We start from the raw sequence: 49,235 nt of genomic DNA on the forward strand, positions 1-49,235 counted from the left end.
CTCGCCATCGCCAACGTGCGCCGCCAGGGACTCGAACCCCGGACCCGCTGATTAAGAGTCAGCTGCTCTAACCAACTGAGCTAGCGGCGCCTGCTGACGTCGTAGACCTTAGCACCCTGATCGGCGGGAGGAAAAATCGATATCCGTACGGCCGCACGGGCCGCTCGCACGGCCGCCCAGAGCACGACCTCCGGGCCGGGCAGCCAGGGGTGCCGGGTGTCGGGAGCGACGAGCCAGCGAGCGGTGCCGGGGGTCTCGGACCCGGTCGGCGCCGGGACGGTCACCGCGTCCCCCGTGCCGTGGCACAGCAGGGGCGGTACGGTCTCGGCCCGGTGCGAGCCCCACTCCTCCCAGGCCAGCAGCGAGGGCAGCCGCTGGGCCGTGCCGGGGGCGGCGAACAGCAGCATGCGGCCGCGGAACACGGCCACCGGGCCCGAGCCCGGCCCCTCGTCCCACAGCCGGTCCAGCATCCGGCGTCCGAAGATCGCCGGGGCGCTCACCACGTCGAAGACGGCGCCGCAGGGCAGCACGACCGGGGCGTCCGGGCGCTCCTGCCACAGGGCCAGCGTGCTTCGCGGATACGTTCCTGCCGAGGCGAGCCAGGTGACGCCGTCGGAGGTGGCGCGGGTGACGTTCGGTGTGCTGCTCATACCGACTACGTCTACCGGCCGTGAGCGTGTGATTCTCCTCGGTTGCCGAAAACCGGGACAGGGTGGTGGGAGGAGGAGTATCTTGCCCGCCTGGCATATGCCAGCCGAGGGATCACACCGGGTCAGCGGTCGTGCGTCCCTCGCTGTTCCCCCGCATCAGGTCCCGGCCGTACTCGACCATCTTCTTCGCGTAGTCCTCGGTCCACTCCGCCTGCTCGGCGATGTCGGCGGGGGTCAGCCGGTCGAACCGGCGAGGGTCGGAGAGCTGGGCCGCCGCGATGGCCTGGAACTCCACGGCCCGGTCGGCGGCCGCGCGGAACGCCTGGGTCAGCTCCGTCGCCCGGGCCAGCAGTGCCCGCGGATCCTCGATCGACTCCAGTTGGAAGAAGTGCTCGGGATCGCCGGCCGCCTCCGCGGGCTCGAAGAGCAGGGGCGCGGGGCGTAGCCGCGGTTCGTGCCGACGCGGCGTGGGCTCCGCCATGTCTTCATCTCCTCCTCGTACGTTCGCTCGGCACCGCCGTTCAGGTGGGCCACCGTCCATTGTCCCGCGCCCACGCAAGGGGCCCTCAAGCCCGCGACCCCACCGGACCCGCCACCGGAACACCGGTCACGGTCGCCGGCTCACGCGGTGTTCGGACAGTCGGGCCAGGACCGCGTGGTTGGCTTCCCAGCCGTCCGGGCTGTTTTCATCGGCCGCCTCCGGCGGCGTGCCGGACTCCGTCCGGCGGAGGGGCGGTGTCGGCTGGGAGGCCGTCGGCCAGGCGCGGGAACACCGCTCACGGCCACCAGCGCACCTGGCGCTCGGCCGTCACCGCTGGTCACGGTCGCCAGCTCACCCGGCGCTCGGCCGGCATCGCCGGTCACGGTCGCCAGCTCATGCGGTGTTCGGACAGTCGGGCCAGGACCGCGTGGTTCGCTTCCCAGCCGTCCGGGAACTTCACCAGGGTGCCGAGCTGGACGGGTTCCGTGGACGGGTAGTCGTCCAGCAGGTCGCCCACGCCCGCGCGGCAGACCACGATGCACGCGTGGCGGTGGCGGGAGGCCAGGACGCACAGCCGGCCGGTCTCCAGGTGGAAGGCGGTGGCGTCCGGGCGGCCGGAGAGCGGGTGCAGGACCACCGTGACGTCGTACTCGCGGCCCTGGAGGCGGTTCGCCGTGTCGACCGTCACCTCCGCGACGCCCAGGTCGGCCAGGGCCGCCCGCACCGCGGCCGCCTGGTCGCGGTGGGCCGTGCCGACGGCGATGCGGTCGGCGGTGAGCGGGGCGGGATCCGGTGAGCGCTCCGAGACTGCGGCCCCGCCCCGGTCCAGCAGGCGCCGCACGACCGCCGCCACCGCGCGCACCGCCTCCGGATCCGTGCGCGGGGTGTGCCGGGCGGGCAGCTCCAGCAGGCCCCACCCGGACGCGGCCGCCTCGTCGATCACCCGGTCCGGGCCGGAGCCGTCCGAGGGCACGGCGAACGCCAGCCGGCGGTCACCGTGGTCCGTGCCGCTGCGGAACGGGGTGTACGGGTAGAACGCGTCCGAGACCAGGGGAGCCGCCGAGGCGGGCAGCCGCCAGGAGACCGGGAGCCGGTGCTGCGGAAGTTCCGGGTTGTGGGCCAGAAGAGTGGTGACGGCGGAGGCCGACGGGTCGTACGACAGGCCCGCCCACTGCTCGCTGCCGACGATCGAGAACGGGTCCAGCTGGCCCGGGTCGCCCACGAACAGCGCCCGCTCGAACAGACCGGCCACGGCGAGCAACGAGTCCGAGCGCATCTGGTACGCCTCGTCCACGATCGCGTGCCGCCACGGCTCGTCCACCTTCACGTGCGCCCACTTCGCGGCGGTGGACAGGACGACCGGCAGGCCGTTCAGATCGGCCGCCTTCGCGGACGTACGGACGTTCGACCAGTCGTCCAGCGCCTTGTCGTACGGGTCGGCGTCGCTGCTGTGCAGGCGGCCCACGGGCAGCTCGGGATTCTTCTCGGCTAGGCGCAGCACGAGGTCGTCCACCTGGGCGTTCGTCTGCGCCACCACCATCAACGGGCGGCCCGCGTCGGCGAGTTCCAGCGCCGCCCGGACCACCAGCGTGGACTTGCCGGCACCGGGGGGCGAGTCGACCACCACGCCCCGCTCGGTCCCGTGCAGGGTGTCGCGGAGGATCGCGTCGGTGGCGCGGGCCGCGGCGGCTGCGGGGTCGAGGTCGAGGGTCGTCACAGGACGTCCTCCGCGGTGACGGGATCGGCGGCCTCCCGCACGGCCTCACCGGGCGGACCCCCGTGTGTCCACGGGGTCTGCTCCGGGTCGGGCAGCTTCGCCCCGCCGCGCTGCTCGTGCTCGAAGAGCGTGAAGCAGACCCGGTCGCCCTTCTCCGGCACCGAGCCGGGCTCGGGCTCCTTGCCGCGGCCCATCTTGTCCGTGATCCGCAGCACCAGCACACCCTCGGTCTCGTACCCGACGAACTCCGCCGACTGCGGCCTGCCGTCCAGCGAGCGGTACACCTTGGCCCGCTCCGCCAGATGCGGCCGGTCCTCCGTGCGGACCGTCACCAGCGGGCGCGGGCTCGGCCGTCTGCCCTCGCTGTACGCCATCACGACATCGGTCACCTCGCCCGCGAACGCCTCCCCGGCCAGCCGCCGCCCCGCCATCACCAGCGGGTCGTCCAGCGCCTCCTGCGCCTCCAGCCGGGCCTGCTCCCGCTCGCGCGTCGCCAGCTTGTTCGCCGCCGTCACCGCGTCGTCCCGGCGCGGCTGCGGGGGCTCCCCGGCCAGCACCCGGTCCCGGTGGCCGGTGAACGACCACCGGTCGCGGGTCCAGCGCTCCTCGGCATGGGCGCCCTCCGGCAGCGCGCGCAGCAGGTCCAGGCCCCGCCACACCGCGTCCCAGGTGGGCCGGGTGCGGCTCGCCACCAGGTCGCGGATCTCCCGCTCGGCCCCGGTCAGCGCGGTGAGCCGGTCGTCGGCCTCCAGCGGGTCCTCCGCTGCGGCCAGGGCGGCACGCGCACGGTCGTAGCGCTCGATCGCCGGGGCCAGCAGCTTGTTGTCGAACGCCGGGTCGGTGGCCGGACCGGCCGGCGGGCACAGCAGCTGCCCGGCCGCGTCCCGCGCCAGCTCCGCCCGGCGCGCCGCCTCCGCGCCGCCGGACTCCTCCGGCGGATCGATCCACGCGAGCAGCGCGCCCAGGTGTTGGTCCTCCAGGCCGGACTGGCCGGTCGCCCAGTGCTGGGACAGCACGTCGGTGAGGGCCAGCAGGAGCGCCGAGCCGGGGACCCGGGACCGCTCCCCGTAGTGGGTCAGCCACCGGCCGAGCAGCGGCACCCGGGGCGGCGCCGGATGGGGTGCCTCCGGGTCCTGCTCCGCGGTACGGCGAAAGCGCATGGACCGGCCGAGCAGCCGTACGAAGTCCAGGCCCGCGCGGCTCGGCACGATCAGCTGGGGCGCGTCCGCGCACAGCTCCACCTCGACCTTGACCCGCTTGCCGGTCTCCGGGTCGGTCTCGGTGCGCTCGGCCGCCTCCACGGACTCCGCGCAGTCGTCGACGTACGGCAGCACGACGTCGGCCAGTTCGGCGAGGAACGCGAAGCGCAGGTCGCGGTCGCGGGGCTGTGGCACGACCAGCAGGCGCGGCGCGTCCCGGTCGGTGCCGACCAGCGCGCCCAGCGGGGCGCCGGCCTCACCGGCGGTGGTGAGCGGCACGAACACCAGCGGGCGGTCGGACAGATGCCGGTGCCGGACGGTCGCGGCCGGCTGGGCCCGGCCGCTGCCGACGGCCTCCAGCCGGGCGAGGGTGGTGATCAGGGACACGCGGTCACCTCCCGGGCGGCGGCCTCCCGCAGGGCCTCGGTGCGCAGTTCCGCCGCCCGGCGCAGGGCCGCCACCGCCGGGTCGTCGGGGTCGCCGCTCTCGCCGCGGGCCGCCGCGAGGACGTCCTCGACCGTGGTCAGGCCGCCCAGTTCGGCGCGCAGGGGCCGCCCGAGGCGGGTGACGGCGCCGGCCGCGGCGGAGCGTTCCCGGCAGTGGAAGGCCAGTTCGCAGGCGGACAGGCACTCGGGCGCGTACGTCGCCGGGACCGCCGCCACGGCGGCCGTGAGTTCCCCGGCGCTCCGGTCGGGCGCGAAACAGGTGCCCTCGGGCAGGGAGTCGGCGATCTCCTCGATCCGGGTGAGCCGGGCCAGCTGGCGGGCGGTGACCGCGCGCTGCTTGCGCACGTCGACGGCCGATCCGGCGGGCAGGTTGGAGAAGTCCTTCGGGCACACCAGCAGCACCCTGTGGTGCACGCGCGGGGGCGGATCGAGCCGCGCGGCGACCTGCTCCAGGGCGAGCACGTACACCGCCGACTGCCGGGCGGCGGCGCCGACCTTCGCCGGGTCCGCCGAACCGTCCAGCATCGGGAAGGACTTGATCTCCACCACCGACCAGCTGCCGTCCGGGTGCACCACCACCGCGTCCGGCTCCAGGAACGCGAGCGAACCCGCCACGTCCAGCGCGAGCATCGGGTGGTCGAGGAGCGTCCAGCCGCCGGCGCCGGTGGCCTCGCGCAGCGCCAGCGCCGTACGGGCCGTACGCCCCTCGGGGCCCTGCGCGGTGAGGTCGGGGACGGCGGCCCCCTCCGGCGGCCGGGCGCCCGGGTCCAGCCGGGCGTGCGCCAGCCGCAGCAGTTCCGCGCCGCCGTCCGCCTTCACCTTGGCCTCGAACGCGTTCCCCCGGGTCAGCGCGAACTGCGACTGACCGAACCCGGACGGCGCGCCCAGCGCGCTCGCCAGCCGTGCCTTGTCCACCCCGGCGCCGTCCAGGATCGCCCGCCTGCGGCACCCGGGGTTCGCGGCCAGCGCCGCGAGGGCGCGCGCGTCCAGGGCCTTGGCCGGTACGTCGGGACCGCGCAGCTCAGCGAGCCTTTGCCGGAGCCCCGTCGCCCGCGTCCGCGGGAGAGGCGTCCGGCTCGGCTCCGTCGTCGAGCCGCGACTCGCGCTGCCGTGGAAATCGCTCACCCGCGGAAGTCTGGCATCCGGCACTGACAATCGGGGAACCCGTGCCGCCCGCGACGGCTGTGGTGCGCCGGAACACACGGGCCCGGAGCAGCTCCAGGACCCGCGTCACCTGCGGCCCCAGCAGGGAGCCGACGCCCATCACGGCCACGCCGGCGACGGCGTCCAGGAAGTAGTGGTTGGCGGTGCCCATGACCACGAGAGCGGTGCCGAGCGGGTAGAGGACGCCGAGGACCTTCGCCAGGCGCGTGCCGCCGTGCCGCCACAGCATCATCCCGCACCACAGCGCCCAGCCGACGTGCAGGCTGGGCATGGCCGCGTACTGGTTGGTCATCCCGCCCATGCCGCGCGGCGCGCTGGCGTCGGCGCCCCACCAGCCGTACGTGCTGTAGTGGGCCATGGTGTCCACGAAGCCGTGGCCGGCGGACAGCAGGCGCGGCGGGCAGGTCGGCAGCAGCGTGAAGCCGATCAGGCCGATGAACGTGGACGTCATCAGCCAGGTGCGGGCCCGCCGGTAGTGCTCGGCGCGGGCCCGGAACAGCCACACGAGGATCGCGGGCGTGACCAGGTAGTGCAGTGAGGCGTACCAGAAGTCGGCCGGTATCCCGAGCCACGGCTCGCGGGTGAAGAGCCGGTTCAGCGGGTGCTCGGCGTTCAGGTTCAGCAGCTTCTCGAGGCGCAGGATCGCCAGGCCGTGGTCGACGGCGCCGTGGACGTCACCGCGGACGAGGAGACGGCCGGCCGAGTAGCAGCCGTACACCAGCAGGATGAGCGGCAGCTCGGTCCACCAGCGCAGCCGGGTACGGGGCGCCACCTCGGTGCCCGGTGTCTCGGTCTGCGGCATCCGATCGCCCTCCCCCTCCTGCTGCGCGGCACGCCCGGCCGGGCGACCGTGCCACTTTACGGTGTCCGTATCCCGCCCATGAGGGCGCTCCGGACCACAAAGACGTCGAGATCGGCCGCCGGGTTGCCCCGGAGGGGGGTGCGCGATGATGGAGGGGTCCTCTCTTCCCGTTTCCGTGGCGTCCCTGTGGCGTCCGTTTCCCGGAAAGGTCCTCCATGGCACCGCGCATCCTGCTGGCCCGGCACGGACAGACGGCCTGGTCGCTGTCCGGCAAGCACACCGGCAGGACCGACGTGCCGCTGCTGGAGGAGGGCCGGCACGGGGCCAAGCTGCTCGGCGAGCGCCTCCACCGCGCTCCGCTCGACGGGCTCCCCGGGGTGGAGGTGCGCACCAGCCCGCTCTCCCGCGCGCGCGAGACGTGCGAGATCGCCGGGTTCGGCGAGCGCGCCGAGCGATGGGACGCGCTGCTGGAGTGGGACTACGGCGCGTACGAGGGCATGACGCCGGCGGAGATCCAGGACGTGCGGCCCGGGTGGCTGATCTGGCGCGACGGCGTCCCCGAGGGGGAGAGCCTCGCCGAGGTCACCGCGCGCGCGGACGACGTGGTCGGCTGGGCCCGCTCCGCCGACCGTGACGTCCTGGTCTTCGCCCACGGGCACATCCTGCGGTCCATAGGCGCCCGCTGGCTGGGACTTCCGCTGGACTTCGCCGCCCGGATTCGCCTGAACCCGACGTCACTGTCCGTGCTCGGCTGGGCGTACGGGGAACCGGCGATCGAGAGCTGGAACGACCTGGGGCACCTGTCCGACTGACCGGGCGCCCCCGGCTGTCAGGCCCTTCCCGTTCTCGGCATGGACGCGTGCCGGTCCAGGAACTCGGAGACCCCCGACGCCCGCCGGTGCGGCAGCAGCACCCGCGCCGTGCCCGCGAGCATGGTCTGGATGCGGGAGGACTGGACCAGGTCCAGCAGGGACAGCACACGCAGACCGGCGGCGGCGGCCTCGTCGGGCCGGCCCTCGCGCGCGAGGTCGTCGGCCAGTTCCGCCGTGTAGAGGGCGATGTTGCGCGCGAAGTGGGGGTCCTGAAGGTCGGCTGCCCGGTGCGCGTGCCGGGACGCGCGGCGCCAGTCGCCCAGCATGGACCAGCACTGCGCCTCCAGCCCCTCCAGCTCGGCCTCGCCGTAGAAGCTCATCCACTCGGGGTCGGCGTCCGAGTGGCCCCGCGCGAAGAGGGCCTGCGCGCGTGCCAGGGCCCGTTCGCAGCCGGCGCGGTCGGCGAGCCCCGCCCAGCCGCCCGCCTCCCGCAGGGCGAGCAGGGACATCAGCCGGGCTGAGCCCAGGGGGCGGGCGGCGCGTTGAGCGGCCTGGGCGGCCCGGACCGCCTCCCGGGGGCGGCCGGCGTCCCGGGCGAGGAACGCGGTGTTGCAGAAGGCGTGCGCCTCCAGCCCCGCGTCGCCGGTCATCCGGGCCGTGGCCAGGGCCTCGGCGTAGTGCGAGCGGGCGTCGTCGAAGCGGCCGGAGTCATGGGCCAGCCAGCCCACGGAGATGGCGAGTTCACCCGCGCCCGCGTGCAGCCGGTCGACGGTGGTCTGCCGGGTCGCGCCGGCGTCCAGCAGCGCGTAGGCGGCGCGCAGGGGAGCGGCCGCCCGCCGGTAGAGGCCGTCGGCGCCGTGCCGGTCGTCGAGCAGCCGGATCCGGCGGACGGCCTCCTCCAGGGCGGCCGCCTCGGGCGTTCCGGGCCGGCGCGTCGGCCGGACCGCGGCCATGGCGTCCGTGGTGAGCCGCAGCGGGCCCAGCGTGGCGGCGGCCATCGTGGCGCCTCCGCCGGTCATGAATGCGCGACGCAGCACGTCGCTCTCCTCGTGGTTCGGTCGGTCTTTCTCGTACGGCTCGTGCGGGTCGTACGGGTCCTGTGTGTCATACGGCTCTATGGCCCCCCACGTCTCAGTGGCCCCGCCGGTCCCGTCGGCCTCCGGGCACTCACCCGCGGTGGGTGCACCGGGTGCGTCCGGGGCCGGACGCACCGAGCGTCCGCGGACGGACGAGCGGGGCGCGAAGCCGAGATCGGTGAGCGTGCGGCCGGGGAACATGTGCAGGAACACCCGCTCGTACGCGTAGTTCGGGCAGCGGATCTCGCCCGCCTCGACCCGTCCGACGTAGCGCGCGTCACAGCTGACCCGCTCACCGATCTCGCGCGCGGCTCGCCGCACCAGCGCCGCGAACTCGGCCGGTGAGCGCCGCCCGCGCAACTGCCGGAAGGCGATGTTCGGCCGGGGTGGCCGTTCGGGCTGTGACGAGGTCGCGGTTGACGACGCCATGGCCGGGTCCTCTCGTGCGAACCGTCGAACCATGCCGGGGCCGGGGCGGATTCGGGACGAGTTGTCCGTGTGACGCCCTGGTTCCGGCGGGCATGAACGTACCTGCTGTGAAGGTCCCGCCACGCTGTGTTTGGCTACAAATCGGATATCTCATCCACGATCTGCCATGAAGTGCCATCCTTTGCGGCGCACTTGTGCCGTAGCCGTTGACGGGTTGACGCGTTGGATCCCATGGACCGCAACAGGGCTGTGTGGTGGAGGCCGGCATGGAGACCAGCCAGAGCAACGAACCTTGTCTGTCGTCACCGGTGCCGTCGACGCCGGCCGTGGGTGACACGACGGCGTGCGACCTCGTGACGGTGCCGACCCGGCAGGGACTTGAGGCGGTCGACATCCTGCGGCGCGGGGCCGCCGACGCGGTGGGGCCGGTGCTGCACGACGACGGCTGCGGCACCCTCGGCTTCCTGGTGCCGGCCGGCACGGCGGCCTGCTGGGACGTGCCGGGCAGCACCTGCACCGAGACGAACGGGCGCGGCCTGCGGCTGGATCCCGAGCCGCCCGTGGAGGGCTCCGACTGGCTGCTGCCGCCCGGCGAGGCCGACCTCGCCACCGACCCGGTGGTGCTGCGCCGGGCTCTCGGGGAGGCGGCCCGGCTGATCGAGGCGGCCGACAGCTGCCGGTGACGCGGCTGCCCGTGGCACCTGCGAAAATGGACCGGTGGGCAGGTCGAGGAACACCCGGCGCGGATCGGCGGCCGCCGAGGCCGTCGTGGAGTCGGTCGACGGCGGGCTCGCCGAGCTGATACCCGACCCGGACCGCGGCCGTGCCTGGACCCTGCTGATCGACGGCGCGCCCCAGTCGCACGTCGACCTGGACGACCCCGCCTTCCTGTCCTTCGAGTACCAGCGCCGCCTCGGCCATGTCATCGACCTCGTCGTCCCGTCCGGCAAGCCGGTGCACGCCGTGCACCTCGGCGGCGGGGCGTTCACCCTCGCCCGGTACGTCGCCGCCACCCGCCCCCGGTCCACCCAGCAGGTCGTCGAACGGGACGCCGGCCTGGTCCAACTGGTCCGCCGCGAGCTGCCCTTGGACCCCAACGCACGGATACGGGTGCGCTCGGCGGACGCCCGCGCGGGACTCGCCAAGGTGCCCGACGGCTGGGCGGACCTGGTCATCGCCGACGTCTTCAGCGGCGCCCGCACCCCCGCCCACCTCACCTCCACCGAGTTCCTGGACGAGGTCCGCCGCGCCCTGAAGCCGTCCGGCGTCTACGCCGCCAACCTCGCCGACGGTCCGCCGCTCGCCCACCTGCGCGGCCAGATCGCCACCGCCGCCGCCCGCTTCCCCGAACTCGCGCTGATCGCCGACACGGCCGTCCTGCGCGGCAAGCGCTTCGGCAACGCGGTCCTGGTCGCCTCCGACCTCCCGCTGCCGCTCGCCGAACTCACCCGCCGCGCCGCCTCCGACCCGCACCCGGGCCGGCTCGAACACGGCAGGCGGCTCAGCGACTTCACCGGCGGCGCGCTCCCCGTCACGGACGAGGCGGCGGTGGCCTCCCCGGCCCCGCCGCCCTCGGTGTTCCGCTGAGCACCCGCCCCGGTCAGTAGGTGCCGATCTCCACGTGCGGTGGCCCGTCGTGCCAGGTGCAGAACACCGACACCCGGTCCGTGCCCCGGCTGAACTCCACCCGGATCCATGTCTCCGTCTTCCACAGCTGCATCGACCAGCCGGTCCCGGGCGTCGCCGAGACCAGCGTGGCGCTCGTCGCGCCCAGGTCGAAGACCGCCCGGCCGCCATCGGTGTCGTACCCCTTGACCTGGCCGGAGGCGGTGGCCTTCGGGGCCGGAGCGGAGGCGCTGGGGGAGGCCGCGGGCCTCGACGGCGCGGTCGAGGGACTCCGCGACGGGGCCGGCCGGGGCGGGGCCGAGACGGAAGGTCTCGCTCCCTGGGTCGTCGCGTCGGCGGCCGTCACCGGCAGGGCGCGCGGCGGGTCGTACGCCGTGCCCGCCATCACCGTGTGCACGCCCCACCACGAGAGCGTGACCGCCGCTCCCGTCGCGAGCAGCCACGCCAGTACGTGTACGAGTCCTCTGCGCATCGCGGGCCATACTGCCCCAGGGACACCGCCGTGCGCACATGTTCCGAGTTGTCCACAGGCTCCAACCCGGGGTGGGCCGCATGGCGTACGGTGCGGCGCATGGCAAGTGTGCTCGTGGTCGAGGACGACCAGTTCGTACGCTCGGCGCTCATCCGGCATCTGACCGACGCCTCGCACACCGTGCGCAGCGTCGGCACGGCACTCGAAGCGCTGCGCGAGGTCGCCCACTTCCGTTTCGACGTGGTCGTCCTGGACCTCGGCCTGCCCGACCTGGACGGCTCCGAGGCCCTGAAGATGCTGCGCGGCATCACCGACGTGCCGGTCATCATCGCCACCGCCCGGGACGACGAGACAGAGGTCGTCCGGCTGCTGAACGCGGGGGCGGACGACTACCTCACCAAGCCGTTCTCCGTCGAGCACCTCTCCGCCCGCATGGCGGCGGTGCTGCGCCGGGCCCGCTCCGGCGGCGGCGAGGCCCCGCCCTCGTCCGTCCTGCGCGTCGGCGGCCTGACCGTCGACCCGCTGCGCCGCCAGGCCGAACTGGACGGCGTCGGGCTCGACCTGACCCGCCGCGAGTTCGACCTGCTGGCCTTCCTCGCCGGCCGCCCCGGCGTGGTCGTGGCCCGCAAGGAACTCCTCGCCGAGGTCTGGCAGCAGTCCTACGGCGACGACCAGACCATCGACGTCCATCTGTCCTGGCTGCGCCGCAAGCTGGGCGAGACGGCCGCCCGGCCGCGCTATCTGCACACCCTGCGCGGAGTCGGCGTGAAGCTCGAACCACCGGCGGAGGGGGCACCGCGATGAGATGGGCCCTGGTCAAGGTGTGCCTGGCGGTCACCACGATGGTCGTGGTCGCCTTCGCCGTCCCGCTCGGCCTCGTCGTCAAGGAGATGGCCCGCGACCGCGCCTTCTCCAACGCCGAGCGGGAGGCCGCCGCGGTCGCGCCCGCGCTGTCCATCACCACCGACCGGGACAAGCTGGAGCGGGTGGTGGCCTCCGCAGGCGCCGACTCCGGGATGGCCGTCCACCTGCCCGCCGACAGCGGCCGGGCCGCGCTCGACCTCGGCCGCCAACGCGCCGCCGGCCCCGACATCCAGGCCGTGCGCAAGCTCGGCCGGGCCTCCACGACCTCCGTCCCCGGCGGCTCCACCCTGCTCCAGCCGGTCGCCCTCGGCTCCGGCTCGATCGCGGTCGTCGAGGTGTACGTCCCCGAGTCCGAGGTGACCAACGGCGTCGGCACGGCCTGGGCGGTGCTCGCCGCCGTCGGCCTCGCGCTGATCGTCGGCTCGGTCGCCGTCGCCGACCGGCTCGGCGTGCGCATGGTCCGGCCCGCGCAGCGGCTGGTCGAGGGCGCGCACGAACTGGGCGAGGGCAAGCTGGGCGCCCGGGTCCCGGAGGAGGGCCCGAAGGAACTCCGGCTCGCCGCCGTCGCGTTCAACTCCATGGCCGACCAGGTGGTCCAACTCCTCGCGAACGAACGGGAGCTGGCGGCGGACCTGTCCCACCGGCTGCGCACCCCGCTCACCGTCCTGCGGCTGAACGCGGCCTCCCTGGGCGCCGGACCGGCCGCCGAGCAGACCCGGGCCGCCGTCGCCCAGCTGGAGGGCGAGGTCGACACCATCATCCGCACCGCGCGGGAGGCCAAGCCGCAGACGGCCGCGCCGGGGCCCGGCGCCGGCTGCGACGCGGCCGAAGTGGTCCGTGAGCGGATGGAGTTCTGGTCCGCGCTCGCCGAGGACGAGGGCCGCAAGTGGCGGGTGGCCGGCGTCGAACGCCCGGTGCGCATACCCGTGGCCCGCGCCGACCTGGCCGCCGCGCTCGACGCCCTGCTCGGCAACGTCTTCCGGCACACCTCGGAGGGCACCGCCTTCGCGGTCGACGTGCACAACGGCGAGGACGCGGTGATCGTGCTGGTCTCCGACGCGGGCCCCGGCATACCCGACCCCGAGGCGGCGATGGCCCGCGGCCGGGGTTCCGGGAACGCCGGCTCGACCGGCCTCGGCCTGGACATCGTGCGCCGGCTCGCCGAGTCCACCGGCGGGGACGTCCGCATCGGCGCCTCGGTCCTCGGCGGCACCGAGATACGGATCTGGTTCCAGCTGGACGGCCGCAAGCCGGTGGGGCGGGGACACCGGGGGGCGATGCGCCGGCGCCGACCGGGCAAATTGGTCTCGACCTTTAACCGCCCCCGATCCCTTCCTTAAGCGAAGCCTAAGGTCTTCAACGACCGCCCGCATCAAGCCGTTTGTCCGATTCCGGCTCGCTAGCGTGCTGCCGCACCTCACCCCCGTGATGAACGAAGGCAGGCACGCGCATGAGCACGCACCGGCGCAGGATCAGTGGCAGGAACAAGGCGATAGGCGGTCTGGTCGCCGCGGCCGTGGTCGGAGGCGGCGCGCTCCTGCTCACCGGTACCGCCAACGCGGCCGGCGTGAACGCGGCGTACACCAGGACCAGCGACTGGTCCACGGGCTACACCGCCCAGTACGTCGTCACCAACAACAGCGGGCAGCAGGAGAAGACCTGGACGCTGGAGTTCGACCTGCCGGCGGGCGCCAAGCTCTCCTCCCTGTGGAACGGCGAGTCGAGCGTCAGCGGGAACCACGTCACCGTGCGGCCCGCGAAGTGGGACACCGAGGGCCTCGCCCCCGGCAGGTCCGCGACCGTCGGCTTCGTGGTCAACGGCAGCGGCGACCCGACGGGCTGCCGTATCGACAACGCCCAGTGCTCGCCGGGCAGCGGCCCGACGCCCGAGCCGAGCGGCCGCCCCACCCAGACCCAGTCGCCCACCGCGACCCCCACCCCCACCAGGTCGTCCACCCCCACCCAGAGCCCGGCCCCCACCCGGAGCGCGACCCCCACCCCCACCGGCACCACCGCCAGCGGCACCACCGCCTCCGCCGGCTTCGCCCCCTACGTGGACACCTCGCTCTACCCGGCCTTCGACCTGCTCGGCGCCGCCGACGCGACCGGCGTGAAGAACTACAACCTCGCCTTCGTCACCGACGGCGGCGGCTGCACCCCCAAGTGGGGCGGCGTGACCGACCTGACCAGCGACGGCGTCGCCGCGCAGATCGGCTCCCTGCGCGCCAAGGGCGGTGACGTCCGGGTCTCCTTCGGCGGAGCCTCCGGCTCGGAGCTGGCCACCACCTGCTCCTCGGCGGACGCGCTCGCGGCGGCGTACGGCAAGGCGGTCGACGCCTTCAAGCTGACCAAGGTCGACTTCGACGTCGAGGGCGGCGCGCTGCCCAACACGGCCGCCAACACCCGCCGCGCCCAGGCCATCGCCAAGCTCCAGGCCCAGCACCCGAACCTGGACGTCTCCTTCACCCTCCCGGTGATGCCCGAGGGCCTCACCCAGGACGGCGTCAACCTGCTGTCCGACGCCAAGTCCAACGGCGTGCGGATCGGCACCGTCAACATCATGGCGATGGACTACGGCGCCTCGTACAACGGCGACATGGGCACCTACGCCGAGCAGGCCGCCACCGCCACCCAGGCGCAGGTCAAGAGCGTGCTCGGCCTGTCCGACTCCGCCGCCTGGAAGACCGTCGCCGTCACCCCGATGATCGGCGTCAACGACGTCTCCTCCGAGGTCTTCAAGGTCGACGACGCCGGCCAGCTGGTGAGCTTCGCCAACTCCAAGGGCCTCGGCGGCCTGTCGATGTGGTCCGCGACCCGGGACAAGCAGTGCGCCGGCGGCGCCAAGCCCACCGCCGACGCCACCTGCAGCTCCGTCGTCCAGGACGCGGGCGCGTTCTCGAAGGCCTTCGCCGCCTTCAAGTGACCGGCTCCCGAGCCGCGGGGGCGCGGCCCGTCCCCCCATAACGGGCCGCGCCCCATCCCCCCGTCAGGTGGCCGGCCCCACCTCGGGCAGCACCCCCGTCCGCGCCGCCTCCCCGTACCAGTGGGCGCTGGACTTAGGGGTGCGCTCCAGGGTGGCGTAGTCGACGTAGACCGCGCCGAACCGCTTGCCGTAACCGTAGGCCCACTCGAAGTTGTCCATCAGGGACCAGAGGTAGTAGCCGCGCACGTCCGCGCCGTCCGCGATGGCGCGGCGGACCTCCGAGAGATGGCCGTGCAGGTAGGCGATGCGCTCGGGGTCGTGCACCCGGCCGTCGGGGTCGGGCTTGTCGTCGTAGGCCGCGCCGTTCTCCGTCACGTACAACGCGAGCCCCGGGGCCTCCCGGGAGTAGCGCGTGATCAGGTCGTACAGGCCCGTCGGGTCGATGCTCCAGCCCATCTCCGTGCGCTCGCCCGGGGCCTGGTGGAACAGCACGTCGTCGGCCGCCGGCCAGGGGGAGTGGTCGCTGGCGCCGTGGCCGTCGGCGCGCGGGCCCTCGACCTTGCCGGGGGCCGCCGAGACCAGGGCCGGGGTGTAGTAGTTCAGGCCCAGCGCGTCCAGGGGCGCGTTGATCGTGCGCAGGTCGCCGTCGCGGACGTACGACCAGTCGGTGACCGGCGCCGTCGCCGTGAGCAGCGACGCGGGGTAGGCCCCGTGCAGCATCGGGCCGTGGAAGACGCCGTTGGCCAGGTCGTCGATGCGCCGGGCCGCCGCGAGGTCGGCGGGGTCCTGGGTGAGGGGCCGTACGACGGACGAGTTGAGGCTGACCGCGATCCGGTTGCGGGCCGGCATCGCCGACCGGAGCGCCGAAGCGGCCAGGCCGTGCGCGAGGTTGAGGTGATGGGCCGCCCGGAGCGAGGCCGCCGGGTCGGTACGGCCGGGCGCGTGCACGCCGGAGCCGTAGCCCAGGAAGGCGCTGCACCAGGGCTCGTTGAGGGTGATCCACTGCTCCACCCGGTCGCCGAGGGCCTCGCCGACGAGCTGTGCGTACTCCGCGAACCGGTACGCGGTCTCCCGCTCCGGCCAGCCGCCCGCGTCCTCCAGCTCCTGCGGAAGGTCCCAGTGGTAGAGCGTGACGGCCGGCCTGATGCCGTGCGCCAGCAGCTCGTCCACCAGACGTCGGTAGAAGTCCAGGCCCACCTGGACCGCCGGACCCCGGCCGGTCGGCTGCACCCGGGACCAGGAGACGGAGAAGCGGTAGGCGTTCAGGCCCAGCCCGGCCATCAGCGCCACGTCCTCGCGGTAGCGGTGGTAGTGGTCGACAGCGATGTCACCGGTCTCGCCGCCGGCCGTGCGGCCCGGCGTATGGCTGAAGGTGTCCCAGATCGAGGGGGTGCGGCCGTCCTCCCGCACCGCCCCCTCGATCTGGTACGCCGAGGTCGCGGCGCCCCAGAGGAAGGCGGAAGGAAAGACCGCGGAGGAAGGGGATTCAAGCATGAAAGCGCTCCCGTATGAGTCGTGAAAGACCGTCGAAGGGGGAGGGAGGACAGGGGCGGGGGAGGGGGCCGGGGCGGCGGTGGCCCGGCCCCTGGCGAACGGCGATCAGCCCTTGATCGCACCCTGCATGATCCCGCCCACGATCTGCTTGCCGAACAGCAGGAACGCGACCAGCAGCGGCAGGGTGCCGAGCAGCGCGCCCGCCATGATCACCGCCTGGTCCGGGACATAGCCGGTGCCGAGCGAGTTCAGGGCCACCTGCACGGTCGGGTTCTGCTGGTTCAGGGCGATGATCGGCCACAGGAAGTCGTTCCAGGCGAACACGAACGTCAGCAGGCCGAGCACCGCCATCGCGGGCCGGGCCGCCGGGAGGACCACGTGCCAGACGACGCGCAGACTGTTCGCCCCGTCCACCCGGGCCGCCTCGATCAGCTCGGACGGCAGCGCCTGCACCAGGTACTGCCGCATGAAGAACGTGCCGAACGCGGTCACCAGGCTCGGCAGGATCACCGTCTGCAGCTGGTTGGACCAGCCGAGGTCCGCCATCCACAGATACAGCGGTACGACGGCCAGCTGCGGCGGGATCATCATCGTGCCGACGGTCAGCAGCAACAGCAGGCCGGAGAACCGGAACCGCAGCTTGGCGAAGGCGAAACCGGCCAGCGTGGAGAACAGCACCGTGCTGATCGTGATCGTGCCCGCCACGAGCACCGAGTTGAACATCGCGGTGCCGAGCCCCGCCTGGCCCCAGGCCGCCTGGAGGTTCCTGAACAGGTTGCCGCCGAACCACAGCGGGGGCGGGGTCTGGGCGAGGCGCCGGTCGGTGCGGGAGGCCGCGACCGCCGTCCACACCAGCGGGGCCAGCGAGACGAGCGCGAAGACGGTCAGGACGACGTACGTCACCGGGCCCGCGTGCAGCTGCTTGCCGGCGCCCATGCCACGGGGCCGCCGCTCCTCGCGCACCGCCCGGGGGATGGTCAGTTCGCTCATTGGGACTTCCTCAGCCGTCGGGTGAGCAGCAGATTGACCGCGGCGACGATCAGCAGGATGAGGAACATCGACCAGGCGATCGCGGACGCCTTGCCGAGGTTGCCGATGATCCAGCCCTGGTCGTACATGTACAGGCCGAGCGTCTGGTACTGGTGCTCGGAGCCGCCCTTGGACCCGCTGACCCCGCCGAAGAGCAGCGGCTCACCGAAGAGCTGCGTGGCGCCGATGGTGGAGACGACGACCGTGAAGAGGATGGTCGGCCGCAGCTGCGGGACCGTCACATGCCGGAACTGCTGCCAGCGGTTGGCGCCGTCGATCGCCGCCGACTCGTACAGGTCCGCCGGGATCGCCTGCATGGCCGCGAGGTAGATCAGCGCGTTGTAGCCCGTCCACCGCCAGATCACGATGGACGACACCGCGAACTGCGAACCCCAGTCCGACTCGCGCCAGTTGACCGGATTCACCCCGAAGAAGTGCAGGATCCAGTTGACCATGCCGCCGTCCCACGAGTACAGCAGCGTGAACACCAGGGTCGCCGCGGCCACCGAGGTGGCGTACGGGGTCAGCATCACCACGCGCCAGACGGTCGAGCCGCGCAGCCGGTAGTTCAGCAGATGCGCGAGCCCCAGCGCCGCCAGCAGCTGCGGCACGGTCGAGATCACCCCGATGGTGAAGGTGTTCCCGAGCGCGTTCCAGAAGAAGTCCGAGGACAACAGGTTCTTGTAGTTGCCGAGGCCCGTCCAGGTCTGGTGGTCCAGCGAGGCCAGCTGCACGTCGTGCAGCGAGTACCAGGCCGTGTAGAGCAGCGGGACGAGGGTGAAGGCCCCGAACAGGACGAAGAAGGGGGCGACGAACGCGTACGGCGACGCCTTCATGTCCCAGCGGTACAGCCGGCTGCGCCAGGAGTCGGTGCCCGCCGGCGTACCGCGACCGTGAGCGCCCCGGGCCGCGCCCGGCGGGGTGCCGGGCGCGGCCTCGGCGCTCGACGCGGGGTGCGCGAGAGCCTGCTTGGAGCTGGTCACTGGCCGAGCACGTCCTTGATCTCCTTGGACGCCGCGTCCCAGCCCTGGGACGGCGACTTGCCCTTCTGCTCGACCTGGAGGATGCCGACGTCGGTGATGGCCGAGTTGATCGGCTGGTCCTTGATGCCGAAGTACTGCGTCGGGATGGTCTTCGCCGAGTCGGAGAAGATCTGGGTGATCGGCGCGTTCGAGAAGTACGCGGTGGTGTCCGCGGCCGGCTGCAGGCTCGAGTAGGCCGCCGGGACGGACGGGAAGCTCGCCTGCTTGGCGAACACCTTCGCCTGCTGCGCGGGCGCGGTCAGCCACTTGGCCAGCTCGACGGCCTCCTTCTGGTGCTTGCCCGCCGTCGGCACGCCGAGGAAGGAGCCGCCCCAGTTGGACGCGGTCGGGGCCGCCGCCACGTCCCAGTTGCCCTTGCCGGAGTCACCGGACTTCTGCTCGATGTAGCCGAGCATCCAGGCGGGGCAGGCGACGGTGGCGAAGCTCGCGTTGGCGTATCCCTGGTCCCAGGTCGGGTCGAACTGCTTCAGCTTCGCCGACATGTCGCTGGTCGCGACGCTCATCGCCACGTTCCAGGCCTTCTTCACGCCGTCCGACTTGTCCCAGACGACGTTGCCGGTCGCCTTGTCGTAGTAGCGCTCGTCGCCGCCGCCGAGGGCCGCGTTGTAGACGGAGGCCGCCGAGTCCACGAACTTGGTGCCCTTGGGCGCCTTCTTCATGTACTGCTTGCCGACTCCGACGTACTTGGCCCAGTCGCCCTTCCACATGTCGGCGAGCTTGGTGCGGTCGGTCGGCAGCCCGGCCTTCTGGAAGAGGTCCTTGCGGTAGCAGATCGCCATCGGCCCGATGTCCGTGCCGAGCCCGATGAGCTTGCCGTCCTTGGTGGTGGCCTGGGCGTTCTTCCAGTCCAGCCACTGGGACTTGTCGACCTCCTTGCCGAGGTCGGCGAACTTGTCCGCCTGGGTCTGCACGGCCTCGGTGATGTTGCCGACTTCGATGGCCTGGATGTCGTCGGTGCCGGAGCCGGCCTGCAGGCGGGTGAGCACCTTCGGCCAGTAGACGTCGGTCCGGGTGGTGACGTTCTCCTTGATGTTGATGTTCGGGTGGAGCTTCATGTAGTCGTCGTAGAGGCCGGCCTGCTTGTAGCCGAAGACGCCGAAGGTCCCGACGGTGAGGGTGATCTTGCCCTTGCCGTTGCCACCGTCCGAGTTGTCCGACGAGCCGTCGTTCGAGTCCTTGGCGCAGCCGGCCAGCAGTCCCGTGGTCAGCGCGGCGACGGCCGCGAGGGCCATCAGCCGCTGGGACCGGCGGATGCTCGTGCGCATTGCGTCCTCCTGTTGCCTGACGTGCCGACCCCCCGGCCAACTGCATGGAATCGGGCCCGTTCGTGCTCGCTGCGGCTCGGGCGGGGAACGTGCGGGATGTGTAGGTGTCAGGTACTGTGGGAGCGCTCCCACAAGTGATGTGTTGAAGAGTCGCGGGTCCCGGGCGGGGTGTCAAGGGAACGGACGGCGGCAACTGCGTCCAGTTATCGGAGTGTTAACGAGCCATCGCCGATCGCTCGGAAACGCCGTCGCTCTGGCCTGGGCTGTTACATTCCAGCCAGCCGGGATTTGTGTCGAGGGAGGTGGAGCCCATGGCGAGCCACGGACCGCGGGGCCGGAGCGGTGGTCGGCCCACGCTCGAGGAGGTCGCGGCCCGGGCCGGGGTCGGCCGGGGCACGGTGTCCCGGGTGATCAACGGCTCGCCCCGGGTCAGCGACGCCACCCGTGCGGCGGTCGAGGCGGCGGTCGCCGAGCTCGGGTACGTGCCCAACACGGCGGCCCGGGCCCTGGCCGCGAACCGCACCGACGCCATCGCCCTGGTGGTCCCCGAGCCGGAGACCCGCTTCTTCGCGGAGCCGTACTTCTCCGACATGCTGCGCGGTGTCGGCGCCGAACTCTCCGACACCGAGATGCAGTTGCTGCTGATCTTCGCGGGCAACGACCGGGAGCGGCAGCGGCTGGCCCAGTACCTCGCCGCCCACCGCGTGGACGGCGTCCTCCTGGTCTCCGTCCACGCCGACGACCCGCTGCCCGACCTGCTGGCCCAGCTGGAGATCCCGGCCGTGATCAGCGGCCCGCGCTCGGCCGGGGAGACGCTTCCCTCGGTGGACTCGGACAACTACGGCGGCGCCCGCTCGGCCGTGGAGCACCTGCTGGCCAGGGGCCGCGGCCTGATCGCGCACATCACCGGGCGCCTGGACGTCTACGGCGCCCAGCGCCGCGTCGACGGCTACCGCGAAGCGCTGCGGGAGGCGGGCCGGAGCGTGGACGAACTCCTCGTCGAGCCGGGCGACTTCACGGAGGAGGGCGGCCGGCGGGCCATGTCCGTGCTCCTGGAGCGGCAGCCGGGCCTGGACGCGGTCTTCGCCGGCTCGGACGTGATGGCGGCCGGCGCCCGTCAGGTGCTGCGCGAGGCGGGCCGCCGCATCCCGGACGACGTGGCACTCGTCGGCTACGACGACTCGGCCATCGCCCGCCACATGGACCCGCCCCTCACCAGCGTCCGCCAGCCCATCGAGGAGATGGGCCGGGCGATGATCGACCTCCTGCTGACCGAGATCGCCGACCGCCGCCCGGCCGCGTCACGGGGCCCGGAGCGGCGGCACGCGGTACTGCCCACGGAACTGGTGCCCCGAGCATCGTCATGAGCGGCGGCAGCCCCCTATGAGGGACGCCCCGGTGTCGGGCGTACGCCCTCCCAGCCCTTCTCCAGCAGGTCGAACGCCGCGTTGACGGTGGCCTCGGGGTCGGTGGGGGTGCCGGTGAGGGCGCGGGACTCCAGGGCGAGGTGGCGAGGGCCGCGCAGGCCGGGTCGTCGGCGGGGGCGCCGGTGTCGGCGGCGATCGCCTCGGCGAGGACGCGTTCGTGCCGCATCCACATGTGCCGGTGGCTCGACGAGTGCCGGAGTGCCGGTGACGAGCCGGAGGAACGAGGCCATCCGCTCCTCGTGCGCCGCCTTGAAGGCCCGGGCGCCCAGCATGTGCGCGCGCAGCGCCTGGACCGGCGAGGTGTCCGGCGAGCGGTCCCGGACCGCCGCGACCAGCGCGGCCTCCAGGCCGGCGTCCATGCCGAAGAGCAGCGCCTCCTTGCCGGGGAAGTGAAAGGGGTGCGGCCTCGGCGGCGACGAACCTGTTCCGCAGGCTCGGCGGCTCCCTGGGCGTCGCGGTCCTCGGCTCCCTGTTCACCCGGGCGGTGCCGGCCACGGCGACGGGGGAGGCGTACCGGCAGGCGGTGGCGGAGGGCACCCGGCACGTCTTGCTGGCCGGCCGCCGGGGCGCCGGCGTTCGTGGCGGCGCTGCTGGTGGCGGAGGTGCCGCTGCGGGAAGGGCCCGGACAGGCCCGGCGTGTTCCGGAAACGAGTCAGCCGGCGCCCCGTCCTGAGACGGAGTCACCGGCTGATCACTGAGGGTGAGTGACGGGACTCGAACCCGCGGCATCCTGGACCACAACCAGGTGCTCTACCAGCTGAGCTACACCCACCATGACCGGCGGTGGAACTTGTCGTTTCCCCGACCGGCCGAGAAGAAGTCTACAGGGTCCGAAGGGGTGCTCGCGCACAGGTTTTCGCGCGGGCCTCCGAGCGGACCCCGGGCGGCCTACTGGGCGGGCAGCACGTGCCTGGCGGCGATCGTTCTCGCGGTGTCGGAGTCGGGGCCGGGCTGCGGGACGAAGATGGCCTCGCGGTAGTAGCGCAGCTCGGCGATCGACTCGCGGATGTCGGCGAGGGCCCGGTGGTTGCCGTTCTTCTCCGGGCTGTTGAAGTACGCCCTCGGGTACCAGCGGCGGGCCAGCTCCTTGACCGAGGACACGTCGACGATCCGGTAGTGGAGGTAGTCCTCCAGAGTCGGCATGTCCCGCAGCAGGAAGCCGCGGTCGGTGCCGACGGAGTTGCCGCACAGCGGGGCCTTGCCGGGCTCCTTCACGTACTCCCGCACATACGCCAGGACCTGCTCCTCGGCGTCCCGCAGGGTCGTGCCGTTCGGGAGCTCCGCGAGCAGCCCGGACGCGGTGTGCATGTGACGCACCACCTCCGGCATCGTCTCCAGTGCCTGCTCCGGCGGGCGGATGACGATGTCCACCCCCTCGCCGAGTACGTTCAGCTCGGAGTCGGTGACGAGGGCGGCCACCTCGATGAGCGCGTCGTCGGACAGCGAGAGGCCGGTCATCTCGCAGTCGATCCACACCATGCGATCGTTCATGCGACCACCCTAAAGCTGACGTCCGCTTTTGGATGCCCCCGTGCTGCCGCCGGCCTCCCCGGACCGCCCGTCCACCGGGCACGGGGAGAGCACAGAAAGAAGGGGGCGGGTGTGTGCCCGCCCCCTTCTCCCCCGCGCTCCCCGCTCAGCGGCCCGAGCGCGGCCCCGGCAGCAGGCTCACCGCGCCGGCCGCCGCGCGGGGGCTCTGGTGCGGCACACCGGTGTCCCCGTCCGAGTGCCGGAGCGAGGGCACGGGGCCCACCGGTCCCGGACCCGGCAGCCCCGCGGGCGGGCCCGGCTGGCCGGCCCCCGGCATCGGGGCGTCCACCTCGCCCGGCTTGTCGCCCTGCGGCCGCCGGGCCCGGTAGGCGGCCCGGTAGGCGGCGGGGGACGAGCCGAGCTGGCGGCGGAAGTGCCCGCGCAGCGCGACCGGCGAGCGGAACCCGCACCGGCCCGCCCCCTCGTCCACGGAGTAGTCCGACGTCTCCAGCAGCCGCTGCGCCTGGAGCACCCGCTGAGTGATCAGCCACTGCAGCGGCGCGCTCCCGGTGAGCGAGCGGAACCGGCGGTCGAACGTACGGCGGCTCATGTAGGCGCGTGCCGCCAGCGTCTCCACGTCGAACTGCTCGTGGAGGTGTTCCAGCGCCCAGGCGACGACCTCGGCGAGCGGGTCGGCGCCGATCTCCTCGGGTAAAGACCTGTCGAGATAGCGCTCCTGACCGCCGCTGCGGCGCGGCGGGACCACCAGGCGCCGGGCGAGCGCGCCGGCCGCCTCGTTGCCGTGGTCCGTCCGCACGATGTGCAGACACAGGTCGATCCCGGCCGCCGTCCCGGCCGACGTCAGCACATCGCCGTCGTCGACGAACAGTTCCCGTGGATCCACGTGAACCGACGGATAGCGCTTGGCCAGCGTCGGCGCGTACATCCAGTGGGTGGTCGCCGGGCGTCCGTCCAGCAGTCCGGCCGCCGCGAGCACGAACGCGCCCGTGCACAGCCCGACGATGCGGGCACCCTCCTCGTGCGCCCGGCGCAGCGCGTCGAGCGCTTCCTCCGGTGGCGGCGAGGTGATGGAACGCCAGGCCGGTACGACGACCGTGCCGGCGCGTGAGATCGCCTCCAGCCCATGCGGTGCGGTGAGTTCCAGGCCCCCTGTGGTCCGCAGTGGGCCTTCCTCGCCGCCGCACACCAGTAGTCGGTAGCGCGGCACGCCGGCGTCCTGGCGGTCGATCCCGAACACCGACAGTGGAATGGAACTCTCGAAGATGGGGCCGCCGCTGAACAGCAGCACCGCGACGATCTCCTTGCGGCGGCGCCCGGACAGCTTCCGGGCTGCGGCTTCCGGCGCGGCAGTGGAGTCGTGGCTCATACTGCTAAGCCCCCCTCGGTGGTCGCGGCTCCTCGGTTGTGTCGCTCCTGCACGTTTCCCCTCGGTCCTGCACGAGTCCCCCGCCGTAAGACAAGATCGAATCTACTGGGTCCCGCGGTCTCACGGTGACCAGTTCCAAATGCGGCACATTGTCGACATGACAACTTGGCGTGAAGCATTCGATCACGAAGCGTTGCACTCGCGGGGCGTGCAGGGAAGTGCGCCTTGTCGCAGTGGCCAAACCGCGTAGGGTGCGCAGCGGCCCGTAGGCCCTTTCCGCGCAGGTGGAACGGGGGTTGGGGGGTGGTCGGGGGCCCTCCTGGCCGATATCCAGAAGTTGGCTGAAAAGAAGCGTTCGAAGGTGCGGAAACAGGTCAGTCGCCCGGTGTCTGTCCCCGGGTGTGACGTCCGGCTCTTTGCGCGGCGCAACGCTCGGAGTGACGCAGCAGCAGCCGGCAGACGGCGGTGACCGCGGCCAGCCCCAGGGCGGTCCCCGCCGCGCCGGCCAGCGAGGTGCCGTACCAGACCAGGACCACGGGGACGAGGACGCAGCTGAAGGCGGCCCAGCGGATCACATCGCCGGCGGTGTCCGGCGCGGAGGGCTGCTCGCTTCTGGGTCGGGGTCCGGACATGTCGCACTCCCTGTGGCGGTGGCTCACCGGGGATCAACGCCCGTTCGAGCGGTCGGTCACCGGTCGTACTTCTGTGAATCCCGTGCAAACCGCCTGTACGGGGCAGCGAGCATTGCGTTACGGGCGTCGCTCGTGCATGCTCCGGTGAACCCCTACGGACGTCGGGGGACCGCTTACGGAGCGTGCGCGGGATCTGGGCTCGGGAGGCGTGCCGCCGTACCCTTGGGGGTATGGGGTGGGGAAGATGTTTCCCGGACACAGCTCCGTCGCACACTGTCGACCCACCCATAAAGGATCACAACGCCGAGACAGCCATGGCCGGTCACGAATTCTTCGAACCCGCGGACCGCAAGCGGCCGGTCGCCGATCCCACGGCGGCCGATCCCCTGGCGGCGGAAGAGTCACACCCCTCCTGCGATCCTGCCTTCCGGCACGGAGTCGTCGTCGGCTTCGACGGCTCGACGTCCAGTGAGCGCGCCCTCGCCTACGCGATCGGCATGGCGCACCGCTCCCACTCCGGTCTGATCATCGTCCATGTCGCCAACCGGCTGCCCACCACCGTGTGGGCCGGCTGCGAGCCGCCCGTCTTCGTCGACGTGCCGGACCACCGCACCGAGGTCCTGGGGCTGGAACTGGCCTGTGCGGACTATCTGGCGGAGGTGCCGTGGATCCTGGTCGAGCGCGGCGGTGACATCTGCCACGAACTCGAAGAGGTGGGCCGGGAGTACGAGGCGGACGCGATCGTCGTCGGCTCCACGCACGGCATCGTCGGCCGGATCTTCGGCTCGGTCGCGGGACGGCTCGCCAAGCGGGCGAAGCGGCCCGTGATCGTCATCCCCTGAGCGTCTCACGCCCCGTCAACTTCCTTTGTGCAGCACGAAACTACTCGCGCGTAGAGGTGGTTTGTGCCCTTGTGAAGGGCATATACCGGTCACCGCGCAACTGCACATGCATGAAGGGAGCCCGCCGTGGACAACGACGTCTCCGCGGGAATCGGAAGCACTACCGTGGTCGGCCGACTCGCCCTGGGTGTCACCCTGTTGGCGTTCGGGCTCGGTACGACCGGCGTGATCGACGGCGTGGCGGCCTCCGACGCCGTCTCGCTGGCCCACTACGTGGGCGGGGTCGCGCTCTTCCTCGTTGGTCTGCTGGCCTTCCGTGACCGCGACAGCGCCTCCGGCACGGGCTTCGTGGCCCTCGGCGCGCTGTGGTTCACCTGGGCCGTCTCCGGTCAGGGCTCCGCCCACGCGGCCGGGCTCTTCCTGGTCCTGTTCGCCCTCGTGGCGCTCACGCTGGCCCTGGCGGGCGGCGACAGTCTCGGTCAGGCCGTGTACGGGCTGCTGTTCCTGGCGATGCTCGTGCTCGCCGTGGCGCAGTTCGCGGACAGTTCCGTTCTCACCAAGGTCGGCGGCTGGGTGGCCGTCGTCTCCGGGGCGGTGGCCTGGTACGCGGCGACGGCGGCCGTCGCGCACTGGCCGACGGTGCTTCCCCGGCGTGCCGCCGGCCGGGGGGTGACGGCCACCGGCTGATCCACAGCGGCACGGAAAGGACCCCCACGTGTCAGGTGGCTCACGTGGGGGTCCGCTCCGTTTTCTATTCGACCGTCACGGACTTCGCCAGGTTTCGCGGCTTGTCTATGTCGCGGCCCAGGGCCTTCGCCGTGTGGTAGGCCAGAAGCTGGAGCGGGATGCCCATGAGGATCGGGTCGAGCTCGTCCTCGTTCTTGGGGACGACGATCGTCTGGTCGGCCTTCTCCTGGAGCTGGTGGGCCACGGCGAGGATCTTGCCCTCGCGGGCCTTGATCTCCTCCAGGGCCGCGCGGTTCTTCTCCAGGAGGTCGTCGTCGGGGACGATCGCCACCGTGGGCAGGGCCGGCTCGATCAGGGCCAGCGGGCCGTGCTTCAGCTCGGAGGCCGGGTAGGCCTCGGCGTGGATGTAGGAGACCTCCTTGAGCTTGAGGGAGGCCTCGCGGGCCACCGGGTAGCCACGGACCCGGCCGATGAAGAGCATCGAGCGGGCGTCGGCGTAGCTCTCGGCCAGCTTCCGGATCTCCTCCTCCTGCTTCAGGATCTCGGTGATCTGCTCCGGCAGCCTGCGCAGGCCCTCGATGATCCGCTTGCCGTCGCGCACGGAGAGGTCGCGGGTGCGGCCGAGGTGCAGCGCCAGGAGGGCGAAGGCGACCGTGGTGTTGGTGAAGCACTTGGTGGAGACCACGCAGACCTCCGGGCCGGCGTGCACGTAGATGCCGCCGTCCGCCTCGCGGGCGATCGCCGAGCCGACCACGTTGACCACGCCGAGGACGCGGGCGCCCTTGCGCTTCAGCTCCTGGACCGCCGCGAGGACGTCGTACGTCTCACCGGACTGGGAGACCGCCACGTACAGGGTGTCGGGGTCCACCACCGGGTTGCGGTAGCGGAACTCCGAGGCGGGCTCGGCGTCGGCGGGGATGCGGGCCAGCTCCTCGATCATCTGGGCGCCGATCATGCCCGCGTGGTACGACGTGCCGCAGCCGAGGATCTTCACCCGGCGGATCTGCCGGGCCTCGCGGGCGTCCAGGTTGAGGCCGCCGAGGTGCACGGTGGAGAACCGGTCGTCGATGCGGCCGCGCAGCACGCGGTCGACGGCGTCGGCCTGCTCGTGGATCTCCTTGTGCATGTAGGTGTCGTGGCCGCCCATGTCGTACGACTCGGCCTCCCACTCCACGGTGGTGGGCTCGGCCGTCGTACGGGTGCCCTCGGTGGTGTAGGTGCGGAAGTCGTCGGCCTTGAGGGTGGCCATCTCGCCGTCGTCGAGGGTCACTATCTGCCGGGTGTGGGTGACCAGGGCGGCGATGTCCGAGGCGACGAACATCTCCTTCTCGCCGATGCCGAGGACCACCGGGGAGCCGTTGCGGGCCACCACGATCCGGTCGGGGAAGTCGGCGTGCAGCACGGCGATGCCGTAGGTGCCCTCGATCACGCGGACGGCCTGACGGACCTTCTCCTCCAGCTTGTCCGCCGGGGAGCGGGCGATGAGGTGGGTGAGGACCTCGGTGTCGGTCTCGGAGAGGAACTCGACGCCGTCCGCCTCCAGCTTGCGGCGCAGGTCGGAGGCGTTGTCGATGATGCCGTTGTGGACGACCGCGACCTTGTTGTCGGCCGACATGTGCGGGTGGGCGTTGGCGTCGGAGGGGGCGCCGTGGGTGGCCCAGCGGGTGTGGGCGATGCCGGTCGTGCCCTTGAAACGCGCCGGGACCTTGGCCTCCAGGTCGCGCACCCGGCCCTTGGCCTTCACCATCTTCAGGCCGGGCGTCTTCGGGGAGGTGACGACGATGCCCGCGGAGTCGTAGCCGCGGTACTCCAGCCGCTGCAGGCCCTCCAGGAGGAGGGGGGCGACGTCACGCTTCCCGATGTATCCGACAATTCCGCACATGTATACGCATCTCTCAGCCTGGCGTCTCAGCCGTAGACCATGCGGCGCAGCTGCCTGAGCGTCAGCTCCGGCGGCGCCACCGCCCGGTATTTCAGGTCCGCCTCGATCCGTCCGAAGATCTCCGTGTTCACCAGGCCCTGCGCCTGGAGTTCGCGGTGGCGGCGACGGACGAAATCCTGGGTCGTCTCGTCGAAGTAGGCGAGCACGTCCTGGACCACGCGCAGCGCCTCGCCCCGGCTCAGGGGCGTGGACCGCGTCAGATGATCGACAAGTTCGTCGTGCACCCGGTAGATCCTGGGGTACCGGTCGCCGTTTCGCAAGAATCATGCCCGATTTCGGGCAGCTTCCCGCGGGAAGTGATGTGCATCTCAGCGAACAACCGATCGACGGCACCGCCCGCCCCGAGGCCGAGGGTGTGGTCCACGTCACTGCCGGCGCCGCGGGCGGTCCTCACAGCCGTTTGAGGACCGCCTGTTTGGCCCGGGCGAACTCCTCGTCGGTCAGCACCCCGTCGCGGTGCAGTTCGCCCAGCTCGCGCAGCCGCCGCAGCAGCGCGTCGTGGCCGTCCTCGGCGCGTGCCCCGGCGGGCGCCGGCGGCTCCGGGCGCACCTGCGCCTCCGCCGAGGCAGGGTGCGGCAGCCGCGCCTGCACGGCGGCGGCGACCAGGGCCATCAGCGGGTCCTTCCTGAAGCCCCACAGCTCGACCGCGTTCGGGTCGTACTTGGGCGGCGCGGTGACCGGCGCGTCGCGCACCAGGAACCGCAGATGGCCGTTCTCCAGGCCGGCCGCCGGCTGCCACTCCACGCCGACGACGTCCCCGAGCGGGATGGCCCGGGGGCCGGTGGCGGCCTTGGCGTCCTCCGTCTTCCAGTTCCACTCCAGCCGTACCCGCTCCCCGTCGAAGCCCGCGGTGCCGTCCCCGGCGGAGGCGGACACCGGCAGGGAAGGCCCCGGCAGCAGGAACCCGGTCACGGGGTCGGGTGAAACCCCCTCCAGCAACAGGACGTTGCGCACCTCGTCCGCGAAGTACTCGGCGACGCCGTACCGGTCGGACTCCACCGTCAGCTGGTAGGGGTCGTCCGGGTCGGCGAGCCGGCGCCCGGTGGCCTGCAGCAGCGGGTCGGCGCCGTCCCGCAGCCGCAGCCTCAGCCGCCCCGACCTCCTGCCCTGCTCGAAGGAGACACCGGCCAACGCATCCAGGGGGACGACGAGTTCGCCCAGCTCGCGGCGGAGCAGACCGACGTTCCTGTCCCGGCCCGGGGTGAGCCGCAGGGCGTCACCGTCGAAGGCCCAGATGCCGTCCTTCTGGATGATTTCCGCCATGGAGAGATTGTTTCACCGGATCTGCGGGAGAGTGGTCTCGACCACATCTGAAGGGAGCGCATGTGAGACGGAACCACAGCACGACTCCCCGAACCCCTCGCATCCTCGGATCGCTGCTGCTCGTCGCTGCGGCCGGTGTCCTCACCCTCGGCGCGGCGCCCAGCGCGCGCGCCGCGGTCCCGGCCCCGCCGGACCGGGTGGTCCCGGCGCCCGCCTCCGTCCTGCCGGGCGGAACCCCGTACCGCATCACCAGCGCCACCCGTGTGCGCGTCGACGGCTCGGCCGAGACCCGTCGCGTCGGCGCCTACCTCACCGGCATCCTGCGGCCCTCCACCGGCTATCCGCTGCCGCTCACCGACCACGGCACCGGCGGCATCCGGCTCCTCCTCGCGCCGAACGGCCTCGGCGCCGAGGGCTACCTGCTGCACAGCGGCGCCGGCGGCGTCACCATCACCGCGAGCGCCCCCGCCGGCCTCTTCCACGGCGTCCAGACGCTGCGTCAGCTCCTCCCGGCCGCCGTGGAGAAGCGGACCGTCCAGCCCGGCCCCTGGCAGATCGCGGGCGGCACCATCGTGGACCGCCCCCGCTACGCCTACCGCGGCGCCATGCTGGACGTCTCCCGGCACTTCTTCACCGTCGCCCAGGTCAAGCGGTACATCGACCAGCTGGCCCTCTACAAGATCAACGAGCTGCATCTGCACCTCAGCGACGACCAGGGCTGGCGCATCGCCATCGACTCCTGGCCGCGCCTCGCCTCGTACGGGGGTTCCACCGAGGTCGGCGGCGGCAGGGGCGGGTACTACAGCAAGGCGGACTACCGGGAGATCGTCCGGTACGCGGCCTCCCGCTTTCTGGAGGTCGTCCCCGAGATGGACATGCCCGGCCACACCAACGCGGCCCTGGCCTCCTACGACCAGCTCAACTGCGACGGCGTGGCGCCCCCGCTGTACACCGGCACGGAGGTCGGCTTCAGCTCGCTGTGCGTGCCCAAGCAGGTCACGTACGACTTCGTGGACGACGTGATCAGGGAGATCGCCGCCCTCACCCCGGGCCGCTATCTGCACATCGGCGGCGACGAGGCGCACTCCACCAGCCACACCGACTACGTGAAGTTCATGGACCGGGTGCAGCCGATCGTCGCCAAGTACGGCAAGACGGTCATCGGCTGGCACCAGCTCACCGGCGCCCACCCCGCCAAGGGCGCCCTCGCCCAGTACTGGGGCCTGGACGGCACCAGCGCGGCGGAGAAGGCACAGGTCGCGAAGGCCGCCCAGAACGGCACGGGGCTGATCCTGTCCCCGGCCGACCGGGTGTACCTCGACATGAAGTACACCAAGAACACCAGGCTCGGCCTGACCTGGGCGGGTCTGGTGGAGGTGAAGCGGTCGTACGACTGGGACCCGGGCGCCTATCTGCCCGGCGCCCCCGCGTCCGCCGTCAGGGGGGTGGAGGCGCCCCTGTGGTCCGAGACCCTCAAGACGTCCGCCGACATCGAGTACATGGCCTTCCCGCGTCTCGCGGGCGCGGCCGAGCTGGGCTGGTCCCCGGCGGCCACCCACGACTGGGGGGCCTACAAGGTGCGGCTGGCGGCCCAGGGCCCGCGCTGGACCGCCCTCGGCATCGACTACTACAGGTCGCCGCAGGTGCCCTGGCCGGAGGGCTGACCGAGGGCGGGCGGGCGCCCCGGAGGACCGTACTCCGGGGCGCCCGCCCTTCGGGGCGCTCAGAACCCCGAGATGGGGTTCTCCAGTTCGCCCACCAGCTGCAGCGCGCCGGACGGGTCGGCGAGGTCCACCATCTGCCGGTTGTCGCGCAGCTGGAGCCGGTTGAGGCAGGACAGGGCGAACGTCGGGGCGAAGATGTCGTACTGAGCGAACCTGTCGGCCAGTTCGGGGGCCGAGCGCTGGTACGCGCGCGTGACCTCCGCGACCGTCCGCCAGAAGTCGTCCTCCGCGAGGATCCCCTCGGTGGCGAGGTTCGCCGCGAGGAAGCGGAAGAAGCAGTCGAAGACGTCGGTGAAGAGGGACAGCAGCTTCTGGTCGTCCGGGACGTCGACCCGGATCCGCCGCACCTCCGGCGGCAGGACCGCGTCCGGGTCCATCACCGCTATCTCCTCGGCGATGTCCTTGTAGACCGCGCGCCGGACGACCCCGTCCTTCAGCACCAGCACCACGTTCTCGCCGTGCGGCATGAAGACGAGGTCGTAGGCGTAGAAGCTGTGCAGGAGCGGGGTGTAGTACGCGCGCAGGTACCGGCGCAGCCACGCGGAGGGCGTGAGCCCGGACCGCTCGATCAGGGCGCCCGCGAAGGAGGCGCCCCGGTGGTCCACGTGCAGCAGGGAGGCCATGGTGGCGAGCGACTCGCCGTCGCCCAGCGAGGGCACCGGACTCTCGCGCCACAGCGCGGCGAGCATCTTGCGGTACGGCGAGTGGCGGTCGGTGGCCCGCTCGTACTCCAGGTGCCGGTAGCCGACGGCCGCCCGCTCCCGGATGACCGACAGACCGGTCGCCCTCAGCACGGGGTCGCTCTCGATGAGCCGGGAGAGCCAGTCGTTGATCGCCGGGGTCGCCTCCATGTAGGCGGCCGAGAGCCCGCGCATGAAGCCCATGTTGAGGACCGACAGAGCCGTCTTCACATAGTGCTTGTGTGGGGCGCTGGTGTTGAAGAAGGTCCGTACGGACTGCTGGGCCAGGTACTCGTCGTCGCCCTCGCCGAGGCAGACGAGGTGCCGGCGGGCGACCTCGGCGGCGAAGGTGACGGAGAGCTTGTTCCACCACTGCCAGGGGTGCACCGGGATGAGCAGGTAGTCGGCGGGGTCGAGGCCCTGTCCGGTGAGCGTGGCGCGGAACCGGTTCAGCGTTCCCTCGCCCAGCTCCTCCCGCAGGAAGGACTCGTACTCGATGCCGGCCCCCGCCGTGAACGCGGCCCGGGAGCGGTGCGCGGCCAGCCACACCAGCCGCACCGGGCTCGCGGTCTCGGGGGCGTACGCCAGGTACTCCCGGACGCCGAACCCGAGCCGCCCGTTGTTCGCGACGAAGCACGGGTGGCCTTCGGTCATGCCGGTCTCGATGTCCTGGAAGCCCCGGCGGGCCAGCTCGGCGGAGGTCACCTCCGGTTTGGCCAGCTTGTAGCAGGTGCTCGAGAGGGTGGAGGAGATCTCCTCCAGGTAGACCGGCAGGATCTCGTCGCCCAGCCCCAGGGAGTCCTTCAGTTCGATGAAGAAGTCCAGGGCGGCGAGGGGGAGTTCGGCGCCGTCGCGGTGGCGGCTGATGGAGGCCGGGTCTATCTCCCAGTGGTCGAGGGCGCGGCGGACGGCGCGGAACCGGTAGGAGGTGAGCCCGTCGTCCCCGCGGACGACGTACCGCTCGCCCTCCCGCTCGGGCGTGATCAGCCGCTCGTGCGCGAACTCGGCGAGCGCCTTGCGGACCAGCAGCCGGTTCGCGATCTCCCAGCGCTCGGGGGAGAGATGGGCCACGGCGCCGGCGAGGGTCATGCCGCCACCGCCTTCGTGAACCGCTCCCGGGTGCAGAAGCTCAGCAGCGCCCGCTTCTCCGGCTTCCGGATCTCCCGCTCGGGCACGAACCCGACGGCCGCGTTCAGGGCGTGCACGGCCGTGTTGCGCACGTCCGGCTCGACCACCACCCGCCGGGTCGCCGGGTCCTCGAAGAGGTACGTCATCACGGCCGTGATGACGGCCCGGGTGAACCCGTGCACCGGAGTGTCCGTCGGCGCGACGAGGAAGTGCATGCCGACGTCGCCCGGCTCCGGCTCGTACAGCCCGACCAGCTCCCGGTGCGCCGGGTCGTACCGCTCCATCAGGAAGACCGGCTCGCCGTCGAGCAGCCCGAGGAAGGCGTCGTGGTGCTCGTCCGCCGCGATCTCCAGGTAGGCCCGCTCGACGTCCTCCGGCCTCGCGTCCCCCATCATCCAGAACGCGGCCTTGGGATGCGTGACCCAGCCGTGCAGCAGCAGACCGTCCGTCAGGGGGTCGAGGGGGCGGATCGTGAACCTCATACGGCGAACTCCTGGAAGGCGACGGACTTCTCGACCGGGTAGTACGCGGTGCCGAGCAGCTCGCGGATGATGTACGAGTTGCGGTACGCGCCCATGCCCAGGTCGGGGCTGGTGATGCTGTGGGTGTGGACGCCGGCGTTCTGGAGGAAGACGCCGCGGCCGGTGACGTCGACGGCGTAGTTGCGGGCGACGTCGAAGCGGCCGTGGCCGTCGAAGCGGAGGCGGTCCTCGATCGGCGTGAGGAAGGCCGGGGGCTCGTAGTGGTAGCCGGTGGCCAGCAGCAGGCCCTCGGTGCGGATCTCGAAGTCCTTGCCCTGCTCGTCCTGGTGGAAGGCGAGCGAGTAGCCGCCGTCGCCGTGACGGGCGCCGACGAGCGAGGAGTTGGTGAGCAGCCGGGTGGGGACGGGGCGGTCGCCGCTCTCCACGTCCTTCTGGTAGAGCAGGTCGAAGATCGAGTCGATCAGATCCGAGTTGATGCCCTTGTACAGGCCCTTCTGCTGCTTCTCCAGCCGGTGGCGGGTCTCCTCGGGAAGGGCGCGGAAGTAGTCGACGTAGTCCGGGGAGGTCATCTCCAGGGTCAGCTTGGTGTACTCCAGCGGGAAGAACCGCGGGGAGCGGGTGACCCAGTTGAGCTGGTAGCCGTGGACGTCGATCTCGGTGAGCAGCTCGTGGTAGATCTCGGCCGCGCTCTGGCCGCTGCCGACGATCGTGATGGACTTCTTCGCCTGGAGCTCCGCCTTGCGGTGCATGTACTGGGAGGTGTGCAGGAAGTCCCCGTCCAGCCCCTGGCAGGCCGGCGGGACGAAGGGGACGGTTCCCGTGCCGAGGACCAGGTGCCGGGCGCGGAAGGTCTCGCCGGTCCGGGTGCGGACCACGTACAGCTCGTCCTCGTACGTCACCTCGGTGACCGTGGTGCCGAAGCGGACGCTGCTCAGCCGGTTCGCCGCCCAGCGGCAGTAGTCGTCGTACTCGATCCGCAGGGGATAGAAGTTCTCCCGGATGTAGAAGGGGTACAGCCGGCCCTTCTCCTTCAGGTAGTTGAGGAAGGAGTACGGCGAGGTGGGGTCGGCGAGGGTGACCAGGTCCGACATGAAGGGGGTCTGGAGGTGGGCGCCGTCCAGGAACATGCCGGCGTGCCACTCGAAGCCGGGCTTGGACTCCAGGAAGACGCCGTCCAGTTCGGCGATCGGCTCGGTGAGGCAGGCGAGTCCGAGGTTGAAGGGGCCGAGCCCGATCCCCACGAAGTCATGGGTGCGGCTGGCTTCAGGAAGCGCGGTCAAGGGGCTCTCCCAGGTACTGCTCGGCGTGGCCGGCGATCAGGTCGAGGACGGCGGCGATGTCGGCCGGCGTCGTCTCGGGGTTGAGCAGGGTGAACTTCAGGAAGTGGCGGCCGCCGACCTTGGTGCCCGCGACTACGGCGTCGCCGGAGGCGAACAGCGCCTTGCGGGCGTGGAGGTTGGCGCGGTCGATCCCCACCGGGTCGGTGACGGCCGCCGGGACGTAGCGGAAGACGAGGGTGGACAGGGTGGGCTCGACGACGACGTCGAAGCGGGGGTCGGCGGCGAGCAGCCGCCAGCCCTCGGCCGCCAGGTCGCAGACCCGGTCGAAGAGTTCGCCGATGCCGTCGGCGCCCATCACCCGCAGGGTCAGCCACAGCTTGAGGGCGTCGAAGCGGCGGGTGGTCTGCAGGGACTTGTCGACCTGGTTGGGGATGCGCTCGCGCACCATGCGGCGCGGGTTGAGGTAGTCCGCGTGGTAGGTGGCGTGGCGCAGGGTGGCCGCGTCCCGGACCAGCAGGGCGGACGAACTCACCGGCTGGAAGAAGGACTTGTGGAAGTCGACCGTCACCGAGTCGGCCCGTTCGATGCCGTCGATGCGGCGCCGGTACTTGCGGGAGGCGAGCAGTCCGCAGCCGTAGGCGGCGTCCACGTGCAGCCACACGCCGTACTGGGCGCACAGCCCGGCGATCTCCGGCAGCGGGTCGATGGACCCGAAGTCGGTGGTGCCGGCGGTGGCGACGACGGCCATGGGGACCAGGCCGCCTTGGCGGCAGCGCTCCAGTTCGCGGGCGAGCGCGACGGTCTGCATGCGCTTGTCGTGGTCGACCGGTACGGGGACGACCGCGTCCGGTCCCAGGCCGAGCAGTTTCGCCGACTTCTGCACGCTGAAGTGGCCGGCCTCGGAGGCGAAGATCCGCAGGCAGCGGAGGTCGTCGGTCTTCGCCTCCTCCCTCGCCAGCAGCAGCGCCTGGAGGTTGGACTGGGTACCGCCCGAGGTGAACACGCCGTCGGCGGCGGGGCCGAGGCCGATCCGGCCGGCCGTCCAGTCGACGAGCCTGCGCTCGATGAGGGTGCCGCCGGCCGACTGGTCCCAGGTGTCGAGGGAGGAGTTGACCGCGGCGAGCACGGCCTCGCCGACCACCGCGGGGATGACGACCGGGCAGTTGAGGTGGGCGAGGTAGCGGGGGTGGTGGAAGTAGACCGCGTCCCGGAGGTAGACGTCCTCCAGCTCGTCCAGGACGGCGGCGGTGTCGCCGAGCGGCCGGTCGAGGTCGACGGCGTCGACGCGGGGGGCGAGGGCGTCCACGGTGACGCCGGTGAACGGACGGCCGGTGGTGGCGAGTTGGGCCGCCACCCGCTCGACTCCTTCGGTCACGGAGCGGCGGTAGTGCTCCGCGGTGAGGCCATTGAGCAGGTGCGAGCGCATGTGGGGGTCCTCCGAGGGGACAGTCCGTGCGATGGGTTCAACTTAGGTTAGCCTAACCTAAATTCTTTGGATCAAGGCATGAATCACCCATGACCGGAGTCGCTTCAGGGGTGGTTACGCCGCGGCCCGGAGCTGTTCCTCGGTCATGCCCCGGCGCCAGTACCCGACGAAGGTCACCCGGCGCCGGTCGACCCCGCGCTCGCCGACGAAGTGCCGCCGCAGCGCCTTCACCTGCCCCGACTCGCCCGCGAGCCACACGTACGGCCGCTCGGCGGCGGGCAGTGGCGCGGCCCGTACGGCGTCGACGGCCGCGGCGGCGCCGTCGTGCCGCACGAGCCAGGTGATCTCCGCGTCCGCGTCCGTGGGCACGTCCTGGATGTCCCCGGCGTGCGGCACCTCCAGCCAGGCGCGGACGCGGACGCCGGCGGGGAGGGACTCCAGCACCGCGGTGGCGGCGGGCACGGCGGTCTCGTCGCCCCACAGGACCACCAGATCGGCGTCCTCGGGCGGGCGGAACCGGATCGCGCGGTTGTCGGCGATCGCCGGGCCGAGCAGCAGGACGCGGTCACCCGCGGCGGCCCGGGAGGCCCAGCGGGAGGCGGGCCCGGCGGGAGCGGGAGCGTCTGGCCCGACGCCGTGCAGGGCGAAGTCGATGTCGATCTCGCTCGTGCGGCCCAGGGTGTCCCGGCGCAGGGCCCGCAGGGTGTACGACCGCATCACCGCCCGTACGTCGTCGGGCAGTTCGCGCCACGCCTGCCACCAGCCGTCACCCGGTTCCAGCGGGACGACGGGCTCGGTCTGGCCGGGATGCGGCAGGAACAGGGAGAGGGACTGGTCGCGCCCGCCGGAGTGGAAGGCGTCCAGACCGGGGCCCGCGAAGGTGACCCGGACCAGAGACGGACCGAGCCGCCTCGTCCGTACGACCTGCAGAGCGAAGAAACGGAACGGGGCGGCCACGGCCGTCGTCATGTGTGGCTCCTGAGGGTGGGATTCAGGGCGTTGACAGGGGGTCAGCCGAGCTTCCTGGCCTTCTCCAGGGCCTCGGCGAGGTTCGTCAGCAACGGGACGCACTTGTCGTAGGAGAGGATCGGCTCCGGTGAACGGGCGATGACCTGACCCGCCCTCACCGCGGGCAGCTTCTTCCAGGTCGGCTTGGTGATGTCGGCGGGCTGGATGGCCGAGGCGCGGTCGTCCATCATGATGATGTCGGCGTGGTACTTGTCGACGTTCTCCCAGCTCAGCGACTCGTACCAGCCGCCGCCCTGCTTCTTGGCGCTCTGCGGGGGCTCGACGAAGTTCACGCCGAGGGCCTTGAAGTACTCGAGGTCGACGGAGAGGTCGGTTCCGGAGACGTAGAAGAGCTGGTCGCTCGCGCTCGCGGCCATCACCCTGAGGCCGGGCCTGGCCTTGGCGGCGGCCCGCAGCCGGGCGGCCGCTGCCTCGAACCGCTTCTTTGCGTCGGTGGCCCTGGCCGCCTTCATGTCCGCGCCGAGCGACTCGGCGAGCTCCCACATCCGCCGCAGCGGCTCGGTGAGCTGCCGGTCGTAGACGGAGATGCCGACACTGGGCGCCAGTTGGGCGATCTTCTTCTTGGACTCCTCGGGTACGTACCAGAGGGTGCCGGCGTCGTCGAACAGGGTGGAGATCAGCACGTCCGGGGCGAGGGACGCGTACTTCTCCAGGTTGAACTGGCCCCAGGTGTTGCCGAGGACCGTCACCTTGCTGACGTCCATGTCGCCGGCCTGGACATCGGCCTTGCCGTCCTCGGTCGTGGTCGGGCCGAAGACGCCCTTGACCTGGATGCCGTAGTCGTACAGCGCGGCGCCGACACCGGTGAACGCCACGATGTCCGCGGGCACCCTGTCCAGCTTCAGCGTCGTGCCGCGGTCGTCCTTGAAGGACCACGGACCGGACTTGGCGGTGGTGCTCCCCGAGCCGGAGGTCCCGTCTTTCCCCTTGCCGTCCCCGCAGGCGGCGAGCGCGGCGCCGAGCGCGACGGCGCCGCCCGCGGCGAGGAGGCCGCGGCGATTCAGGTGGAGGGCACGGGTGTTGGGCATGGCTCGGCTGCTTTCGGAACAGGGCGGGACGGCCCACCGGACTGGGTCGTAGGTCAGGTTAGCCTAACCTAAGTTGATGTCCAGAGGGTGTGTCCGTTCCGGCTCCGCCCGAGTGGCTCGAAAGGACCTGAGCGGCTCGAAAGCAAGGGCCGGCCCCCCGCGGGGGGCCGGCCCTTTCCCTGATCCGGTCTCAGCTCACCAGGCCCAGCTCGCGGGCGATCAGCATCCGCTGGACCTCGCTCGTGCCCTCGCCGATCTCCAGGATCTTGGAGTCGCGCCACATGCGGGCCACCGGGTACTCGTTCATGAAGCCGTAGCCGCCGTGGACCTGCGTGGCGTCACGGGCGTTGTCGACGGCGACCGTGGAGGAGTACAGCTTGGCCAGGGCCGCCTCCTTCTTGAAGGGCTCGCCGGCCACCAGCCGCGAGGCGGCGTCGCGCCAGGCGAGACGGGCCGTGTGGGCCTTCATCTCCATGTCGGCGATCTTGAACTGGATGGCCTGGTTGGCGCCGATCGGGCGGCCGAAGGCCTGGCGCTCCTTCGCGTACTTCACCGACTCGTCCACACAGCCCTGGGCGAGGCCGGTGGCGAGCGCCGCGATGGCGATGCGGCCCTCGTCGAGGATGCGCAGGAACTGGGCGTAGCCCCGGCCCTCCGCGCCGAGCAGGTTGGCGGCGGGCACCCGGACGTCCTGGAAGGACAGCTCGCGGGTGTCCGAGGCGTTCCAGCCGACCTTCGAGTAGGGCGCGGCCACCGTGAAGCCCGGGGTGCCGGACGGCACGATGATCGCCGAGATCTGCGGCCTGCCGTCCGGCTTGCGGCCGGTGACCGCCGTGACCGTCACCAGGCCGGTGATGTCCGTGCCCGAGTTGGTGATGAAGCACTTCGTGCCGTTGATCACCCACTCGTTCGTGTCCGGGTCCAGGCGGGCCGTCGTACGGGTCGCGCCGGCGTCGCTGCCGCCGTCCGGTTCCGTCAGGCCGAACGCGCCGAGGACCTCGCCCGAGCACAGCCGGGGCAGCCACTCCCGCTTCTGCTCCTCGGAGCCGAACAGATGCAGGGGCATGGCGCCCAGGGAGACGCCCGCCTCCAGGGTGATGGCCACCGAGGAGTCCACCCGGGCCAGCTCCTCCAGGGCGATGCCGAGGGCCAGGTAGTCGCCGCCCATGCCGCCGTACTCCTCCGGGAACGGCAGCCCGAACAGGCCCATGCGGCCCATCTCCCGGACGATCTCGTACGGGAACTCGTGCCGCTCGTAGAAGTCGCCGATCTTCGGCGCCACCACGTCATGGGCGAACTCCTCCACCGTGCGGCGGAGTTCCTCCAGCTCGGAGCTGAGACGGTGGTCCATGCTGATCACTGGTCCTTGTGGGAGAGGGCGCGGACGGTACGGGAGGGGCTGGGGCGGCCCAGCTGTTCGGCCATCCACACGCTGGTGGCGGTCAGACGGCCGAGGTCGACCCCGGTCTCGATGCCGAGGCCGTGCAGCATCCAGACGAGGTCCTCGGTGGCGAGGTTGCCGGTGGCGGACCGGGCGTACGGGCAGCCGCCGAGCCCGCCGGCGGACGCGTCGATCGTCGTCACGCCGTGCTCCAGGGCCGCGTGGGTGTTGGCAAGCGCCTGGCCGTAGGTGTCGTGGAAGTGCACACCGATCACGTTGGTCGGCACGCCCTCCTCGTTGAGCAGGCTGAGCAGTTCGAGCACATGGCCCGGGGTGGCCACGCCGATGGTGTCGCCGAGGCTCAGCTCGTCGCAGCCCATGTCCCGCAGGGCGGTGCAGACCCGGGCCACCTGGTGCAGGGGGACCGCGCCCTCCCAGGGGTCGCCGAAGCACATCGACACATAGCCGCGCACGTGCACCCCCTCGTCCTTGGCGTGCCGTACCACCGGCTCGAACACGGCCAGCGACTCGTCCAGCGTGCGGTTGAGGTTGGCCTTGGCGAAGGACTCCGTGGCGCTGGCGAAGACGGCGACCCGGTCGGCGCCGAGCGCGAGCGCCCGGTCCAGGCCCCGCTGATTAGGCACCAGCACGGGCAGCGCGACCTCGGACAGGTCGCTCACCAGCGGGAACAGCTGCTCGGCGTCGGCGAGCTGGGGTACCCACTTGGGGTGCACGAAGCTCGTCGCCTCGATGGTGGTCAGGCCCGCGTCGGCCAGCCGGCGGATGAACTCCGCCTTCACCTCCGTCGGCACGGCCGTCTTCTCGTTCTGCAGCCCGTCGCGCGCGCCGACCTCGTGGATCCGCACCCGCGCGGGCAGGTCCGGGGCCGGTACGACCATGGGCAGTGCGTCGGGACTCACTCCGCCTCCTCCTTGGGCGCGATGACGGCCAGCACCTGGTCCATGGCGACCGTGGTGCCGGGGGTCACGTCCAGCTCGGCGACCGTGCCGGCGTGTGGGGCGGAGATGACGTGCTCCATCTTCATCGCCTCCACCACCAGCAGGCTCTGCCCGGCGGCCACCTCGTCGCCGACGGCCACCTTCACCACTGTCACCGTGCCGGGCATCGGCGCGGTCAGCGAGTCGGCGCCGGCATGCGCGGAGCGGCCGAGGGACGCGGCCACCGGGTCGTGGTCCCGTACCTGCCAGGCGTCGCCGTCGCGGCCGATCCAGTCACCGGCGCGGTGGAAGGTGTGCCGGACGCCGTCCAGGGCGACGCTCACCCGGTCGCCGGTGACGGTGTGGGCGCCCCGGGGGGCGTACGACACCGGGTCCTGCACCCGGAGGTGGAAGGCGGGCGGCTTCGGGGTGCCGCCGAGGCGCCAGCCGCTCGGCACCGAGAAGGGATCCGTCCAGCCCTCAGCCGGGGGCCGCAGGGCCTCCAGGCGTACGGCCGCCGCCGCCTCGTACACCTCCTCGGGCACGTCGGTGATGACCAGGTCGTCCACCACCCGCTCCACGAGCCCGGTGTCCAGGTCGCCCGCCATCACCGCCGGGTGCGCGAGCAGCCGGCGCAGGAAGCCCGCGTTGGTCTGCACGCCGAGCGTCACCGTCCGCGCGAGCGCCGCCCGGAGCTTCCTGAGCGCCGTCTCCCGGTCGGGGCCGTAGGCGATCACCTTGGACAGCATCGGGTCGTACAGGCTGCCCACCTCGGTGCCCTCGCTGAGCCCGGAGTCGGTGCGCACGCCGTCGCCCTGGGGTTCGAGGAGCCGCAGGACCGTGCCGCCGGAGGGCAGGAAGCCGCGGGCGGGGTCCTCGGCGCAGATCCGCGCCTCGACCGCGTGCCCGGTCAGCTTCACGTCCTCCTGGGCGAAGCCCAGCCGCTCCCCGGCCGCCACCCGCAGCTGCCACTCCACCAGGTCCAGGCCGGTGACCAGCTCGGTGACGGGGTGCTCCACCTGGAGGCGGGTGTTCATCTCCATGAAGTAGTACGACGAGGGATCACTGCCCGGCACGATGAACTCCACCGTGCCCGCGCCCCGGTACCCGCAGCTGCGCGCCGCCTGCACGGCCGCCTCGCCCATCGAGGCGCGGGTGGCCTCGTCGAGGAGCACGCTCGGCGCCTCCTCGATGATCTTCTGGTGGCGCCGCTGGAGCGAGCACTCGCGCTCGCCGAGGTGGACCACGTTCCCGTGGCCGTCGGCCAGCACCTGGATCTCGATGTGCCGGGGCCGGTCGATCCACCGCTCGACCAGCAGGGTGTCGTCGCCGAAGGAGGCACGGGCCTCGCGGCGGGCGGCGGCGATCTCCTCCTCCAGCGCGGCCACGTCCCGCACCAGCCGCATGCCCTTGCCGCCGCCACCGGCGGACGGCTTGAGCAGCACCGGGGTCCCGATCTCCCGGGCGGCCGCCGCGAGCTGCGCGTCGGTCAGCCCGCTGCCGCTGGAGCCGGGCACGACCGGGACCCCGGCCGCCTGCACGGTCTCCTTGGCGCGGATCTTGTCGCCCATCAGCGCGATGGCGTCCGCCGGCGGGCCGATGAAGACCAGGCCCGCCTCCTCGCAGGCACGGGCGAAGCCCGCGTTCTCCGCGAGGAAGCCGTACCCGGGGTGGACGGCCTGGGCGCCGGTGCGGGCGGCGGCCTCCAGCAGCCGCTCCACGGACAGATAGCTCTCGGCGGCCGGCGCCGGCCCGATCCGGACCGCCGTGTCGGCCTCCCGGACGTGCCGCGCGTCGGCGTCGGCGTCGGAGAAGACCGCCACCGAGCGCACGCCCAGCGAGCGGAGCGTACGGATGACGCGTACGGCGATCTCGCCGCGGTTGGCTACCAGCACTGTGTCGAACACGGTTCCCCTCCTCACATCCGGAAGACGCCGAACTGGGGCTCGCCCAGTGGCGCGTTGGCGCAGGCCGTCAGGGCGAGTCCGAGCACCTGACGGGTGTCGAGCGGGTCGATCACGCCGTCGTCCCAGAGGCGGGCGGTGGCGTAGTAGGCGCTGCCCTGGCGCTCGTACTGGGCGCGGATCGGGGCCTTGAAGGTGTCCTCGTCCTCGGCGGGCCAGTCCTCGCCCCGGGCCTCCAGCTGGTCCCGCTTGACCGTGGCGAGGACGCTGGCCGCCTGCTCGCCGCCCATCACGGAGATCTTGGCGTTGGGCCACATCCACAGGAAGCGGGGGGAGTAGGCCCGGCCGCACATCGAGTAGTTGCCCGCGCCGTAGGAACCGCCGACGACGACGGTCAGCTTCGGCACGCGGGTGCAGGCGACGGCCGTCACCATCTTGGCGCCGTGCTTGGCGATACCGCCGGCCTCGTAGTCCTTGCCGACCATGAAGCCCGAGATGTTCTGCAGGAACACCAGCGGGATCCCGCGCTGGTCGCACAGCTCGATGAAGTGCGCGCCCTTCTGGGCGGACTCGGAGAAGAGGATGCCGTTGTTGGCGACGATCCCGACCGGGTGGCCGTGGATCCGGGCGAAGCCGGTGACCAGGGTCTGCCCGAACTCGCTCTTGAACTCGGCGAACTGCGAGCCGTCGACGACGCGCGCGATGATCTCGCGGACGTCGTAGGGGGTGCGGGAGTCGACCGGGACGGCGCCGTACAGGCCGAACGGGTCGGCCTTGGGCTCGACGGCCGGCTGGACCTCCCAGGGGAGGGGCTGCCGGGCCGGGAGCGTGGCGACGATGTTCCGGACGATCCGCAGGGCGTGCGCGTCGTCCTCGGCGAGGTGGTCGGTGACACCGGACACGCGCGAGTGGACCTCGCCGCCGCCCAGTTCCTCCGCCGTCACGACCTCACCGGTCGCCGCCTTCACCAGTGGCGGGCCGCCGAGGAAGATGGTCCCCTGGTTGCGGACGATCACCGCCTCGTCGCTCATGGCGGGGACGTACGCACCGCCCGCCGTGCACGATCCGAGGACGGCCGCGATCTGCGGGATACCGGCGCCGGACATCCGGGCCTGGTTGTAGAAGATCCGCCCGAAGTGCTCGCGGTCCGGGAACACCTCGTCCTGCATCGGCAGGAAGGCGCCGCCGGAGTCGACCAGGTAGACGCAGGGCAGCCGGTTGTCGAGGGCCACCTCCTGCGCGCGCAGGTGCTTCTTCACCGTCATCGGGTAGTAGGTGCCGCCCTTGACCGTGGCGTCGTTGGCGACGATCACGCACTCGCGCCCGCTGACCCGCCCGATGCCGGCGATCACCCCCGCGGCCGGGGCCTGTCCGTCGTACATCCCGTCGGCCGCGAGCGGGGCCAGCTCCAGAAAGGGGGAGCCCGGGTCGAGCAGCGTGTCGACCCTGTCCCTCGGCAGCAGCTTGCCCCGCGCGGTGTGCCGGGCCCGAGCCCTCTCGCCGCCGCCGAGCGCCGCCGCGGCCAGCTTGCCGCGCAGCTCCTCGACGAGCGCGTTGTGGGCTTGTTCATTGGCCCGCCAGGCCTCCGACGCGGGATCTGCCGCGCTCCGGAGCTCCGGTGCCTCCTGCATCCTGCGGTCCCCTCACACGGTGATCGAACCAGTTAATGAGCGTTAACCATTTCCTTCAGGTTAACGACCGCTAACCTCGCTGTCTAGAATTGCCTGCATGGTCACCAGAACCGACGCTCCCACCCGTCGTGAGCAGATCCTGAAGGAGGCCGCCCGGCTGTTCGCCGAGCGCGGCTTCCACGGTGTGGGTGTGGACGAGATAGGCGCCGCCGTCGGCATCAGCGGCCCCGGTCTGTACCGCCACTTCCCGGGCAAGGACGCGATGCTCGCCGAGCTGCTGGTCGGCATCAGCGGCCAGCTGCTGACGGGCGCCAAGCGCCGCCTGGCGGAGGCCGACGGAGTGCCCGCGACCCGGATCCTCGACTCCCTCATCGAGGGCCACATCGACTTCGCCCTGGACGACCGGCCTCTGATCACCCTGCACGACCGCGAGCTGGACCGCCTGCGCGACAGCGACCGCAAGCTGGTCCGCCAGCTCCAGCGGCAGTACGTCGAGCTGTGGGTGGAGGTGGTCCGCGAGGTGTACCCGGGGCTGTCCGAGCCGACGGCCCGGTCCGCCGTCCACTCGGTCTTCGGCCTGCTGAACTCCACGCCCCACCTGGGCCGGGCGGGCACCCTCCCCGGGCGGGGGGCCATGGCGGCGCTGCTGCACCGGATGGCCCGGGGGGCCTTCGGGGCGGCGGGAGAGGACTGAGGCCCCGCGGCGCGGCACCGGGGCGCGTGGCCAAGGTCACCCTGGACGCCGGAACGTACTCGCCAGTACCTTGGAGTCTGAGCAAGCGCTTAGACAGGTAGCTGGAGGTGGGCGGCGTGCGCCGTACGGTGTTCAACGAGGATCACGAGGCGTTCCGGGAGACCCTTCGCGCCTTCATCGAGGCCGAGGTCGTGCCCGTGTACGACGAGTGGTTCGCCGCCGGCCAGGCGCCGCGCGACTTCTACTACAAGCTCGGCGAGCTGGGCATCTTCGGCATCAACGTCCCCGAGGAGTTCGGCGGCGCGGGCATGGACAGCCACAAGTTCGAGGCCGTCCTCTACGAGGAGACCGCCCGCGCGGGCGTCCAGTTCGGCGGCTCCGGCGTGCACGTGCTGCTCGCCCTGCCGTACATCAAGATGCTCGCCGACGACGAGCAGAAGAAGCGCTACCTGCCCAAGTTCGTCACCGGCGAGGAGATGTGGGCCATCGCGATGACGGAGCCGGGCACCGGTTCCGACCTCGCGGGCATGAAGTCCACCGCCAAGCTCTCCGAGGACGGCACGCACTACGTCCTCAACGGCGCCAAGACCTTCATCACCGGTGGCGTCCACGCCGACCGCGTGATCGTGTGCGCCCGTACCGCCGCGCCGACCGCCGAGGACCGCCGCCACGGCATCTCCCTCTTCGCCGTCGACACCAAGTCCGAGGGCTACTCCGTCGGCCGCAAGCTCGACAAGCTCGGCCTGAAGACCTCCGACACCGCCGAGCTGGCCTTCGTCGACGTCAAGGTGCCCGTCGAGGACCTGCTCGGCGAGGAGAACAAGGGCTTCTACTACCTCGGCCACAACCTGGCCTCCGAGCGCTGGGGCATCGCCTTCGGCGCCTACGCGCAGGCCAAGGCCGCCGTCCGGTTCGCCAAGCAGTACGTCCAGGAGCGCACCGTCTTCGGTAAGCCGGTCGCCCACTTCCAGAACACCAAGTTCGAGCTGGCCGCCTGCCAGGCCGAGGTGGACGCGGCCGAGGCCGTCGCCGACCGCGCCACGGAGGCCCTGGACGCCGGCGAGCTGACGCCCGCCGAGGCCGCGTCCGCCAAGCTGTTCTGCACCGAGGTCGCCCACCGGGTGATCGACCGCTGCCTCCAGCTGCACGGCGGCTACGGGTACATGAACGAGTACCCGATCGCCCGCCTGTACGCGGACAACCGTGTCAACCGCATCTACGGCGGCACCAGCGAGATCATGAAGACGATCATCGCCAAGGACATGGGTCTGTAAGGTGCCCGCAATCACTGGCCGGTACAACTACACGTCATGAGCCAGGCACTTCAGGATCTCCTCGATCTGCTCGACCTCGAGCAGATCGAGGAGAACATCTTCCGCGGCCGGTCCCGCTCCGCCGTCGTCCCCCGTGTCTTCGGCGGGCAGGTGGCGGCGCAGGCGCTGGTCGCCGCCGGGCGGACGGTCCCGGCGGACCGGCCCGCGCACTCCCTGCACGCGTACTTCCTGCGCCCCGGGGACCCGGGCGCGCCGATCGTCTACACCGTCGACCGCATCCGCGACGGCCGGTCCTTCACCACCCGCCGGGTGGTCGCCGTCCAGCACGGCAAGCCGATCTTCCACCTCTCGGCGTCCTTCCAGACGTGGGAGGAGGGGCTCGACCACCAGACGCCGATGCCGGCCGCGCCCGATCCGGCGGGCCTGCCCACCTCCCAGGAGCGGCTGCGCGGCTACGGCCACCTCCCGTCCGAGGTCGTCGAGAAGTTCCTGGAGGCCCGCGAGGCGATCGACCTCAGGTACGTGGACGAGCCGCCGTACGGGAAGTTCGGCGAGCCGCGCGAGCCGCACAGCCAGGTGTGGTTCCGCACCAACGGCAAGCTCGACGACGACCCGCTGCAGCACGTCGTCCTCGCCACCTACGTCTCCGACATGACCCTCCTCGACTCCGTGCTGCTCGCGCACGGCCGCGGCGGCTGGGCCGTCGGCGATGTCGTCGGGGCGTCGCTCGACCACGCGATGTGGTTCCACCGCCCGTTCCGGGCCGACGAATGGCTGCTGTACGACCAGGAGTCGCCGTCCGCGCACGGCGGCCGCGGCCTCGGCCAGGCCCGTATCTACACGCAGGACGGGCAGCTCGCGATCACGGTCATCCAGGAGGGCGTGGTCCGCGTTCCGCGGTGAGCGGGAAATGGTTTCCTGAGGTGCCAAGTATGGGAACCGGGACTAGGCTCACTGAGTGAAGCCGCAAGTGCATGGCATGTGCGGCCGACGAGGTCCGTGGACACCGCTGACCTCAGCCGCGGCACCTGATGGCGCGACAGCGTCCGGGCGGGCTGCAGGCGTCGACCGAACCGATGTGTCGCACACGATCCTGCGGTGACATCCGAAGACCGTGCCGCACCCTTCCTTCTGTGCGGCGGCGGCCATCCACCTCGCGCTCTCCCGCTCCGGGACCGCGAGAGACGATGGAACGGAAGGTATCTCCTATGCGAGCACAACGCACGAGGCGCATCTTTGCCATGTCCGCAGCCGGTGCGCTGCTGGCCGGTGGAGCCGCCCTCGGTGCCGCGGGAACCGCCTCGGCGGGGACGTACGACCACCACAACGACCACGGTTCGTACAGCAGGGACTGCGGCGGCGGGTGGAATGACGACTGCGGCGGCCGCGGCGACCACGGCGACCACGGCGGCCGCGGGGACCACGGCGGCCGCGGGGACCACGGCGGCCGCGGGGACCACGGCGGCCGCGGCGATCGCGGCGACCACGGCGATCACGGTGATCACGGCGGTGGAGACCACGGTGACCACGGCGGTGGCGACCACGGTGGCGGTGGCGACCACGGTGGCGGCGGCGACCACGGTGGCGGCGGCGACCACGGCGGTGGAGGCGACCACGGCGGTGGAGGCGACCACGGCGGTGGAGGCGGTGGAGGCCGCTGAGCCGAATCGCATCTGAACACGGTGTGCGACCCCGCCCGCGGGGCCGCACATCCCGTCATTCCAGGCCGGCGGCGGCCAGCAGATACGCCGTCAGGGGGTCGTAGAAGCGCGGGCTGACGACGTGGTCGTCGAGCGGAACGGCGACCTGGAGGGTGCCCTCGGCCTCGGCGAGGAACAGCGCCGGGTCGTTGCAGTCGGCGTACCCGACCGAGTCCAGGCCGTGCTGTCCCGCGTACCCCGCCCAGCCGTGATCGGCGACCACCAGGTCCGGCAGCGGGCGTCCCGCGCGCTCAAGTCCCGTCAGCACGGCCCGCATCGGCTCCCCGGAGTGGGTGTGCCACAGCGTCGCCCCGTGCTCCAGGACGGCCACGTCCGCGAACTGCATGACGTAGCCCTCCTCCGTCTGCAGACCGTCCGGGACGACCACGATCTCGCAGCCGGCGGCGCGCAGCGCGGCGGCCGTGGCCCGGTGCACGTCCAGCAGGCCGCCCGGGTGGCCGGTGGCGAACAGCACCCGCTGCCGCCCCCCGGCCGCCTTGCGCAGCCGCGCCGCCAGCCGGTCCAGCGCGTCCACCGTCAGTTCCGGGTCGATGGTGTCCTGTCCGTACCGGTACTCGGGGTCGTCGTTGACACCCACCCGCTCGGCCATCACCGCGAGCACGTCCTGCTCGTCCGTCCAGCGGTCGCCGAGCTCCAGGCCGAGCCAGAAGTTGCGCTCGCCGTTGGCCAGCTTGCGGTAGTGGGAGAGGTTGTTCTCGCGAGGCGTGGCGACGTCCCCCGCGATACGGGTCCTCACCAGGTGGTCGACGAGCTGGGCGCGGCTGGGTGTCCCGGATATCGGCATGCCCCCCATTGTGGGGCAGCCCGCCGCGGGCGTCCCCGGCATACCGCACGCTGGGACGGGGGTCACGCACGGCCGCCGTCAGCCGTGCCGCAGCGCGAACCACAGCTCCATCCGTACGTCCGGATCGTCCAGATCGGTGTCCAGCAGGGACGCGCAGCGGGCGATGCGCTGGCGCACGGTGTTGCGGTGGACGCCCAGCGCCACCGCCGTACGGTCCCAACTGCCGTGCAGCGACAGCCAGCCGCGCAGCGTCTCGGTGAGCGCCGGCTGGTCCGCGAGCGGTGCGAGCAGCGCGCGGGCGTGCGCCCGGGCCTCGGCCGGCGGCACCAACTCCCCTCCTCCCGGCCCGGCTCGGTGCCGGGCCAGCGGGGCGCGGGTCGCGCGGGCCCGGGCCAGGGCGCGGGCCGCCTGCAGGTCGGCGGCCGGCCACTCACCCGGTCCGGCGGGCGCGCTGATCCCGAGGGTCCAGCCGGGCACCGCGACCGGTTCCCGCTCGGCGGGCACCAGCACGCGGACGACGTCCCGGCCGAGATCGATCAGCGGCGACCCGACGGCCGCCCCCAGCGCGGAGGCGGCGAGGGCGTCCGGCGCCTGCGTCTCCGGCCGGGCGTGCACCACCACCCACTCCCCGTCCCCGAGCAGCGGGGCGACCGCCTCCGGCGGGGTGCCGAGCAGCAGCCGCACCAGCGCGGACGACCGCGCCGCACCGGCCCCGCTCTGGTGCTCCCCGGTGAGCAGCGACAGCAGCACGGCGGCGACCGAGGCGATGGTGTGGCCGCCGGGTTCCCGCTCCGGACCGGCGACGCCGAGCACGAAGTCCCCTCCGCCGAGGGCGTAGACGGCCAGGTGTGTGTCCCCGACGGCGTCCGTGGCGGAGGTGGGACGGGCCGCGGGAGCCCTCGCCATGCCGGTATCGGAGATACAGGTACTGGCGGTCTGCCCTCCACGCATTCCACTGAGACGGGTGGGCAGAACATGTCTGCACCACC

General features: G+C 72.1%; 45 protein-coding genes and 2 tRNA genes. 14 read left to right on the forward strand and 33 right to left on the reverse strand.

Annotated features, from left to right (window positions below; translation table 11 throughout):
• Positions 1-16: 16 nt before the first annotated feature.
• The 7 genes from ACWEN3_RS01765 to ACWEN3_RS01795 all read right to left on the reverse strand — a co-directional run bounded on the left by ACWEN3_RS01765 (position 17) and on the right by ACWEN3_RS01795 (position 6,459).
• Positions 17-90: transfer RNA gene (locus ACWEN3_RS01765), tRNA-Lys, on the reverse strand.
• Positions 81-650, reverse strand: a complete 570-nt coding sequence (locus ACWEN3_RS01770) for a bifunctional DNA primase/polymerase (RefSeq protein WP_452964317.1) — start codon at positions 648-650, stop codon at positions 81-83. The genes ACWEN3_RS01765 and ACWEN3_RS01770 overlap by 10 nt, the downstream gene beginning before the upstream one ends.
• Before the next feature lie 112 nt (positions 651-762).
• Entirely contained in the window at positions 763-1,131 is a 369-nt protein-coding gene (locus ACWEN3_RS01775) for a hypothetical protein (protein WP_452964320.1), read from the reverse strand.
• Between the two features lie 379 nt (positions 1,132-1,510).
• A complete protein-coding gene (locus tag ACWEN3_RS01780; protein WP_452964323.1) occupies positions 1,511-2,848 on the reverse strand; it encodes an AAA domain-containing protein in 1,338 nt (445 codons plus the stop codon).
• On the reverse strand, positions 2,845-4,434 hold the full coding sequence (locus ACWEN3_RS01785; protein WP_452964326.1) for a hypothetical protein: 1,590 nt from the start codon (positions 4,432-4,434) through the stop codon (positions 2,845-2,847). The genes ACWEN3_RS01780 and ACWEN3_RS01785 overlap by 4 nt, the downstream gene beginning before the upstream one ends.
• Positions 4,425-5,618 carry a hypothetical protein gene (locus tag ACWEN3_RS01790; protein WP_452964329.1) on the reverse strand — a complete coding sequence of 398 codons (1,194 nt, stop codon included), beginning with the start codon at positions 5,616-5,618 and terminating at the stop codon, positions 4,425-4,427. The genes ACWEN3_RS01785 and ACWEN3_RS01790 overlap by 10 nt, the downstream gene beginning before the upstream one ends.
• Entirely contained in the window at positions 5,515-6,459 is a 945-nt protein-coding gene (locus tag ACWEN3_RS01795) for a phosphatase PAP2 family protein (protein ID WP_452964332.1), read from the reverse strand. The genes ACWEN3_RS01790 and ACWEN3_RS01795 overlap by 104 nt, the downstream gene beginning before the upstream one ends.
• Positions 6,460-6,674: 215 nt before the next feature.
• Here ACWEN3_RS01795 and ACWEN3_RS01800 point away from each other — a divergent pair, with 215 nt between their 5' ends.
• A complete protein-coding gene (locus ACWEN3_RS01800) occupies positions 6,675-7,271 on the forward strand; it encodes a histidine phosphatase family protein (RefSeq protein ID WP_452964333.1) in 597 nt (198 codons plus the stop codon).
• 17 nt (positions 7,272-7,288) lie between these two features.
• Here the strand turns inward: ACWEN3_RS01800 and ACWEN3_RS01805 are convergent, their stop codons facing one another.
• The gene (locus ACWEN3_RS01805; protein ID WP_452964336.1) at positions 7,289-8,776 is read right to left on the reverse strand and encodes a hypothetical protein; all 1,488 of its coding nucleotides are present in this window, start codon (positions 8,774-8,776) and stop codon (positions 7,289-7,291) included.
• Between the two features lie 266 nt (positions 8,777-9,042).
• Between ACWEN3_RS01805 and ACWEN3_RS01810 the strand changes: the two genes are divergently transcribed.
• Positions 9,043-9,459 (forward strand): hypothetical protein, encoded by a 417-nt coding sequence (locus tag ACWEN3_RS01810; RefSeq protein WP_452964338.1) that lies wholly within the window; start codon positions 9,043-9,045, stop codon positions 9,457-9,459.
• 34 nt (positions 9,460-9,493) lie between these two features.
• The gene (locus ACWEN3_RS01815; RefSeq protein ID WP_452964340.1) at positions 9,494-10,363 is read left to right on the forward strand and encodes a spermidine synthase; all 870 of its coding nucleotides are present in this window, start codon (positions 9,494-9,496) and stop codon (positions 10,361-10,363) included.
• A 13-nt stretch (positions 10,364-10,376) separates the two neighbouring features.
• Here the strand turns inward: ACWEN3_RS01815 and ACWEN3_RS01820 are convergent, their stop codons facing one another.
• On the reverse strand, positions 10,377-10,874 hold the full coding sequence (locus ACWEN3_RS01820) for a hypothetical protein (RefSeq protein ID WP_452964342.1): 498 nt from the start codon (positions 10,872-10,874) through the stop codon (positions 10,377-10,379).
• Positions 10,875-10,973: 99 nt separating this feature from the next.
• On the opposite strand from ACWEN3_RS01820, the gene ACWEN3_RS01825 reads away from it, so the two are divergent.
• The 3 genes from ACWEN3_RS01825 to ACWEN3_RS01835 all read left to right on the forward strand — a co-directional run bounded on the left by ACWEN3_RS01825 (position 10,974) and on the right by ACWEN3_RS01835 (position 14,661).
• Complete coding sequence (locus tag ACWEN3_RS01825; protein ID WP_452964344.1) at positions 10,974-11,678, forward strand: response regulator transcription factor; 705 nt, start codon at positions 10,974-10,976, stop codon at positions 11,676-11,678.
• Positions 11,675-13,078 carry a sensor histidine kinase gene (locus ACWEN3_RS01830; RefSeq protein WP_452964346.1) on the forward strand — a complete coding sequence of 468 codons (1,404 nt, stop codon included), beginning with the start codon at positions 11,675-11,677 and terminating at the stop codon, positions 13,076-13,078. The genes ACWEN3_RS01825 and ACWEN3_RS01830 overlap by 4 nt, the downstream gene beginning before the upstream one ends.
• 110 nt (positions 13,079-13,188) lie before the next feature.
• Positions 13,189-14,661: a cellulose binding domain-containing protein gene (locus ACWEN3_RS01835; RefSeq protein ID WP_452964348.1), complete on the forward strand. Its 1,473-nt coding sequence runs from the start codon at positions 13,189-13,191 to the stop codon at positions 14,659-14,661.
• Between the two features lie 63 nt (positions 14,662-14,724).
• Here ACWEN3_RS01835 and ACWEN3_RS01840 read toward each other — a convergent pair whose 3' ends face one another.
• From ACWEN3_RS01840 to ACWEN3_RS01855, 4 genes are all read right to left on the reverse strand, one after another.
• Positions 14,725-16,155, reverse strand: a complete 1,431-nt coding sequence (locus ACWEN3_RS01840; RefSeq protein WP_452964350.1) for a GH1 family beta-glucosidase — start codon at positions 16,153-16,155, stop codon at positions 14,725-14,727.
• A 105-nt stretch (positions 16,156-16,260) separates the two neighbouring features.
• A complete protein-coding gene (locus ACWEN3_RS01845; protein ID WP_452964353.1) occupies positions 16,261-17,145 on the reverse strand; it encodes a carbohydrate ABC transporter permease in 885 nt (294 codons plus the stop codon).
• A complete protein-coding gene (locus ACWEN3_RS01850) occupies positions 17,142-18,167 on the reverse strand; it encodes a carbohydrate ABC transporter permease (protein WP_452964355.1) in 1,026 nt (341 codons plus the stop codon). Before ACWEN3_RS01850 ends, ACWEN3_RS01845 begins: the two co-directional genes overlap by 4 nt.
• Positions 18,164-19,492, reverse strand: coding sequence for an ABC transporter substrate-binding protein (locus tag ACWEN3_RS01855; RefSeq protein ID WP_452964358.1), 1,329 nt, complete (start codon positions 19,490-19,492; stop codon positions 18,164-18,166). The genes ACWEN3_RS01850 and ACWEN3_RS01855 overlap by 4 nt, the downstream gene beginning before the upstream one ends.
• A gap of 311 nt (positions 19,493-19,803) precedes the next feature.
• On the opposite strand from ACWEN3_RS01855, the gene ACWEN3_RS01860 reads away from it, so the two are divergent.
• Positions 19,804-20,859 carry a LacI family DNA-binding transcriptional regulator gene (locus ACWEN3_RS01860; protein WP_452964360.1) on the forward strand — a complete coding sequence of 352 codons (1,056 nt, stop codon included), beginning with the start codon at positions 19,804-19,806 and terminating at the stop codon, positions 20,857-20,859.
• Positions 20,860-20,873: 14 nt separating this feature from the next.
• On the opposite strand, the gene ACWEN3_RS01865 is transcribed toward ACWEN3_RS01860, so the two are convergent.
• The 5 genes from ACWEN3_RS01865 to ACWEN3_RS01885 form a co-directional block, all read right to left on the reverse strand.
• The gene (locus ACWEN3_RS01865; RefSeq protein ID WP_452964362.1) at positions 20,874-21,278 is read right to left on the reverse strand and encodes a hypothetical protein; all 405 of its coding nucleotides are present in this window, start codon (positions 21,276-21,278) and stop codon (positions 20,874-20,876) included.
• 340 nt (positions 21,279-21,618) lie between these two features.
• Positions 21,619-21,691 (reverse strand) — tRNA-His (locus ACWEN3_RS01870).
• Between the two features lie 116 nt (positions 21,692-21,807).
• Positions 21,808-22,410, reverse strand: coding sequence for an oligoribonuclease (orn, locus tag ACWEN3_RS01875; protein ID WP_452964365.1), 603 nt, complete (start codon positions 22,408-22,410; stop codon positions 21,808-21,810).
• A 145-nt stretch (positions 22,411-22,555) separates the two neighbouring features.
• A complete protein-coding gene (locus ACWEN3_RS01880) occupies positions 22,556-23,776 on the reverse strand; it encodes a helix-turn-helix domain-containing protein (protein WP_452964367.1) in 1,221 nt (406 codons plus the stop codon).
• Positions 23,777-24,150: 374 nt separating this feature from the next.
• A complete protein-coding gene (locus ACWEN3_RS01885; RefSeq protein WP_452964369.1) occupies positions 24,151-24,408 on the reverse strand; it encodes a hypothetical protein in 258 nt (85 codons plus the stop codon).
• A 314-nt stretch (positions 24,409-24,722) separates the two neighbouring features.
• Here ACWEN3_RS01885 and ACWEN3_RS01890 point away from each other — a divergent pair, with 314 nt between their 5' ends.
• On the forward strand, positions 24,723-25,250 hold the full coding sequence (locus tag ACWEN3_RS01890) for a universal stress protein (RefSeq protein ID WP_452964372.1): 528 nt from the start codon (positions 24,723-24,725) through the stop codon (positions 25,248-25,250).
• A gap of 126 nt (positions 25,251-25,376) precedes the next feature.
• Positions 25,377-25,937, forward strand: a complete 561-nt coding sequence (locus tag ACWEN3_RS01895) for a GPR1/FUN34/YaaH family transporter (RefSeq protein ID WP_452964374.1) — start codon at positions 25,377-25,379, stop codon at positions 25,935-25,937.
• Positions 25,938-26,001: 64 nt separating this feature from the next.
• Here the strand turns inward: ACWEN3_RS01895 and glmS are convergent, their stop codons facing one another.
• The 3 genes from glmS to ACWEN3_RS01910 form a co-directional block, all read right to left on the reverse strand.
• Positions 26,002-27,819, reverse strand: coding sequence for a glutamine--fructose-6-phosphate transaminase (isomerizing) (gene glmS, locus ACWEN3_RS01900; RefSeq protein ID WP_452964377.1), 1,818 nt, complete (start codon positions 27,817-27,819; stop codon positions 26,002-26,004).
• A gap of 26 nt (positions 27,820-27,845) precedes the next feature.
• A complete protein-coding gene (locus ACWEN3_RS01905; RefSeq protein ID WP_452964379.1) occupies positions 27,846-28,103 on the reverse strand; it encodes a hypothetical protein in 258 nt (85 codons plus the stop codon).
• Positions 28,104-28,269: 166 nt separating this feature from the next.
• A complete protein-coding gene (locus ACWEN3_RS01910) occupies positions 28,270-29,142 on the reverse strand; it encodes a DUF4429 domain-containing protein (protein ID WP_452964381.1) in 873 nt (290 codons plus the stop codon).
• Between the two features lie 62 nt (positions 29,143-29,204).
• Between ACWEN3_RS01910 and ACWEN3_RS01915 the strand changes: the two genes are divergently transcribed.
• On the forward strand, positions 29,205-30,806 hold the full coding sequence (locus ACWEN3_RS01915; RefSeq protein WP_452964383.1) for a beta-N-acetylhexosaminidase: 1,602 nt from the start codon (positions 29,205-29,207) through the stop codon (positions 30,804-30,806).
• Between the two features lie 59 nt (positions 30,807-30,865).
• Here ACWEN3_RS01915 and ACWEN3_RS01920 read toward each other — a convergent pair whose 3' ends face one another.
• The 10 genes from ACWEN3_RS01920 to ACWEN3_RS01965 all read right to left on the reverse strand — a co-directional run bounded on the left by ACWEN3_RS01920 (position 30,866) and on the right by ACWEN3_RS01965 (position 43,773).
• Complete coding sequence (locus tag ACWEN3_RS01920; RefSeq protein WP_452964386.1) at positions 30,866-32,635, reverse strand: IucA/IucC family protein; 1,770 nt, start codon at positions 32,633-32,635, stop codon at positions 30,866-30,868.
• Entirely contained in the window at positions 32,632-33,156 is a 525-nt protein-coding gene (locus tag ACWEN3_RS01925) for a GNAT family N-acetyltransferase (protein WP_452964389.1), read from the reverse strand. The genes ACWEN3_RS01920 and ACWEN3_RS01925 overlap by 4 nt, the downstream gene beginning before the upstream one ends.
• Positions 33,153-34,436, reverse strand: a complete 1,284-nt coding sequence (locus tag ACWEN3_RS01930) for a lysine N(6)-hydroxylase/L-ornithine N(5)-oxygenase family protein (RefSeq protein WP_452964392.1) — start codon at positions 34,434-34,436, stop codon at positions 33,153-33,155. The genes ACWEN3_RS01925 and ACWEN3_RS01930 overlap by 4 nt, the downstream gene beginning before the upstream one ends.
• On the reverse strand, positions 34,420-35,862 hold the full coding sequence (gene desA / locus ACWEN3_RS01935; protein WP_452964395.1) for a lysine decarboxylase DesA: 1,443 nt from the start codon (positions 35,860-35,862) through the stop codon (positions 34,420-34,422). Before desA ends, ACWEN3_RS01930 begins: the two co-directional genes overlap by 17 nt.
• Positions 35,863-35,976: 114 nt before the next feature.
• Positions 35,977-36,831 (reverse strand): siderophore-interacting protein, encoded by an 855-nt coding sequence (locus ACWEN3_RS01940; protein ID WP_452964397.1) that lies wholly within the window; start codon positions 36,829-36,831, stop codon positions 35,977-35,979.
• A 41-nt stretch (positions 36,832-36,872) separates the two neighbouring features.
• The gene (locus tag ACWEN3_RS01945; protein ID WP_452964400.1) at positions 36,873-37,919 is read right to left on the reverse strand and encodes an ABC transporter substrate-binding protein; all 1,047 of its coding nucleotides are present in this window, start codon (positions 37,917-37,919) and stop codon (positions 36,873-36,875) included.
• A 190-nt stretch (positions 37,920-38,109) separates the two neighbouring features.
• Positions 38,110-39,270: an acyl-CoA dehydrogenase family protein gene (locus tag ACWEN3_RS01950; protein ID WP_452964403.1), complete on the reverse strand. Its 1,161-nt coding sequence runs from the start codon at positions 39,268-39,270 to the stop codon at positions 38,110-38,112.
• Between the two features lie 5 nt (positions 39,271-39,275).
• Positions 39,276-40,199, reverse strand: coding sequence for a hydroxymethylglutaryl-CoA lyase (locus ACWEN3_RS01955; protein ID WP_452964425.1), 924 nt, complete (start codon positions 40,197-40,199; stop codon positions 39,276-39,278).
• 17 nt (positions 40,200-40,216) lie between these two features.
• Entirely contained in the window at positions 40,217-42,145 is a 1,929-nt protein-coding gene (locus ACWEN3_RS01960; RefSeq protein WP_452964405.1) for an acetyl/propionyl/methylcrotonyl-CoA carboxylase subunit alpha, read from the reverse strand.
• Between the two features lie 11 nt (positions 42,146-42,156).
• Complete coding sequence (locus tag ACWEN3_RS01965) at positions 42,157-43,773, reverse strand: carboxyl transferase domain-containing protein (RefSeq protein ID WP_452964408.1); 1,617 nt, start codon at positions 43,771-43,773, stop codon at positions 42,157-42,159.
• Between the two features lie 97 nt (positions 43,774-43,870).
• Here ACWEN3_RS01965 and ACWEN3_RS01970 point away from each other — a divergent pair, with 97 nt between their 5' ends.
• The 4 genes from ACWEN3_RS01970 to ACWEN3_RS01985 all read left to right on the forward strand — a co-directional run bounded on the left by ACWEN3_RS01970 (position 43,871) and on the right by ACWEN3_RS01985 (position 47,418).
• Complete coding sequence (locus ACWEN3_RS01970) at positions 43,871-44,467, forward strand: SACE_7040 family transcriptional regulator (protein WP_452964411.1); 597 nt, start codon at positions 43,871-43,873, stop codon at positions 44,465-44,467.
• Positions 44,468-44,583: 116 nt separating this feature from the next.
• Positions 44,584-45,741, forward strand: a complete 1,158-nt coding sequence (locus ACWEN3_RS01975; protein ID WP_452964414.1) for an acyl-CoA dehydrogenase family protein — start codon at positions 44,584-44,586, stop codon at positions 45,739-45,741.
• Between the two features lie 36 nt (positions 45,742-45,777).
• Positions 45,778-46,644 (forward strand): acyl-CoA thioesterase, encoded by an 867-nt coding sequence (locus tag ACWEN3_RS01980; RefSeq protein ID WP_452964416.1) that lies wholly within the window; start codon positions 45,778-45,780, stop codon positions 46,642-46,644.
• 465 nt (positions 46,645-47,109) lie between these two features.
• Complete coding sequence (locus ACWEN3_RS01985) at positions 47,110-47,418, forward strand: hypothetical protein (protein WP_452964419.1); 309 nt, start codon at positions 47,110-47,112, stop codon at positions 47,416-47,418.
• Positions 47,419-47,457: 39 nt separating this feature from the next.
• Here ACWEN3_RS01985 and ACWEN3_RS01990 read toward each other — a convergent pair whose 3' ends face one another.
• Together ACWEN3_RS01990 and ACWEN3_RS01995 are read right to left on the reverse strand one after the other, a co-directional pair.
• On the reverse strand, positions 47,458-48,246 hold the full coding sequence (locus tag ACWEN3_RS01990; RefSeq protein WP_452964420.1) for a phosphatase: 789 nt from the start codon (positions 48,244-48,246) through the stop codon (positions 47,458-47,460).
• A 78-nt stretch (positions 48,247-48,324) separates the two neighbouring features.
• A partial coding sequence (locus ACWEN3_RS01995) for a helix-turn-helix domain-containing protein (protein ID WP_452964423.1) occupies positions 48,325-49,235 on the reverse strand: 911 nt, incomplete at its 5' end.

Source organism: Streptomyces sp. NPDC004561 (assembly GCF_053602155.1).

What these genes read in the sequence shown, in the direction of transcription:
- ACWEN3_RS01770 (WP_452964317.1), bottom strand. Translation starts at nt 650, where the DNA reads ATGAGCAGCACACCGAACGTCACCCGCGCCACCTCCGACGGCGTCACC.
- ACWEN3_RS01775 (WP_452964320.1), bottom strand. Translation starts at nt 1,131, where the DNA reads ATGGCGGAGCCCACGCCGCGTCGGCACGAACCGCGGCTACGCCCCGCG.
- ACWEN3_RS01795 (WP_452964332.1), bottom strand. Translation starts at nt 6,459, where the DNA reads ATGCCGCAGACCGAGACACCGGGCACCGAGGTGGCGCCCCGTACCCGG.
- ACWEN3_RS01800 (WP_452964333.1), top strand. Translation starts at nt 6,675, where the DNA reads ATGGCACCGCGCATCCTGCTGGCCCGGCACGGACAGACGGCCTGGTCG.
- ACWEN3_RS01805 (WP_452964336.1), bottom strand. Translation starts at nt 8,776, where the DNA reads ATGGCGTCGTCAACCGCGACCTCGTCACAGCCCGAACGGCCACCCCGG.
- ACWEN3_RS01810 (WP_452964338.1), top strand. Translation starts at nt 9,043, where the DNA reads ATGGAGACCAGCCAGAGCAACGAACCTTGTCTGTCGTCACCGGTGCCG.
- ACWEN3_RS01820 (WP_452964342.1), bottom strand. Translation starts at nt 10,874, where the DNA reads ATGCGCAGAGGACTCGTACACGTACTGGCGTGGCTGCTCGCGACGGGA.
- ACWEN3_RS01825 (WP_452964344.1), top strand. Translation starts at nt 10,974, where the DNA reads ATGGCAAGTGTGCTCGTGGTCGAGGACGACCAGTTCGTACGCTCGGCG.
- ACWEN3_RS01830 (WP_452964346.1), top strand. Translation starts at nt 11,675, where the DNA reads ATGAGATGGGCCCTGGTCAAGGTGTGCCTGGCGGTCACCACGATGGTC.
- ACWEN3_RS01835 (WP_452964348.1), top strand. Translation starts at nt 13,189, where the DNA reads ATGAGCACGCACCGGCGCAGGATCAGTGGCAGGAACAAGGCGATAGGC.
- ACWEN3_RS01840 (WP_452964350.1), bottom strand. Translation starts at nt 16,155, where the DNA reads ATGCTTGAATCCCCTTCCTCCGCGGTCTTTCCTTCCGCCTTCCTCTGG.
- ACWEN3_RS01845 (WP_452964353.1), bottom strand. Translation starts at nt 17,145, where the DNA reads ATGAGCGAACTGACCATCCCCCGGGCGGTGCGCGAGGAGCGGCGGCCC.
- ACWEN3_RS01855 (WP_452964358.1), bottom strand. Translation starts at nt 19,492, where the DNA reads ATGCGCACGAGCATCCGCCGGTCCCAGCGGCTGATGGCCCTCGCGGCC.
- ACWEN3_RS01860 (WP_452964360.1), top strand. Translation starts at nt 19,804, where the DNA reads ATGGCGAGCCACGGACCGCGGGGCCGGAGCGGTGGTCGGCCCACGCTC.
- ACWEN3_RS01865 (WP_452964362.1), bottom strand. Translation starts at nt 21,278, where the DNA reads ATGGACGCCGGCCTGGAGGCCGCGCTGGTCGCGGCGGTCCGGGACCGC.
- orn (WP_452964365.1), bottom strand. Translation starts at nt 22,410, where the DNA reads ATGAACGATCGCATGGTGTGGATCGACTGCGAGATGACCGGCCTCTCG.
- ACWEN3_RS01880 (WP_452964367.1), bottom strand. Translation starts at nt 23,776, where the DNA reads ATGAGCCACGACTCCACTGCCGCGCCGGAAGCCGCAGCCCGGAAGCTG.
- ACWEN3_RS01885 (WP_452964369.1), bottom strand. Translation starts at nt 24,408, where the DNA reads ATGTCCGGACCCCGACCCAGAAGCGAGCAGCCCTCCGCGCCGGACACC.
- ACWEN3_RS01890 (WP_452964372.1), top strand. Translation starts at nt 24,723, where the DNA reads ATGGCCGGTCACGAATTCTTCGAACCCGCGGACCGCAAGCGGCCGGTC.
- glmS (WP_452964377.1), bottom strand. Translation starts at nt 27,819, where the DNA reads ATGTGCGGAATTGTCGGATACATCGGGAAGCGTGACGTCGCCCCCCTC.
- ACWEN3_RS01910 (WP_452964381.1), bottom strand. Translation starts at nt 29,142, where the DNA reads ATGGCGGAAATCATCCAGAAGGACGGCATCTGGGCCTTCGACGGTGAC.
- ACWEN3_RS01920 (WP_452964386.1), bottom strand. Translation starts at nt 32,635, where the DNA reads ATGACCCTCGCCGGCGCCGTGGCCCATCTCTCCCCCGAGCGCTGGGAG.
- ACWEN3_RS01925 (WP_452964389.1), bottom strand. Translation starts at nt 33,156, where the DNA reads ATGAGGTTCACGATCCGCCCCCTCGACCCCCTGACGGACGGTCTGCTG.
- desA (WP_452964395.1), bottom strand. Translation starts at nt 35,862, where the DNA reads ATGCGCTCGCACCTGCTCAATGGCCTCACCGCGGAGCACTACCGCCGC.
- ACWEN3_RS01940 (WP_452964397.1), bottom strand. Translation starts at nt 36,831, where the DNA reads ATGACGACGGCCGTGGCCGCCCCGTTCCGTTTCTTCGCTCTGCAGGTC.
- ACWEN3_RS01945 (WP_452964400.1), bottom strand. Translation starts at nt 37,919, where the DNA reads ATGCCCAACACCCGTGCCCTCCACCTGAATCGCCGCGGCCTCCTCGCC.
- ACWEN3_RS01950 (WP_452964403.1), bottom strand. Translation starts at nt 39,270, where the DNA reads ATGGACCACCGTCTCAGCTCCGAGCTGGAGGAACTCCGCCGCACGGTG.
- ACWEN3_RS01955 (WP_452964425.1), bottom strand. Translation starts at nt 40,199, where the DNA reads ATGGTCGTACCGGCCCCGGACCTGCCCGCGCGGGTGCGGATCCACGAG.
- ACWEN3_RS01965 (WP_452964408.1), bottom strand. Translation starts at nt 43,773, where the DNA reads ATGCAGGAGGCACCGGAGCTCCGGAGCGCGGCAGATCCCGCGTCGGAG.
- ACWEN3_RS01970 (WP_452964411.1), top strand. Translation starts at nt 43,871, where the DNA reads ATGGTCACCAGAACCGACGCTCCCACCCGTCGTGAGCAGATCCTGAAG.
- ACWEN3_RS01980 (WP_452964416.1), top strand. Translation starts at nt 45,778, where the DNA reads ATGAGCCAGGCACTTCAGGATCTCCTCGATCTGCTCGACCTCGAGCAG.
- ACWEN3_RS01985 (WP_452964419.1), top strand. Translation starts at nt 47,110, where the DNA reads ATGACGACTGCGGCGGCCGCGGCGACCACGGCGACCACGGCGGCCGCG.
- ACWEN3_RS01990 (WP_452964420.1), bottom strand. Translation starts at nt 48,246, where the DNA reads ATGCCGATATCCGGGACACCCAGCCGCGCCCAGCTCGTCGACCACCTG.